Raw genomic sequence first — 56,805 nt, forward strand, 5'->3', positions numbered from 1 at the left:
CCACGAGACGAACAAACCGCAAGAAAGGAGATGGTCCACGAGGGGAGACGGCAATTGGATAGAAACACGACAATAACGGGATGAAAACGTGATAACACCCGGGTGAGACTGCAACAACACCCGAACGGGATTTCACAACACCCGAGTGGAGACTGCAACAACACCCGAACGAGAACTACACCGACCTATTCGAAACGGTGGAGACACACCACGTTTCCAGTGAAACCGGATCGGGGAAGTAATCCACCTCGGTTTCAGGTGAACCAACCCGTGATACATCATGGGTTACAAATTGTGATTAGCTTAATGGACTTTAACGCTTTGTTAGTATATGTATTTTTCTATCCAGTCCCCGCTAGTGGCAATCTGATGCCATTTGTTCCCGGCAATATTCACCTGTTGGTTCACCACCCACCCACCCTTTCCCCCCATTTCACTGGAAACGTGGTGTGTGTCTCCAATCATTCTCCCGACACAACGGGCACGTCATTGGTGGCGGTATCTCCCGCGAAGATGCCCGAACGACCACTACTCGGGTGTACCATCGTGGGGCGACCACTGTCAGGACGATATACAGAGCTCTCCTTTCCGTTTATTGCTCGGTTGTTTCACGCCCGGAACAGTAAAGGGATTTCACTGGAAACGTGGTGTCCATGAGCGACGCCGACTCGGACGAACTCTTCTCTCGGGAGGACCTCATCTTCGCGAAAAAGGAACTCCTCGAAATCAATCATCTTCCGACTCACGGTCGAATCGTCGGCCGGGACGACGAAATTTCGGCTCTCGCAAACGCGCTGAATCCCGCACTGTTCAACCAGTCACCGAGCAACGTCCTCCTGTACGGGAAAACGGGGACCGGAAAGTCACTCTGTGCGAAACACGTCTCCCGTCGCCTCGTCGACGAAGCCGACGAGGAGGGTGTCACCGTCGGAGTCGCTTACGTGGACTGTGCACAGGACAGCACCGAAACGCAGGCAGTCCAGACGATTGCGAGTACGACGAACACGTCGGAGACGGACATCTCGATTCCTGACAAGGGTATCTCTACCTCCACGTATTATAAGCGTCTCTGGAAAATTCTCGATGCGTTGTACGACGTGGTCGTCATCATCCTCGACGAGATCGACAAACTGGAAAACGACGATATCCTGATGCAACTCTCGCGTGCAGGGGAGGCGGGAAAGCTTCGACACTGCAAGCTCGGCGTCATCGGCATCAGTAACAAGATCAAATATAAAGACCGGATGGACGAGCGAGTCAAGTCGAGTCTCTGTGAACGCGAGTTCGTCTTTCCGCCGTACGACGCCAACCAGCTTCGAGCCATCATGGAGGCCCGTAGCGACGCGTTCAAACAGGGTGTCTTGGAACCCGGAACGATTCCGCTTGCCGCCGCACAGGCCGCACAGGAACACGGTGACGCCCGCAAGGCTATCGACATCCTCCGATACGCGGGCGAACTCGCACAGGCGGAGAACGCGGAGCGAGTTCGGGAAGAGTACGTAAAGAAGGCCCGCGAACGCGCGGAAAACGACCGTTTTCGCGAACTCATTCGCGGCGCGACACCACACTCGAAATACGCGCTGCAAGCGCTCGCGATCCTTTCGTTGGATAATCCCGATGTGGACGCCTTTCGCACGAGTCTGGTGTACGAAGTGTACGAACAGGTCTGTCGGCAGATGGATAGCGACCCGCTTTCGACCCGCCGCGTTCGGGATTTGCTCCGTGAACAGGCGTTCCTCGACGTGATCGAACAAGCCCGTCAGAGCGGGGGGAGCGCAGAAGGGAGCTACACCGAGCATCGACTCCTCGAAGATCCACAGGTCGTGAAAAAAGTGCTCGTCACCGAGGAGTAAACGGTTTGGTCGTTGAGAAGTATACAGCTTCGTCGTCGAAGGAGGACGGTCGAGGGCAATGGAGACCAGCGCGGCAGGGATTTTAGTGAGGCAGGAATTTTAGCGAGACAGAGTTTCCGGTGAACTGGATGCGATCAGCTACTACCCCATCGTTCTCGGCATCGTTCGTCACAGAAGGCACGTATCCGAAATCCACTCCCATCGTCGTCAGCAATTACGGGGTGCCATCGGTGGGTTTCGACCCGCGAACCACAGCAGGAACACGTTTCGACGTTCGTCCTCGTTTCGCTTGGATTCGCCGTTCTCGTCCCCTTTGATACCAGACATCCTTGTCCGTCGTTTCCGTTCATCGCTCTCTTCTCGTATATCACACACATCCATTCTAATATATAATTTTCTCTTCATTTTGTATCGTGTCTACGTTGGTTGAAAATTCTGAAAATAATCAGTATTCGATCATATCCTGCCGTTTTTTATCTCGGTTTCGTCGCTTGCGTTCGTGATAGAGCGTGGCCTCTGTCCGGAGAAGCGTAATTACGAATGCCGAGACCGTCTCGACGAAACCGACTCGGCGAAGTTGAACCGCCGAAATCGACCCCTCAAAGCTAACCTCTCAAAGTCGACCCCTCAAAGCTAACCCATCGAGATCGGACCGACCACCATTACTTCGATATCAACCGAGACCTCGAAACGGGCTGATTTCTACGTATCGATGTCGGTTCCCGATTCCGAATCCAGTCCTAAATCGGGTTGAATGAATTCCGTGACGTACACGGGTATCGAGTCGCTACTCCGTGCCCGGCGAACGACCAACTGGAACGTCAGCACCCCAAGGACGATGAGTGCGAGATTCGCCGACTGGTTGTTCGCGTAAACGAGGTCGAACGTATGTGGCGTATCGAGCAGCGGATATAGCGGTTTGATACCCATCGGCGTGATGACGTCTCCTGCGAGATGACAACAGATGCCGCCGAACCCCGTAACGAACCCGTACAGCGCTTCTTCGCGTTTACCATCCAATGCGAGTGGCTTGAGCCAGTATGCGAGGAGGGCGAGAACTCCTCCGGCAAGGAGCGCCGCCCAAAACGTATGGGTGATTCCTCTGTGTCCGAACTGTGCGATGTGAAGGTCGATGTCGGGAGCCATTCCCATCGGAAGCGCTGTTACAACTACTATTTTTGCCGCCCGTGTCTCTTCCCGCGTGACGAGGCCGAAAACGACGAATCCGAACACGGCCAGTACGATTCCGAAGTGACCGATCGGATTCATGGGGTCACCGACTGCTTGACATCCTCTGCCATTATCAAACCGTCCTACGTAACATTCCTCCCAAAACGTACTGCTTCAACCGTGTAGACTTTAAGTTCCAATGGAGATGGTCTCTTTATCTAACTTATTGGTGTTTCCCGGCTACATTGTCGTATTCGACTATAATGACGCCGTTCTATCACTAACTCTTCCCTCCTATAGCTAGTCCAACCGCTCTTTCGAATCCGACGTGCTGGCCGTCGCACGTCCGATCTCGGTCCCTCAGTAGCTTCTCTCAGTCACTCGATGGTTTCCCTCAGTCACTCGATGATTTCCCTCAGTCACTCAGTAGTCTCCCAGTCATTCGGTGGTCTCTCAGTCACGTTAGTGGTCTTTTTTGGTCACGGCCAGCGCACTTCCGATGAGTTGTTCCGTATCCCTGCGGAGTCGCTGTGAGATCGCGGACGTCGAGATATCGAGTTCGTGTGCGAGTTCGTTCTGCGAGATTCGACGCGGAATCTCGTAGTATCCACACTCGAACGCCATCCGAAGCAGTTGCTTTTGCTTCTCGGTCAACCCGACGACGTCGGTTTCTTTGTGATCCGTCGCGTTACCCAACTGGTTGACGCGGAACGTTACGTCGTTTTCCAAGCAGTATTCCCGGAACGAGACGAGCGCTTGTCGGGTCGGTATCTGCATTCTCACGACCCAGCCGCCATCACCGCTTTCCACGTCGAGTATTCGCGCGTCGAGTTCAGGGCATCGCGGCGCGATGAGTTCGACGGTGGAAACTGGTTCGAGGCGATATACACGGCGACCTTCGTACGTTTCAACCAGCACCGGTTCGGCAACCGTGTAGTCCTGCTGTAACTCACGTTCGAACGTCTCGAAATCCTCGCCCCGAACCGAGATGAAGAGATGTTTGGGGGTTGTTCCAGTCAAATGCTCGGTTTCGATGGTAACGTCGGAGACGGCTTTGATCGTGGGAGAAAGAAGTAGGTCAGGGCCCGAGAGAGAGACTTCGGCGACGATATCGTACAGTTTTTGTTCTATACCCGCTTTTTCGCTGCTCGCTACCGTCGGTGTCGATTTCGTCAGGTTACCAGAGTGTAGCTGATTAGTGACATTATTGGATTCTCCACTCATCTCTATTGTATATAATTGTCGGCCGACAGATGGGTGTTATAGCTATATTTGTAGCCGATTTTGGTCCGTGCTTCAATATGTATAAATTCTCCTCGAAATTCACCTGTCTTCGAACAGGGCGGTAAGCAAGTTTCGTTCCGATGCACGAAGGTGACGGTTAAACGTCGGCTGTGAGACATCGAGCGATTTCGCTATCTCTTGGCCGGTACTTTCCCGCGGCCATTCGAAGAAGCCGCTCCAGTATGCCGTTTCCAGTGCTTCCGACTGGCGGTCGGTGAGCCGATGTCGCAGCTGCGCTCGAAAGTCCTGTTCGGTCTGTACCGGTCGGTTCCGTTTCCGACGAGCGATGAGTTCCGTGTTACTGTAGCGGTTTTGGAACGTTTCGACGAACCGTCGAACGTCGGCCGTCTGTGGGAGTTCGACCGTAAGTCTCGCTTCCGAACCCTCCGCGGTCGCCGCTTTCGGAACCGCACCGTGATCGAGTAGTAGCGAAATCACGTTCGCCCCCGTCATGGTGCATTCGAACAAATCCTTCTCGTCGTCGCCGGTGACGTGTCTGATGTCGTTGACGACGAGCGATTGATCCGAGAACGCGGCCACCGACTCCGGCGTGGTTCCTTCCGTGGTAAAGAACAACCGAAGTGTGTCATCGGTCTCTCGAATGACACTCTCGAACTCGAACCGACAGTCGGCCGTCTCGACGAACTTGATGAGCGTAAACTGCGGATCTCGGACCTGAAACTCCAGTTCGACCGCGCTGTCGCTGACGAGCGCCTTTTTGCTTTCGACGGCGTTGATGGCGTAGGCGGTCCCCCTTCCGATGCTTTCGAGTAGTGCCTGCTCATCGTCGTTGAACACGTCCGGGTCGCCAGCATAGACGGTAAGGACTCCGTAGATACTCCCGCCGTAGATGAGCGGAACGCTGACCGCCGCTCGATAGCCTCGTTTGAGGGCCTCCTGCCGCCACGCTTCGTACGGGGGGTCGCCAAGCAGGTCGTCGTCGATGGTCGTCTCCCTCTTTCGAACGGACCGCCACGCCGTCGTTTGGTCCGTTTCGTCGCTCGTCTCCGAGAGTTCGTCGAGAAACGCCTGTTCGTCGCCGACCCACGTCCGACCCGAGAGTTGGTCGGTCGTCGCGTCGTACTCGCCTATCCACGCGAATTGGTACGGGGCCGCGTTCGTCAACCGCTTGCAGACGGCGTGTTCGATGTCGCCCCGAGTGTCCGCCTCGGCGAGCGCACCGAAAACGTCCTGAAGGACCGTTTCCCGGCGGTGGGTGTGTTCGAGTGCCGTTTCCGTCTCCGACAGTGCCGCCTCCTGCGTTGACAGTTCCCATTCCCGGTCGAGGCGGGCAAACGCCGTTTCGGCGTTCGAAACAAGCATTTCCACCAGCGTTTCCCTCCTGTCGGCGTCTTCCGTTTCGATTTCGTTCTCTTCGTCGATGACTATCAGGACCCCGTGCCGTCCGAGCGGGAAAGCAGTATGACGTGTGACCTTGTTGTCTCCATTCCCCTTGCTGGTTCGCTTTTCGGCGTCGAGGAACGCCTTCCAGCCCAGTCCGCCGTCGGCGTCGAACAGTCGTTCGTCGGGTTCGGCGACGCCTTCCCACGCAACCGACCGAAGCGCCCCTTCTTCGCTGTCGTATCGGGCGACGATTGCGGACGAGTAATCGAGGTCGGTGTGGACGGCGGCGACGATCGTTTCAGCGATTCGGTCCTCCGTTTCGGCGTCCGTTAGTCGCTTCATCGAGTCCTGAACCGCCGAGAGTCGCTCGTTCCGGCGTCTTTGACTTCCGAGTCGATTTATCCGTTGTGACAGTACCCTTTCTCCTTCGACCGTCGGTATCCACTCCGCGAGATTCCTGTCGAGAACGTCTTGAACGACACGGTCAACCGTATTGGAGATGACGAGACGGGGAAGGGACGGACACGACTGTTGTACGTCCTCGAAAAGAGTGACAACGTCCGCATCTATCCCCTCAACCGTACATACGACACAATCTGACATCTCCAGTATTTCGGACCGAACGGGGGTAGTCGCAGTTTCGACGAGGACGTTCGACTGCTCTCGAAGCGTCGTTATCACTCCCTCATCGTTGGGCGGGGGAACGAAGAGGACACGAACTGCTTCAATCATTGTTTTCTTCGGGGGAAGGGATACCTTGTACGACCAGCGAAATCACCTTATTCTTCCGATTCTGTCCAGTTGTAGGTAATTGGTGGTCGCTAAACTCGTCGTGCTCGGTCGGTTGTCACCCTTCTACCGGTAAAATCGTGGCCGTATCGACTTAAATCCAGAAATCTATTCCGAATGGTTTCAATCCGTTTCAAACCGCGTTTATCGACGCTATTCGGCCTCTCTCCTCGATCCTCCGATAGTATCATCCAAAAATCATTTCCTCGACTCTATCGAACTACTGATCGCTTTTCGGGTCGAACACCGACGCCACCTCCGGGTATCGTCGTCCTATCGCGGGGGAGTGCGTTCCGATGACCTCTCGCTGTGCGTCGATTGGTTGAGGCCCATTTGTATCACTACTCCATTTGGATTTCAACGGAAGTGCGGGAATGCTTTGAACAACGTGCTAATCCACCGCCGCTAAGCAGGGTAGTTGGCGGGGGAAACATGCTCCCACCCAAATCATTTGTTCGGGAACTGGGTCATCGATTGCTGACCTTGTTCCGATCACAAGCAGTTGCAGATTTTCTTAATGAAGTAGATAATAATATACGGCCCGATCATTATGAATAATAGCGGACGTCGGGTTATGGGAGTGCGGAGTGCACGCTCGACGTTCGCTTGCGGTGACATAATCGTCAAAGGGGAATGGAGGGAGGGGTGGGGGTCCGGGTGCGTAATTAAGGGACCATTCGCATGTATGCAAGTCTGCCTGTATAGGTTTTACCTTCTTCGAGAAGTTCTTGACCGGGCGCTGTCCTCGATTCCGAGTTGCTCATGTGTCTGCCGCTGTTTTATACTCTGCCCGTGAGAACCCCCGCGTGTCCGCTTGAAAGAGTGGACATGAAAACGATGGACGAACGACGTTCCACGGTCGTCTCGTCCACGCTGATTACCTCGGGAAGTACGATCGTCGCTGGCGGTCACACCGCTGGCTGGCTATTAATCCTTCTCGGAGTAATCTCGTGGACTGTCGACGGGGATTCGTTGGTGTAGGATCCATCCCCGTCGGCACACGTCGCATATTATTTTGTTTTCGCGACGCCGAGCACCCGTGCTCGACAGTAGTGTCTACAGTGCCCCGATAAATGAGTCTTTTCCATGGAACGACCCGCGGAACGATTGTATGCCGCGCGCACAGATTGAGACGGCACCCCCGAGTGTGATCCACTTCCGATTACGAATCTAATCGGAATTGATGGTATTCCTCGGAAAACCGCATGACTGCGGTGACTTTAACTCCAAATAAACTATATGATGCTATATCAATTCCTATCGGTGGTTATCATTCCACGGTTCATTCCGTCAATCTCCGAAATATAGTCGGACTTTTTGTGCAAAATCTGATATTTTTCACCAGTCGCTCGTCCCCATATCGATGGTCATTCCCGCCGGGTGGCGCCGATTTTCAGAAGAGATACCGTCCGTCCGTCTTCACACGTTGACGACAAGAGCTCCTTGTGGATCGCTATCGCTGGTATCCGTTGAGTTCTCCGATACGTCTTTTGCAGGAATTAGTCGGCGTGAGGAGCGACGGTTTCCGTTTCCTCGCTCGTCATATTCGTCGTGAGCTCGTTCGCCAGCTTGAGTACTGCTTCTCGGTGGTCGTTTTTCGAGTGGTGAATAGAAGTCGGCCGCGTATTTTGTTCCTCGTACCCCACGGGGTCATATGTGGAATCGGTTTGTGCCTCAAACCGTGTTCGTACTTCGGAAAGCAGTCCGTGCAGATGAATGAGCTCTTGTTTTTTCATCCCGACGACAACTAACGACCGAACCCCTATAGTATTTCCTTGAGACAACCTCGCATACGATGACTCGGGTGAATAGGAGTAGCTTCCAGCTTCCGTTTTTACGGCCCCGATACTGATCGGTGAAAGGAAAACTCAAGAGCAGTTTCCTTTGCCATCGATGCTAACTGGGACTCGTCGGTCGTCTCGACGCACGGGACGAACCTTGACGAACGCGAGTAACTCTATTCGACGGTGTGTTCGGACGAACGGGGCGACTTTGGACGGGGCTGGTGTTGGTACTCATCGGCGCGTGCTTCTCTTCGTGCATTTCATCTTCGGCGTCGACACGCCGCTGGTGCTGCTCGCAGTCGGCGTGTTGGTCCTCCCGCCGGAACGCTCGCCATCGCGGTTGCACAGCGAGAGCGCCCGGTCTGACTGCACAGGACTGCTGTGCCATCGCTAGTCCCACTACTCGTTGGCATCCCCCGGCTCCGGGAGCGTTATCCCGTCGACCTTCTCAAAACCGTCCAAACCATACGGATCACAAAAACCATACAAACCATACAAACCATACAAACCATACAAACTCACAAAACTATTCAATCTCTCAAAACCAGTTTTGCTGTCAAAACTCCTGGTCAACACCCGTATAGAGCTGAACCCCGCCGCGATGCTCGGATAGCAAAACCGGTTTTGCTAGCCGAGACGGTTTGGATTATACCGAAGAAGTGGCGTTTTGGGGCTGTAACGGCTTATTTACAAACGTCTGACGCGCTTTTATGTGGTTCGGACGGTTTTGCGATTTTGTATGTCCGACACAGCCAAAATCGCCGTCTCGAACCAGAAGGGCGGGGTCGGCAAGACCACGGTGGCGATCAACGTCGCAGGGGCGTTACACCACCGTGGACACGACGTGTTGTTCGTCGACCTCGACCCACAGGGAAACGCCACCGAAGGACTCGGCTTGGAAGCGGAGTACGAGGCACAACCGCCGACCTTGTTCGATGCGCTGACCGACCACGAAGCGCGCGAGGAAGTCGATTCGCTCGTCGTCTCCCACGAGGAGATGGACGTCCTCCCGAGCAACATCGACATGACCAGCGTCGAGCCGGAACTCACGATGGCGATGCGCGGACGTGAGCGCTTGATACAGGTCCTCGATGCACTCGATACCGACTACGACGTCATCATCATCGACTGTCCGCCGTATCTCGGTAACCTCACCGACAACGCTCTGCTCGCCGCGGAAAACGTCCTCATCCCCGCGCTCGCCGAATCGACGAGCAAGCGTGCGCTGGAGATCCTCTTCGACCAGATGGAGGTTCTCGAAGCGGAGTACGACACGCAGATTCGTGACCTCGGACTCGTCGCCAACCGCGTCGAGACGACTAACGAAGCGGACGCGATGCTCACGTGGTTCGACGACGTTTTCACCGATATCCCGGTTTGGGAGGTCAGAAAACGGGTCACGCTCCAGCGTGCGTTCTCCGCCGGGTGTTCCGTCTTCGAATTCGAAGAGGAGTGTGACATGGCGGCCGTATTCCTCACCGTTGCCGAGGACCTCGAACGGCAGTTCGACTTGGCGGGGGTGTCCGCATGAGCGACGAGAGTCGCGCCGACCGCCTCCGCCGTCGCCGTGCGAAGCGTGAGAAACAGACCGAAGCGTCCGAATCCGGCGAACGCGTCGACGCTTCGCCGGAAAATGAAACGGACGTCGCGGCGGAATCGTCGGGGACCGACGCCGTCGCGGTCGACGAAACCGGCGACGCGAGCGAACGGGAGAGCGTGAAGGCGACCCGCGTCGGGACCTACATGTATCTCCCCGAGGAGCAGAGGTCGGAACTGAACTTCCGGTACAAGGAGCTCAACCTCGCGTACGAGCGGGCGGTTGGCGACGAACTGGAGAAAAACCGGCACTTCTATCCGCTGGTCGTTCAAGCCGGACTCGAAGCGCTCGACGGGATGGACGGCGAGTCGCTTCGAGAACGGGTGAGTCGCTTCGAGTGAATCGGCCGATGGTCGCCGCTGTGTACTGCTCCGCTCGATAAAATGTCCGCTGCCGCTCGACGGTTCGCTACTGTTCGAGGAGGGTTCGAAGCTCCGCTTCGCGCTCATCGTCGGTGATGAACTTCCGGAAGCGCCATTCGAACGAGTCGAGGAGAACGGCGATTCCGTCGTCAGTCACGGCATATTCGTTCGTCCGCTTGTCCAGTTCGCTTTTCTCCACCAGACCACGCTCGATGAGCGTGTCGAGGTTGGGGTACAAGCGACCGTGGTTCACTTCCTCGTCGTAGTAGTCCTCGAGCTCGCGCTTGATGGCGAGTCCGTATCGGGACTCCTCCGCGAGAACCAATAGGACGTTTTGTTGAAATGCGGTGAGATCGCGTGCAGTTTCGACGCTACTAACGGTTTCTGCCTCTGACATGGTAGTATGGTGTGATATTCATTGACAGTGAATATAAACCTTCCTACTCGGCGCAATATTTATGTGACCTATTATAAATATTATCCAACAGCAATTGTTTGGTTGAAGAGATTGGTGCTCTTCGATGTCTCGCTTGGGACTCCGATTACTACGGCGGACTCCCTCCAAAGCTCTTACTACGTGCTTTTTAGCCGGTTACCAAGTATCTGTCGGAAAGAGTGTGGAAAGATAATTCAATAAAATATGATTATTAGAATGCTGTCATTCGACCGCTTCTAGTTGTTTCCCGCCGATTTTGGGTAGCTTTTGCCGCTGCAGATCGGCTTCTATCCTTTCCAGTTCGGATTCGGCTTTGTCGATCGGTCCGTCGGACAGGTTCAATCGTATCTGTAGGTCACAATCGCGGCAGCACGCATCGCCCACAATTCCTTGTTCGTCATCTTGCCAGATATCGACACGAAACCGTCGGTTGTTGCACTCCTCGGACGGGCACTCTATCTCGCCCGAATTTAGCATCGATTCGAGATTCCCCTCAACCAGTTCAATAATATCAATCATACTCCCGAATAAGTCTCCGGAATGCTTAAACTTGGTTATGGGTATCGTGTATGATAATTGGTTATGACACCGGCACACGGCGACCATGGTACTCGAAAATTCCGTTGTCATATAATTTAGCTGGCGTATAACAAAGTGGTTTCCCCTCCTCGTTTCGGATACGCCCCACTCGGGCGTCTTGTGTCACGTGAACGATCCGCTCGACGTTGCCGGAGGCGATGGCCGTGGGCTGGCATCCCACACAGTGTCACCACCCTCCCACGAAAGTTCTCCTCCCGAGCACCCGTTTCCGTTCGCGCGATGGACGTTCCCATCCCTGGATCGTCGCTACGCTCCGCTCAACAGTTCTCCTTTACCCGACGAAAAGCGACGGAGGGGACCTCCGTCCCGATTCGCATGAAAATATTCGATAGTGGAGATTCTCCCCCAGCAGCCACGCCCGAGGGAGATGGAGAATGCCAGACGTTCACACGACTCTGGTCATCTCACGTCCGACGTTCGAAAATCGCTACGCGACATTCGAATCGGGTAGATTCTCCCGGAACCCACCGTTCGTGACGGACGTATCCATGCCCGTCGGATTCCCTGAAATCCGACAGCGCCAACCGGTCTCGCAACTGGTCGGAGACATCGACGGTGTGTAAAAATTCGGCTGGATGTGTGAAGTGCTTAAGCGGCTAGTGGATGCCGAGCGCTTCGATCTGCTCTTGGTATCGGTTTCGGATCGTGACTTCCGTCACCTGAGCGACATCAGCGACTTCACGTTGGGTCTTCTTTTCGTTACACAGCAACGAGGCGGCGTAAATCGCGGCGGCGGCGTAGCCGGTCGGCGACTTCCCGGAGAGGAGTCCCTGTTCTGCCGTCGTATCGATGATCTCGTTCGCTTTGGACTGCACTTCTTCGCTAACGCCGAGATCGGAACAGAACCGCGGAACGTACTGCTTCGGGTCGACCGGTTTCATTTCGAGACCGAGTTCTTGGGAGATGTATCGATAGGTTCGACCGATCTCCTTCTGATCCACTCGTGATACCTCGGCTACTTCTTCGAGGCTTCGAGGGATACCCTCCTGCCGACAGGCGGCATACAGCGTGCTCGTTGCAACGCCTTCGATGGAGCGTCCGCGGATCAGGTCCTCGGCCAGTGCGCGACGGTAGATGACCGACGCGACTTCGCGTACCGACCGCGGGACACCCAGCGCGGATGCCATTCGGTCGATTTCGGAGAGCGCGAACTGCAGGTTGCGCTCGCCCGCGTCCTTCGTTCGAATGCGCTCTTGCCACTTGCGCAGACGGTGCATCTGGCTTCGCTTTTCCGACGAGAGCGACCGACCGTACGCGTCTTGGTTCTTCCAGTCGATGGTCGTGGTCAGCCCCTTGTCGTGCATCGTCTGCGTGGTGGGCGCACCGACGCGCGACTTGCTCTGTCGTTCGCTATGGTTGAACGCGCGCCACTCCGGCCCGCGGTCGACGTGGTCTTCTTCGACGACCAGCCCACAGTCGTCACAGACGATTTCGGACTGGTCCGCACTGTTAACGAGGTTTTTCGACCCGCACTCGGGACATCCCGTGACCCCCTCCTCCTCCTCGGTTTCGGTTTGCTCCGCGCGGCGCTCCCGTTGGCGAGTGGACCGTTTCATCAACCTTCTATACTCAATGCGAACATTTAAATCCCCGGATGGTACCTCATAGGAGACTTTCATCTCAGATAAATATCCCTATCCTGAAAACACGCAGACGGCACCAACTTCTTCGAAAACTGTCTATCTTCTATACTATATTCGGGAATAATTCAGGTGTTACGCGGGATTCGCCAATCGCGAGATTTCCACCATGGTGTCGCTGCTGTTCGGGTCCGTATCTCGGAACGTCCACGAGCGATCGAACGTCATTCCTTCGTCTTGCCCTTTCGTCAAGAGTTCGTCGAGCGCGACTTCGAATTCGGCACTCGTCGTGCCTTTCGAGACGGTCGGCCGATTCGGTTTCGGGTCAGCTATTTCGGGTTGCGGGGCGAGGCTCGTTATCTCCACCATCATATCGTCGTACTCCGGTGTTTCGTGGCGGAACGTCCACGAACGATCGAGTTCGACATCGTTGTCTCGTGCCGTGGAGACGAGGACTTCGAGGGTTCGCTCGAACTCCTCTGGAGAGGCTGCCCAGGCGGGTATGTGATTTGCCTGGCTCATTTCGTTCATCTCTACGTCCATTCCCTACATAAACTCGGAACGTCGTTCCGTGCAGTTTCGCTCCTTCTCATCGTTTGAAACTGTTTGAAACGATCCGGAAGTGCGTTACCGGTTTCTCATCTCCTTCTGTTTGATTACGGTTGTCATGAGCACGACGAAGAACCATACCGATACGTACGCCTCGGGTGACGAACCCGAACTGTCCGCCGACGACGTGTTTCACCTTCTCCAGAATCACCGTCGCCGCGCCGCGATTCACCACCTCCACGGCAAGGATGAACCGGTCGAAATGCGTGACCTCGCGGAGCAAGTCGCGGCGTGGGAAAACGATACGACGGTTCAAGCCCTCACCTCGGAAGACCGTCAACGTGCATATATTCCGCTGTACCAGCCCCACCTCCCGAAACTCGACGAGGAGGGTTCATCGAGTACGAATAAGCGCGCGGCATCGTCGACCCCCGTCGCGTCACGGCTGGAACCATACCTCATGCCGGTCGGAACCCGGATATCGAACCGTAATCCCGCTGGCTTCGACGTGTCGGTCGGTTTTCCCCGTCTTCTGCGTTCGGTACGGCCGTCCGATAGACCGGGCAAAACGATTCTCGCGTTTCCGCCACCCATCCCCGCGTCGCTGCGTCGATTATCGTGCTTGGTCCAAACAGTTCTCGCAGATATCGACGTTCGCTCGGAGGTACGTTCCCTGCTCTTCTAACTCCATTTCGATGCGCGTTACTGGGACGTAATCCTTACAGTATGCACAACGTTCGATCGCGTCCACTCGGTTTGAGATGTCGTGGTTTCTCGGCATAGTGTGCGTTCCCCGCTTCAGCCCGATGGCTATCAAATGGAGTATGAAAAGCAACCCCCCAAAAGGTACGCGTTAGTATTTCCGCGTTTTAAGTACACGAAGCCGCGACATGGGGGAAAATGAGTCGTCGCTAGTCCGCGAGTTCGGCGCTTTCTTTGTCGCTAACGTATTGGGATTCCCACTCGCGGCGTGCCTCTATCTCCCGCTGTCCACGTCGGGTGAGCGTGTAGTAGTTGGTTCGGCGGTCCACCTGCCCCTTCTCGACCAGTCCTTTGTCCACCAAGGTATCGAGGTTCGGGTAGAGCCGTCCGTGGTGAATGTCCTTTTCGTAGTAGTCTTCGAGCTCTTCTTTAATGGCGAGTCCGTGCGGTTCGGTCAACCCGTTGATGACGTACAACAGGTCTCGCTGGAAGCCAGTCAGGTCGTACATGTTCGACTCGATGTTATGTCTACGGGGTATTAGTTAAGTGCATGATAATGCACCTTTGTCCGATGAAAAACGGAATAAACTCGATCACTCACATTTGACAATTCTCTTTTCGTCACAAATCCCTTTCATCAGTACTCCGTTTGTACACCTCCGTTCACGGGTCATCTGTTCGAAATCGGCCCAAGATAATATATGTGCTGAGTCATCATGTGGCTACCATATGAAGAAACAAGAGCTGATTCATATACACGGGCTCCTCGCGGAGGTACGGAACCAGCACGAGATACGAAATGGACGCTCCATCGACTGTTCGGAGTACGAGCGAACCGGGGTGAATCCGACGTCGATACATCATTCGAAAACAGCCCATCAGGAAGCGATTTTCGCGCTCATCGATGGCATCACTGACACGATGGCCCCGGAAAAAGAGCAGTTGACGTCACACGCTGACTGATAGATACTACATCGGCTCGTCGTACCGCAGTATCGGCTTCGTTTACGATTCGCGCTTTTCCTTGGCCACGAGTTGTGCCAGTGTTACGAACGAAAACATGGCAACGATGGCTCCGCCGATCGCAACGGCCGGCAGTGCTGCGAGTACGGGTACGCCGAGAACCGAACCGGCGAGGAGGATGGTGCTGAACACCGAGACGCCGAGATAGTAGGATTCCCACGGTAGCTCTCGTTCCGTTTCCGCTTCATCGTCGACTTCGGCTTCGTCCACGGTGAGGTATCGGTCGAGTTGGTCGGCGAGCTTCGTCCGCTTGATCGTTCCACGGCTTTGATTGTATTCGATGATACCTTCCTCGTCGAGTTTCGGGAGGTGGGACTGGTACAGCGGGATGTACACGCGCTGGCGCTCGTCGGACGTAAGCGCCTGAACGCTCGTCCCGTTCTCCCACGCCGCGACCTGCTCCGCGATATCGCGCATCTCAACGGTTCCTTCGCGGTCTTTGAGATACCGAAGAACGTAGCGTCGGCGAGGTGTCTGAAGGAGGTGGAATATTTTGTCCTTCGACAGTTCGGGTTCGGCAGTCGCGTTTGGAACTGTATGTGTTCCTCTATCGTCGGTGCGAACTTCTGTAGCGCTCATGACGGATGAATTATCGGCGGATTGGGTAATAAACCAATAATGTTCTCCCGATTTGTTGCGAACGGTTGCGATAGATTGCTACACTGCTTATCCCATCGATAAGCTGTATGATGGTATTACATATATGGATATTGAACTTTACTATCTACGATATGTGTATGGAATCATCCCATTTCGGCTCGGACGCTCGAAAACACGCGTTTCAGGCCGTATAAATGTCTTTCTAGGGATGAGTTAGCTTCCATTGTGACTTATCTTGTGCATCTTGTTGGGTCGGTGGTTCCCGGTTGCGGCTCGTCCTATCCCTCAATTGGTCTATATTGGCGCACGAAATGTCTGTTGAAACAATTGTGGAACGTTCCTCTCTGCCGACTCAGTCCGGATTATTTCCGCCTATCCCATCATGATTTTTTCCATTTTGGTTAACGTCTTTATAGTAATGGGGGAGTCAACCTAGGAAATATACGCCCAGCACGGAGGCAGGGTGCGACAATATCCGGCCGCGAGGGTCGTTAGCGCTCATGACTCCAACTCCCTCGTGTGCGATCCTACTTGGCGACGTACCGTTGATATTCGACTCCGACCAGTTCTTTCGCTCGTCGAAGATGGCCGAGTTGTGACAATTATTCTGAGTCAAAACCCATGTGTCGCTCCCTAAAGTTTAATGCGAGTTACGGAAATACCACAACCGAACCCGGGTCCTTCGACAATGGCACATGGTGCATCCAACTCCAGTAGCCGTCTCAACGAAGCGGACGACTCGTCCAAGTGCGCGACGACGAAGAACGAGTCCGCTTCTTCGGGACCTCCGAGAACCCTCTTTGCCGAGATTTTCGTCTCCCACGAACGTCTCGTCCTCGTTCCGACGATAGAATCGATATCGGACGTGAGCCTCAAAATGGAAGAGGCGCCGATGACCGACGATTCACTTCTCTTCGTTTCCGCCGTCGGCGATGACTTCTCGTCGTTCGAACGCGCGCTCGAAACCGATGCGACCGTCCGTGAAGCGACGCTCTTCTCGGTGGCCGCCGACCGGCGGGTGTATCGGATTCGCCCGAAACCGGACGTCGTACCATTTCTCCCCGCCGCCACCGATCTCGGCGTTCGAACCCTCGACGTGAAGAGCGGAACCAACGGATGGGTCACTCGTATTCAGATGCTCTCACGCGAACCCCTCATCGAACTCCGGAAGTCGTGTCTGGAACACGGAACGACGTTCCGCGTGCGACAACTATACGATGGGGACCCGAATACGGATGCCACCGAAACACGGTTGACCGGCCGGCAACGCGATACGGTTCTCACCGCCTATCGATCGGGGTACTACAACGTTCCACGCGGTATCTCACAGGGAGAACTCGCCGAAAAGCTCGACGTCTCCACGTCGGCGATTTCACAACAGCTACGACGTGCCACTCGGCAGCTCATCGCGAGTACGTTCGCCGTCGAACAGGATTAGGCTTCGAACGGTGATTTCGACGCTTCCGGTTCGGACCCGTTGAGGAATACGAGGTTTCCGCGTCCGATTTGAACCCGCGTTATCGCCTCGTTCTCCTCCATCTTCGAGAGTTTTCTGCTCACCGTCGATTTGGACCACGACGTTTCGGTCGTGATATCCGCCTGTTTCATGCGCCCACCGTACTGGATGAGGAGCGACCGGATACGCTCCTCGTCGGTTAGCATCTCCTCGTCTGCGAGGTTTCCGATCTGTGGCCGTTCGGGTTCCGGTTCCCGCTCCTCTCGCTGGGGCACCGCCTCGTCGGTGGTCACGGTGGTCGCTTCCGTCGTCCCCTCTTCTTGGTTGCTTCGGCCGAACAGTCCGGACAGAACGGTTCGGATGGACGAAAGCGGTCCTTCGGTCGGTTCTCCTGCCGGTTCGGTGGAATCGACGGGCTCGGCCGATTCCGTCGTCTCGGTGGTCGGTGAGTACGCGGGTGTCGTTCTCCACTCGGCACCGTCGTCGGAGATTTCGACCACGACGTCGAACAGCGTTTTCAGGGTATTCGTGGTTTCCGGATCGTGAATGTCGGGGTCCATCTGGAAATAGCCGATCGCCCCTGCCGCCTGTATTCGATGTGTGAGTATGTGGAGATAGCGAAATGCGGTATCGAAATCGACGTATTCGAGGAGGACGGTCAACGTTTGGACCGAGACGACCGGTTGTGTTTCGCCGTCCATCCACCCTTTCAATCGGTTACTGAGCGGAACGATGATTTCCATCGGGTCGGTCGGGTCGACGACTTCCGTCGTCACGGTATCGGGTGTCTGCTCGTCGTACGTTTCCGATTGCGCCATCCCACTTGCATGGATAAAACGTACTTCGTGTGGTTGTTTTCCGACGCTCCGTTGCCAGTCATCGAGCCACTGTCCTGGCGGTTGCGTGTAGGTGACCGCAGCAAGGCTGATGTTTTCAGGGCGTGTCGAAGCGACGAGCTCCATATGTGCCCGGTTTCCATCCGGTGTCAGGGGGGCGAGGACGAGAACGTTTGACGCTCCTTGGAGGTCTTCTTCTATCTTGCGAACGTTCATTTATGTCTTTTCTCAATATATTTTACTAACTGCACACTCTCGAAACTATTTCGCATAGTAAATACACTGGAACTCGGTATCAATGTATTGTTCTCCTCTACTATCCCCTAATATACATTTGTACTTTCGATTGTTGAATCTCCGATCGATTCAATGTTTTCAAACGAGTTTTTGCCACTGTCCAACCGCGAATGGGAACTGTTTCGGCGTGCGTGCTGCGATCACGTCTACGATATTTGGGTATACATGGAGGTCTACACACGCCTTTTCCGTTCTCTCGTCCCCATCTGTCATCGTTCATATCTACGAGTCGTTATCGACAACCCCGTGTCCGTCGTAAGCCAAACAGTAGCCGACCCTAAAGCCAGTGTGTGACTATTACCATCCTTTATTAGCTACCGGGTTGTCAAAAAGTATTGGCTTGCAAATGCAGGCATTAACTTTCGTGTCGTAGCGTATTCGTGATGAGGTTCGCGTGGCCACGCCGTAATCGTGTTGAGAGCGCGTTCGGTGATATATCAAGCTCCTCGGCAACGTGTTCCAACGTCGCTCCGCGGGGAATGTTGAAGTAGCCCAAATCGAGTGCTACCATCAGTGCTTCACGTTGTTTGGGTGTCACTTCGTACTTTCCAAACGCGTTCGGATGTCGAGATTCGTACAAACGAGTCAGTCTAAATGAAAGTCCGTAGTTCGAACAGTAGTCGTGAAACTTCGTCAGCGACGATTCGCTGGGAAACAGCAGTTTGAGATTCCATTCGTTCCCATCGCTGGTCGCTTCTAGAATGCTGGCTTTCAGCTGTGAGACGGCGTGACCGATCGTCCCGGTACGCTGACGCCACGAGACGCGGTAGAACCGTTCGCTGTCGTGATCTTCGAGCAGCGTTACTGACCTGACCGTTTTATCCTCTTCCAGTGCCCGCTCGAACGGCTCGAACGAGTCGGTACTCGCCCAAAAGTACGGAGTCACGTATTCGCTGTTCGCGACGACGCGTTCTATTTCGACGTACATCTCCGAAATCTCTTTCAGCGTCTCGTAGAGAATGAATTCGTCCGCAGGTACGGTAAATTCGGTCAGAACGCTCATCTCTCTAGCCGACGCATGGTTTCGGGTATATTGTAGCTATCGGTGGCTCATTCCGTCGCTTGCTGTCGACTTTGACACTATTTTCGAAAAGCTTTTATAAAAATGCGGCCACCGGTTCATTGATTGCAAGACGAGTGTGTGAAGTTCATGCATCATATCCGAAAACACTGTCGGCATACAAATCGCGCCCTCAAATTTGATATAGTACCGGCAGTGAACCTCAACATAACCTATGTCTGACGAGCCGACCATTCTCATCGTTGATGACGAACATGCGATTACCGACTTACACGCCCGATGGCTCGAAGACTCCTACGACGTTCGAAAAGCGTACAACGGAACGGAAGCGCTAGAGACTATCGACGACGACATCGATATCGTCCTCCTCGACCGTCGAATGCCTGACTGCTCGGGTCAGGAAGTTCTCGCCGAAATCCGCGATCGGAACCCCGACTGTCGAGTTGCGATGGTGACCGCGGTCGAACCGGATTTCGATATCATCGAACTCGGATTCGACGCCTACATCTGTAAGCCGGTTTCGGATCCCGATCAGCTCTGCGAAATCGTCTCCTCGCTCGAAACGCGTTCGACGTACGACTCACAGGTACAGGAGTTGCTCGCACTTTCGTCGAAAAAGGCGGCTCTCGCCGAGCGTAAGGGGTCGGCGGAGCTCTCCGAAAACGATGGCTACGGCGTCCTCGAGGAACGACTGGCATCGCTCAGGAACGATCTCTCGTCCACTGTCACGGAGTTGGACGATGATGACCTTCGAGCGGAGTTCCACAATTGCAACGACGCCGGGTCGAAGCTAATGGAATCCGCGACGCGACGCGACGCACCGGAATCGGAAGACTGATCGCTTCCATCACTCGGCCGTCCCACAACACTCGATGGACGATGAACCGAACACATACAACAACTACGAACGGATATCTATGATACTGGTCGCTACAACACATCTCCGGACGGTCTCGGCCATCTCTTCTGTGACCCCGCTCACATCCCGCGGAGTCCGTTCGATCGACCGCAGATGGAAGCGATGTCCATGAGCGAAAACAGGTCCGCACCCCATCCGGAATCCGTTTCGAAGGGGAGCATCCTCCTGCTCATCGACCACCGTCGAAATCGTCGGCTGTTAGCCGATTGGCTCACGTCGGAGTACGATGTCGTTTTCGACAGTGACGGCATCGATACGTCCTTCGATTTGTGTATCGTCGATGAGGGGTCCTTCGCCCGATATCGGGACGAACTCGAAGCGAAAAAGGAGTTGTCCCTTCCCACGTTCCTCCCGTATCTCCTCGTCACATCGACGGCCTCCCCCGCACGAACCCCCGAAGTGTGGCAGGGCGTGGACGAAGTCATCACGACGCCCATCGAGAAAGCGGTTTTACAGGCACGCTTGGACGGCCTCCTCGAACGACGACGGCTTTCCGTCGAGATCGAGCGGGAGAAAGAACAGAGCGAACAACGGTTTCGAACCCTGTTCCAGACCGCCCCGGACCCCGTGTTCGTCCTCGACGCTGAGGGCCGAATTCAAGCGGTAAACGATGCCTTCTGTGACGTTTCCGGGTTCTCCCGCTCGGCCGTTCTCGGCGAACGGCTGGAACGCATCGATGCGTTTCCAAACGACTCGCTGGATACGCTCATCACCGATATGCGCGAGCGGAAGCGAGGGAATTCGTCCCCGTACTCGGTGACGTACATGACCCCGGACGGCGAGACTCGATACGCCGAAATCAACACCACCCAGATGCGCTTCGACGCGGAGAATCCCGAAGTCATCGGCATCATTCGAGACGTGACGGAACACAAGCGCCGAAAGCAGGAACTCCAACGCCAAAACGAACGTCTGGACGAGTTCGCCAGCATGCTCGCCCACGAACTTCGCAATCCGCTCGGCATCGCACAGGGGTATCTACGGGTCGCGCGGGCAGAAAACTCGGAGGATGCGTTCGAGGAGGTCACCGGTGCCCTCGACCGAATGGAACGAATGATAAACGAGATGCTCGACCTCGCACGGAAACCCGATGCGCTCTCCGAGAAGGAGGTCACGGAATTTCACGACATCGTGGAGGATGCGTGGTCGCGGGCCGCACCACCCGAGGCGACGTTGGTGTTGGAGAACGTCGAGGGGGAGATTTCGGCGGACATCGACAGGCTCAGTCAGGTGTTCGAGAACCTGTTCCGGAACGCGGTGGAACACGTCGGGCAGGACGTTACCGTTCACGTCAAGCGTCGTTCGAACGGCGTCTGCATCGCTGACGACGGTCCCGGCATCTCGTCCGACGAGCGTGAACTGGTGTTTCAGAGCGGCTACACGACGGACAACGGAACCGGCTTGGGGTTGTCGATCGTCGAGCAGATCGTGGAGGCCCACGGCTGGGAAATCGACGTTTCGGATGCGAGTAACGGCGGCTCACGGTTCGAAATCACCGGCATCGATTTCGAATAGCGGACGGAAGGGGAACCGCCCGCCATACTGGAAACGAAATCGGGTTGCAGGGGATGACAGTCGCGTAACCCGTGCGGGCACTCCCGCGTCCGAACCGACGGACCACGGTTGAAAGGAATTTGTTCTTACCCGCGGTGAAAGTGGACGCGATTCGTTGCGCGGGAGAGTACTGGCGATGCGGTATCCATGACCCTTTAGCACGGGTTTCTATCGCCAGTTCCTTTCGACTCGATGATCGACGGTCGGGTCCGCCGCTATCCCTCGCTTGAGTGCCGACCACGGCGCACATTCGGGACAGGCGAACACGATTCCGTCGTCGGTCCCCATCGTTCGCGCGAACGTAGGGTCGACGTGTTCGTTTCGACACTCGGGGTTGCGACAGTACCGATTTCGACTGGTGTGGTGGTTCCACACGCCGTATCGACGGGCATCGTCGACGTCCTCTCGGGCGTTAGCCATGGATGCTCACCTTCTCGCGAGCGAGCAGTTCGCCCGTTTTCCTGTCCCGGAGTTTCCAGAACTCGGCGTTCGTCTCGGGCACTCGGCTGCACTGGTGACACCAGAAGTGGCTGTTCGTCGGCTCCCAACTGGTGTGGCCGTTCGGACAGGTGTAGCGCCACTTCGAAATCGGCCCGTCGATGTCGTGTGCTCTCATGTCCGATCGTACGACGATTCCGTTCTAAATATCGATCCTTATCCGGGGTGAAAGTAATAGTCGGAGGGTTCTCACCGCTGGCCCCACTATAGGCGGCGTTTCCCGACGCATTTCCGACTACTGCCCAGTGAAAGTAAACGCCCGACCCTACCTCCGATCTGCTGGTTTGGACGGTTTTGCTTGTTTTGATAGTTTGGACAGTTTTTACATTTCTGCCGGTTTTTCCACATTCCTGTTGCTCCCGATTCCCTTCCGTCTCCCGATTCGACGGTTTTGATGGTTTCCTAACGCGCGTCGGACCACGTCTCCCGCTCGTACGCCATTCCCCAAAACGCCGTTTCGAGACGTGTACTCGTCACGAAGGCTTCCTCCATCGCGTCGTGGAGGCCGGGCGTGGCCTCGGCCTGTTGGTCCACGAAGGTCCGCATCCACGAGACGGCGTCCCGAAACTCGTCGCTCGTGTACTTCTCGATGAACGGCGTGTAACGGTGGTCGCCGTCCGCGATGGTCGCCATGTGCTCCGCGATGTCGAGGTATCCCTGACCGCACGGGTAGACGGCCGCCGCGAGTTCGGCGAGCGTTCCCTCGTAGGCCGTTCGGAGGAGATAGTTCGTGTAGGCGACACAGGTCGGTGCTTTCTCCACCGATTCGAGTTCCGCCCGGGAGATTCCGTATTCGGCGGCGAACGACCGGTGGAGGTCCATTTCGTCGGCGAGAATCCGATGGGCGACGCCAAACGCGTGGGTCATCGTTTCCTCGTCACGCGCTTTGCACCCGGCGAGTGCGAACACCCGAGCGTAGTCGAGGAGGTACCGGTAATCCTGTTCGACCCAGTGACGGAACGCGGCGGGGTCGAGCGTCCCCTCGGCCAATTCGACCACGAACGGGTGTGCTTTCTGTTCCTCCCACAGTTTGTCGCCAGTCGCGAGCAGTCGGTCGCTGAATGCCATGATTTGCCGTCTATTCTCCAGTGGTATAATCTAGTGGTTCTCAGTCCCGTGCATGACCGGTCATCTCCACCCGAATCCGAATACGAGAAAATCGAAAGTGGAAAAGAACGCGAAAATAAGAACGCGGGGACGTTGGCGGCGGGTTCTACAACCTATCGAGAACCTCGTCGACGACGTCGTCCTTCGGAACCCGTTCTTCCTCGCCCGAATCCATGTTCTGGACGGTCACGACGCCCTCGTTCAGATCGCGTTCGCCGACGACGACGGTATAGTCGGCGTTGATGCGGTCCGCGTAGCCGAACTGCTCGCCGACGCTCCGTCCGGTGAGGTCGGTTTCGACCGTCAGCCCCGAACCGCGCAGGCCTTTCGCGTACTCCAGTCCGATTTCCCGGACCGAGTCCGAAATCGTCAGCACGTAGGCGTCGGTCGAAAGCGCCTCGTCCGGCCACTCGCCCAACTCCTTGAGCAACTGCATCGTCGTGGAGTAGCCGAATGCAAAGCCGATGGCCGGAACCTCGCGGCTTCCGAACTGCTCGATGAGGTGGTCGTAGCGTCCACCGCCGAACAGCGCACGGAGGTCGCTCTCGGTCGAGAACGCCTCGAAGACGAGGCCGGTGTAGTAGTCCATCCCGCGCACGATGGAGAGATCGAAGGTACACATCGACTCGACGCCGTATGCCGACAGCACGTCGTAGAGGTCGTGCATCCGTTCGATGGCTTCGTCCGCCGCGTCGCCCTCGGGCGCTTTGTCCGAGAGTTCGACCAGCGCGCTCTCCATCTCGCCGCTGATGGCCGTGAGTTCGTCTATCTCCTCGGCGGTCGCACGGTCCACGCCCTCCAGTTCGAGGTTGTCGAGGAACTCCTCACGGCTGAGTTTCTCCTTCTTGTCGATGACACGCATCACGTCCTTGCTCCCCTCCACGTCCATCGCTTTGAGGAGCACGTCGAGCAGTTGCCGGTCGTTCAGCCTGAACTCCACGGAATCGGCGACGCCGAGTTTCTCGTAGATGGTGGCCGCACAGGCGATGATTTCGGCGTCCGCCTCGACCGATTCGACGCCGAAGATGTCGATGTCGGTCTGGAAGAACTCGCGGTCGCGGCCCTTCTGGACCGCCTCGTAGCGCCAGCGTTTCGACGTGTCGAACCACTTTATCGGCGTTCCGAGGTCCTTGCGCTGTTGCACCAACCGCGAACGGGTCGGTGTCTGTTCGGGGATGAGCGTGACCTCGCGTCCGCCCTTGTCCTCGAAACTGTACGTCTGTTCGACGATTTCGTCGCCCGACTTCACCCGGAAGAGGTCCGTCGGTTCGACGCTCGGGGCGTCGATTTCGCGGAAGCCGAACTCGCGGGCCGTCTCCTCCACGGTATCCACGAGTTCGCGCCACGCCGCCCACTCCTCGGGGTAGCGGTCGTAAAAGCCCTTGAGGCTCTCGAGTTCGTCCATGCTTCGGGTATCGAAGGCGAGCGATTTACGTTTGGCTATCTCTCGATTTCGCAATATCCCGTGTCGTTTCGGATTTCGCGTGTCGATTTTCCTCTTCGGCACATGCCGTGACCCAAATTCACTACTTCCGCCCGCGACAACTGCCTCGCATGCGAATTACCGACTACGAGTTGTTCGCCGTGCCGCCGCGATGGCTGTTCCTCCGAATCGAGACGAGCGACGGCCTCGTCGGGTGGGGCGAACCGGTCGTTGAAGGTCGCGTGAAGACCGTTCGCGGCGCGGTGGAAGAACTCATGGACGACTTCCTGCTCGGCGAGGACCCGACGCGGGTCGAAGACCACTGGCAGCGTCTCTACCGCGGCGGGTTCTACCGTGGTGGTCCCGTCCTGATGAGCGCCATCGCGGGAATCGACCAAGCGCTGTGGGACATCCGGGGGAAGTCGTTCGACGCGCCGGTGTACGAACTGCTCGGCGGTCGCGTCCGCGACCGTGTTCGGGTCTATCAGTGGGTCGGCGGCGACCGTCCCGAAGGCGTCGCGGACGCCGCCCGCGAGAAGGTCGACGCCGGGTTCACCGCGCTGAAGATGAACGCCACGTCCGAATTCCGCCGAATCGACACCCCTGCGGCGGTCGAATCCGTCGGCGAACGACTGGCCGCCGTCCGCGAGGCGGTCGGTCCCGACGTGGACATCGGCGTCGATTTCCACGGCCGCGTGGCGAAGTCGATGACGAAACGACTCGCGGACGCCCTCGAACCGAACGACCCGTTTTTCATCGAGGAACCGGTGCTCCCCGAGCAGAACGAGTTCCTACCGCACCTCGCGTCCCACACCTCGATTCCGATTGCGACGGGCGAGCGAATGTACTCGCGCTGGGATTTCAAGGAGGTGTTCGAATCGGGCGCGGTGGATGTGATTCAACCGGACCTCTCACACGCGGGCGGCATCACCGAAGTCCACAAAATCGCGTCGATGGCCGAAGCCTACGACGTGGCGCTCGCGCCCCACTGCCCGTTAGGTCCGGTCGCGCTGGCGTCGTGTTTGCAGGTCGACGCCTGCTCGCCGAACGCGCTGATTCAGGAACAGAGTCTCGACATCCACTACAACGAGGGCGGCGACGTCCTCGATTATCTGGCCGACCCGAGCGTCTTCGACTACGAGGAAGGGTACGTCTCGCTTCCCGACGGTCCGGGTCTGGGCGTCGAACCGGACGAAGCGGTCCTCCGTGAGCGGGCCGGACACGACGACTGGCACAACCCGATTTGGCGGCACGACGATGGCGGCGTCGCGGAGTGGTGATCACGGGATAAAGCGTCGTGGCTCTAAAAGAACGATACAAATCGATCCGTTGTAGCTAGCACTTCGACGATCGTATCCTTCCGAATACCGAGTGAATATTGATAGTAACTACCTCCAGCAATACCCTTGTTCTCCTCGGAGACATCAAGGAAACCTTTGAGCGAGAGGTGTCTCAGTCGGTCTCGAATCGTTCGATCCGTTCTAACGTCTACATCGATATTCTATGCTGCACTCACGTACACTTCGTAAATATCGCTACTTCGGGCTGGTGTTTTCCCTTTCTGAGCCAAGTGATAGACCGAAAACAGCGTGAGATGGCTTTGTGTTGGGAGTCGTTCGAGTTCGTCCCGTATTTTACCTTGCTCAATGAGTTCGTCGGCTTCCCGGACCAAATCACCGTCGACCTGCGTCAAATCCCGTGAACGCGCGAGGTCACCCGCCTTAAACAGTAGTTTGAGAGCTTGTCGTGCTGATCCACTTCCTTGCGCTGCGAACGCAGCCGTGAGCGGTACTACATCGTCGTTGAGAACCCCGTCGACGAATGCTTCTTTCGAACGCTGTTCTAGGATGTTCCGCAGTTGATTTGCGTTGTATGGGGGAAAATGAATCTCCTCGTCACAAAGCGAGTCGGAAACACGTCCTGAAAGGTTGTCACGAAAAGTGAAGTCGTTCGAAATGCCGACGACGCCAACTTTCGTTTCAGTAACGTTTTCGTTATCATTGCACCGTGGTAGCTCGTAAAGGATATCGTCGTCTTTCCCAATACTATCTATCTCGTCCAATACGAACAAGACGTGCGTCGCGTCAAGCCCATCTAAATGCTCCCAAAGCATCTCATAAATATCGCCGGGTGCGTGGCCGCGCCTCGATAGCTTGTTGCCTGACTCTCGAAACCTGTTTACGAGCCGGATTGAAACCTGATACGACGAAGTAAGCGATTTACAGACTATTCTGACAACTTTTATATCGAGATGATCAAACGTACTGGAAAAATAGCGCAGCAGACAAATGCAGACAATGTCTATATTTTTGAAACTGTTTCTCGATTTAACTCGGGAAATGACGTGTGTGTCCCCTTTTCCTTGAACGTCAATTTCATCCGCTCCTTTCAGTCCCTTCCCGCGAATAATTCGGGAAATGACGTGTATCTCTGCTGCGCTTTGTGTCTAATCCGGTTTCGAACGGTTCCCAGAACTGACACTCCTCCTCCTTTGTGAAACAGAAAGGAGCACAGAGTCAAAACGGTCTTTCTCTTCGACTCGCGTACCCTGTAACGCCGCGCTACAGGTTTGATGGCCCCTGTTTCGTTTCAGGCGACGTATAACAAAACGCCGTCCTCCCGACGCCACAGTCGATGGGGTCCGTGGGTTCGGTTTCCGGGAGAACAGTCGCACTGCTACTCGTGCTGTCGCTCCTTTCGGGCACGTTCGTTCCACCAGCGACGGCACAGTCGTCGGACGACCCCCCGGGCGTCTCGGTTTCCGTCGAACGCCGACCGTCGGACCACGGCGTCGTTCGGTATCATCTCGACTTCGAGACGCCGGAGGGAGCGCAGTTCTGGCTCATCAATTACACCGGAAACGTGGTGTCCTCCGAGGGGTTCGTCACCGACCGCACGAAGAACGGAAATCACGCCCTCCGGTGGGACGGGGACACCGAATCGCCGTCGATGACGATAACCTCCGGCGTGGATTCCGGGAGCGGTCGGGAGTTCGCGGCGACCGACGAGTGGACGCTCGCACCGACGCCGCGGGTATCGGTCGCGTGGCAGGTTGACAGGAACGGCGATTGGGAGTACTTTCATCCGTTTCAGGACGATTACCCCGACAGAAGCGTCTCGTTCGCCGACGCCGGCGTTCTCGGCGCGGCCTTCACCTACGTCGGACGATACGACGAACACGTCCGCCACGTCGACGGGCAGACGGTTCGGATGATAGTCGCGGCGGACGCGTCCCCCCGAGAATCACCCGGAGACGTGTTCGATGCGCTCGGGTCGGCGAGCAAACGGCTTCCCGGTAAATCGCCGGACGACGTTCTTCTGTTCACCCTTCCCGACCCGATTTGGCGCGGCGGATACGCCTCGCCGAAGTACGACGAACTCTGGGTCCACGAGGATGCCCGACTCGACGACCCGCAGAACCTCTGGTTGCACGAGTACGTTCACACGCGCCAGTCGTTCGAACTCGGCGACCGAATGAGATGGTTCCGGGAGGCGAGCGCCGCCTACTTCGCGTCCGCATTGGCGATGCAGCAGGGGAGAACGTCGAAATCCGCCGTCGTCGGTACGCTCTCCTCGAAGGAGTACGGGAAATCGATACTCTCGAAGTCGGATACGTGGGCGAATCGCGAGGTACCGTACTACCGCGGGGCGCTTACCCTGTGGTCGCTCGACGACAGGATACGGCGGGCGACGGACGGTGAACGAAGCCTCATGGACGTATTCGACCGAATGAATCGCCGGAACGAAAGCGTCAGCTACACCGATTTCCGTAAAATCGTCGCCGAGGTGGCCGGACGGTCGTTGGCGCCGTGGCTGAACAAACACGTCACGGCGACCGCACGACTCGATCCGAGTCAGTTGCAGAAGCGGAACGATACGGGGTTCAACGTCGGTGCGGCCGCCGGTGGTTCGGACGGAAACGCCGAGGCGGGCCACCAATCGGGGGGCGAGGGTGGTATCCACCCTCCCGCAAAAATCGGAAACCTCCCTTCGACGCTGATTCTGTGGGGGTGTCTCGGCCTCGTCGGTCTGGTGTTCGGGCTGACGGCCGCACAGTTCATTTCGGGTACCGTGTCCCGACTCCGAGGCGAGGAGTAAGGCGGAGAGTTCCGCCCCGTTTTGCGGTCAGCGGAGCAGGACGGCGGAGCGCTCATCCCGACAATACGTCTCCGTACCTCGCCGCGAGCGGATACCGCCATCCCACGCCGAACGCCTTCGGCGAGACCTTCAGCACGGGTGCGGCCTGAAAGCGCTTGTACTCGGCGCGGTGGACCATCGACAGCACGCGCTCGACCGTTTCCCGATCGTGACTCGACTCGACCAGTTCGTCGGCGCTCAGTCCTTCGTCCACGTACCCCGCGAGAATCGAATCGAGTGTCTCGTACGGCGGCAGGTCGTCTTCGTCGGTTTGATCCGCCCGGAGTTCCGCCGTGGGCGGTTTCTCGATGACGCGCTCCGGAATGGTTTCCGCGCGCTCGTTCAGATGCCGTGCGAGGTCGTAGACGAACGTTTTCGGACAGTCGGCGATGGGCGCGAGCGCACCGCACATGTCGCCGTAAAGCGTAGTGTAGCCCACCGCGAGTTCGCTTCGATTGCTCGTCGCGAGGAGCAAACGACCCTGTTCGTTGGCGATGGCCATCAGCGTCGTCGCTCGGATTCGTGCCTGTACGTTCTCCTCCGTGACGCCCGGCGTTTCGTCGAGAATCGGAGTCAACCCGCGCTCGAAGGCTTCGAACGGTTCCTCTATCGGAACGTCGATGAGGTCGATACCGAGGTTGTCGGCGAGTTCTCGGGCGTCGGTTTCGCTCGCGTTGCTGGTGTATCGGGTCGGCATGGAGACGCCGAGGACGTTTTCCGAACCGAGCGCATCGACGGCTAACGCGGCCGTAAGCGAGGAGTCGATACCGCCGGACAGGCCGACGACGACCGCTTCGAATCCGGTTTTGTGGACGTAATCCCGAATACCGAGGGCGAGCGCGGACCGGATTTCTGCCGGTCCGATCGGGGGTTCGTGGGCGACATCCACCGTCGCGGGCGACTCGGCGTCGAGCGGCACGTCGTAGACGGCGAAATCCTGCTCGAAGGCGGCGAGTCGGCACGCGACGGTCCCGTCGGGTGCGACGACGAACGACCGGCCGTCGAAGATCAGTTCGTCGTTCGCGCCGATTTGGTTCACGAACACGAGCCATTTGCCGTGGTCCCTCGCGTGTGCGCCGAACAGGCGCTCGCGGAATTCGCCTTTTCCGCCGTAAAACGGACTCGCGGAGCAGTTCACGAGGAGGTTCGCCCCCGCGTCGACGAGATCCTCGATGGGGTCTTCGTGGTACTCCGGACGCTCCCACACGTCGGGTTCGTTCCACGCGTCCTCACAGACGCTCACCCCGAGTTCGGTTTCGTCGGAAAGCGGGTGGACCGGTTGGCGCTCCGCGGCCTCGAAAAAGCGGTCCTCGTCGAACACGTCGTAGGTCGGGAGAAGCCGTTTTTCCGTCCGCCCGACGATTTCCCCGTCTCGACAGACCGCGACCGAGTTCTGTACTTTCTTCCCGTACTCGTCGGGATTTCGTCCCACGAATCCGACCAGTGCGGTGATGTTCGTCGTCTCCGCCGCGATTCGGTCGAGTGCGTCGAGTTGCGCGTCGACGAACGCGTCCCGCTTCACGAGGTCCTGTGGCGGATAGCCGACGAGTGCGAGTTCCGAGAACACCACGAGGTCGGCGCTCTCCTCGCGTGCCCGATGAATCCCGCTCGTGATTTTCCGTTCGTTTCCCTCGATATCCCCGACGGTGTAGTTCGACTGTCCCAGCGCGACACGGACTGTGCTATTCTCTCCCACACGATGTCGAACGCCTCCGAACGGCAAAATCGTACTGCCGACGGATGCCCGCGAGCGAATAGAAATTTGTGGTTCCACGTCGTTCGTCCGCTATGCTCCGACTCGTGGTCGCACTCTTCGGCATCATCGAGGCCTTGTTTCCCCGACGTCTCATCGACGTTGCGACTCGGGCGAGTTACGAAGGCGACGAGGAGTTCGAACCGAAACCGTGGGTCGTCACCGCCGCGCGAATCGAGGGTATCCTCTTCGTTCTCCTCGCGCTCTTCGGTGCCATTCGTCGTCGAGGGACGCGACCCCCGACGACGGACGAGGGGTAGTCGACTCGTTCTCATCGCGGTTTTCGGTTCGATTTTCTCCCGTTCGCGCCAAAACCTAAAGGTGCTTGGAGCCCTCGTTGTGCGATAGTATGGCAAGCGATTTCGACATGCCGTGGCTCCACCTGACACCCGACGAGGAGGTACTGTGGTGCGATCACAGGAGCGTCTATCAGGTCCTTCCACCGGTTATTCTCGCCGCTGTTCTCATCTTGATCGGTGCGGGAATCGCCGGAAGCGGCGTTTTCGGCGGGTTCAGTTGGGTCGGACTTCTCCTCATTCCGATCGGACTCGCCGTTGCGGCCCCCCCGTTTTTCCGATGGCGAAGCGAGTGGTTCGTCCTCACCACGGAGGAGGTATACCACAAACACGGCGTTTTCTCGCAGGACGTGACACAGATACGGCTCGACAGGGTTCGAAATACCGCCTTCTCACAATCGACGCTCGAACGCGTGTTCGACTATGGGACGGTGACTATTCACACGGCCGGCGTCGGGACGAACAACCTCCTGTTCGAAAACGTTTCCAACCCTCAATCTGTCAACGGAATGTTGACTGAACAGCTGGATCGTGTTTCCCCTCGACAGTGAACTCTGGGCCGTTCGTTCCGGTTTCACAGCCCCCAGAGTCCAGATATATCGAGTTTGAAACAGTCCGAAACGGTGCACGACCGGTTTCTGTCTTTATTACCCCCCGGTGAGATGCCGAAATCGAGGAAAGCGAAAATGAGCCAAACTGACAGCGTTCCCCTCTGGACTGGTTCGCAAGACTTCGAAAGTTCGTTAAAAACACTCTTAGTCGCGGCTCGCCGCGGGGGCGCTACGTTCGACCGTTCGTGGGCATTCCGCTCCGAAGACGACCACCCTGACCTCATGGTCGAAGTAACGCGACTCGTCAGCGACCCGGACACCACACACTCCTGTGGCGAATTCGCCCCGAAGATGGGTGAAGCGGAGTTCGAAACGGAACTGTCATCCCTCCTCCGTACTGCCCATCGGTCGGGTGTCGGATTCGACCGTGCGTGGACGTTCCGTTGTGCCGATGGTCTCGACGTGATGGTCGAAATCACGCGGCTCGCGGAACGATAACGTCAAAGATACGTCCCTCCTCCGAACGGGTTCCCCCGAAACCCGTTTCACACTGCTTCGATACCCTGTAGCTCGCCGAGCGGTTGACGCTCCTCCGCGATCGGTTTCAATCGGTCTACCTGTGGGTCGAGCCACCCACCGGCCCACTGTGTTTCGACGCGGAGGTAATCCCCGGCAAACGTTTTCACCAGTACGGTACACCGGTCGCTCGTGCGGTCGATATCGTGGACGAGACAGTCGATATGGACGTCGGCGACGGTAACGCGGAGAAGGTCTTCGATTTCGAGGCCGACGAACGTATCGACCATGTCGGAAACCGCGTGACGGCTTTCGGTCGCACTCATTACACCTGGGTCTTCTTCCTTCATCCCCAAAAAAGGGGAATACGGTTTCACACCGTTCTATTCGTTATTCGACAACAGAAAAACCGCTCACGTGTTGCGTTTTTTGCGAGTTCTTGTTGATCTAGATGCAATATACTGGACCCTATATAAAGAATGGGAGAACGAAGGTCAAGGTCTTTCCCCCGTTCGCCGAAACGTAGGGGAGAGATGGTTCGGGAGTGCCGCGACGGGAGCGGAGGTCGTATGAGCCAAGTTGCCAGTCACGTCGTCAAGGAATCGGACGGATACCACGGCGATATTCCGGTCCGCATCGACGAGTATCGCCTTCGACGAAACGGCTACGCCGCAATCGAGTGGTCGAACGGGAAGGAGTCGGTGTTCTGTCGCCGGGTCGGTGACCGGTGGCAAGCGCTCGTCGCTCTGGGTGGAAAGACCCGGACGCTCCTCGCCGGACTGGGATCGAAGAATCACGTACTGTGGCTTCTCCGCGAATACATGGAGTTCGGGCGGACTTACGGGGAGATGGACGTGTGGTCCGAACTCCCGTCCCGCGAGCGCTCGAACCCGTTTCGTGACATCCTTTCGTCAAGCCACTCCTCACCGCTGCCGTAGACGCGTTGTTAGTCCGTGAATAATTATACGCCTTCTAGCGGAACGTACTCCCATGCAGGCAATCGTTCTGGCAGCGGGTGAGGGGACGCGAATGCGACCGCTCTCCGCATCGTGCCCGAAACCCATGTTGCCGGTTGCAGAGGAACCACTCGTCGCTCATACCGCGCGCGCCGCCGTCGAGGCCGGTGCGGACGAACTCGTTCTCGTCGTCGGCTACGAAGCCGACACGGTTCGGGACTACTTCGGCGCGGAGTACGCCGGAATTCCGGTCAAATACTCGATTCAGGAAGAACAGCGCGGGACCGCGGACGCGGTTCGTGCGGCCCGCGAGCACATCAACGGCCCGTTCGCCGTCCTCAACGGCGACAACCTCTACGACACCGCGGCCGTGAAACGCCTCCTCTCGAACGGACCGGGAGTCGGCACGTATCACGTGGACGACCCCTCGAACTACGGTGTCATCTCGACGGACGGTTCCCGCGCGACCGGTATCGTCGAGAAACCGGACGACCCGCCGACGAACCTCGCCAACACGGGAGCTTACGTCTTTCCGGAGGAAGCGCGCGATTGGCTCGACGTGGGGGAAAGCGAACGCGGGGAGTTCGAAATCACGGACGTCGTCGAGCGCGTCATCGAGGAGTACGACGTAACGGCCGTCGAAGTCGAACGGTGGCTCGACGTGGGGCGTCCGTGGGAACTCCTCGAAGCGAACGAGTGGAAGATCGGCGAACTGGAACGCGATGTCCGCGGTGACGTGAGCGGAGCGGCCACGCTCGACGGAAACGTCGTCGTCGAGGAGGGTGCAACCGTCAAATCCGGCGTCGTCATCGAGGGTCCGGCGCTCATCCGTTCGGGCGCGACGGTCGGGCCGAACGCCTACATCCGTGGTGCGACTCTGGTGGACGATGGCGCGAAAGTCGGCCACAGCGTCGAGGTCAAAAACAGCGTTCTCTCCCCCGGTGCGACGGTCGGTCATCTCTCCTACGTCGGTGATAGCGTCCTCGGCCGCGACGTGAACTTCGGAGCGGGGACGAACGTAGCGAACCTCCGTCACGACGGCGAGTCGGTGAAACACACGGTGAAAGGGGACCGCGTTTCCACTGGACGACGGAAGTTCGGCGTCGTCGTCGGTGACGGGGTGAAAACCGGTATCAACACCAGTCTCTATCCGGGCGTCACCCTCTCGGAAGGGTCGATGACGCTGCCCAACGAGGAAGTCTCCGGCGACAAGTAACGCGTTCGCTGCGGTTTTCGGTACGGCTTCGTTTCGCTACTCACTCGCATCGCTCGTGCGTGTGGTGTGTGAGATCGAGGAGGAAAGGAACCGAACGGACACTACCGCATTTCCTCACGGGCGCGGTCTGCTTCCACCGGGTCGTTGGCCCGACCTCGCTTCACTTCCGTTGCAGTCATGCATTCGAAACAGCCGTACACCTCGTTTCGGTTGTTCCCGAACACGCGCGCGAACTGCGGCGTCACGAACGAACTGCAGTTGTGACACTGCGTATCGGCCATCGTGCTGTCGTCGGCGTTCCGGGAACTGCTCATGTCTATCGACATCGTTTTCCCGTTCACAGGGTACCACCATTATTATCCGTGGGCTAACGGATTGAAACTGTGTGAAACCGTATCGGACTATTGACCATTAAAACGGTTTGACCTTGCCTGTGACGGGGTTTTTTACTATCGCCCTAGCTATACGAATCCTCTTCGCGTGGTGACCGCGCACCGCTCGGTTTCGCGCCTTCGAGGTATACAATGTTTCCCCGACCGACGCGCAAGCGGTTGATGTCGCCCCTTTCTTCCATTCGGGAGAGGAGTCTGCTGACTTTCGACTTCGACCACCCGGTTTCCTCCACGATATCGACCTGCTTCATCCGTCCCCGATTCTCGGAGAGCAGATTGAGTACGCGCCCTTCATCGGTGAGGATGTCGTCGGGTTCGTCGTCCTCGGGTTCGGCGGCCGGTGGTGACCCACCGTTTCCGGCGGGGACGGATGTCGGTGAGTCGGGATCGTCGTTGCCGTCGTAGCTATCCTGGCCGGTGCGCCAGAGCATCACTGCGGCACCGACGATGCCGACGCCGATGACACCGACGAGAAGCAACTGCATCCCCGAAAATCCTCCCGACGTTTTGGAAGTTCCAACCGCGGTCGTACCGGTGGTCATCGAGGCCGAAGAGGTGATCGTCGGATCGGTCGGTTTCGGGTCCTTTCCATCGTCTAGTCCGTCACCGTCGGTATCGGCGTTTCTCGGATTCGTTCCGATGAGTATCTCTTTTCCGTCGAGTACACCGTCGCTATCGCTATCCTTGTTGACCGGGTTCGTATTCCGTTTGTTCAGCTCCTCGCCGTCGTCCAGTCCGTCGCCGTCCATGTCCGAATCGAGAAACGCGTCCCTCGGCCACCCCTCGGTTTGTATCTTCGAAACTTCGAACTCGTTCGTCAACCCGTCGTCATCGAGGTCGTCATCTTTCCTGATGACCGTTTGGTTGATGGTGCGGCTGTCGAACGTCGGGACATCGCTCCCGAACGTCGGCTGGAGGCGGAAATAGAGCGTTCGCTTTCCGGGTTCCGTCGCGTTGGAACCGTTGAGTGTGACGGTCGTTTTCGACCCGTTTCCGACGGTCGTACTCTGACAGTCGAGTTCTTTCGGGTCGCTGTCAGTACGGTTGTCGTACAGGCAGACCGAGTATTTGTCCTCGTTTGCGTACACCTGAAACGTGACATCCGCGACATACTGCTCCGATTGCCAGACATATGTCGTGTTATCGTTCGTCGTGGCGACAGCGTTCCCGGTTCGCTGTATCGAGATAATCCGTCCGGTATCGACCTCGTTCTTCCCTCCGACTGATGCCGGAACCAACGCGACACCGACCACGAGGAAAACGACAAGGATCACACAAATTGACCGCCGACCACGGTTCCGGGGACCGAACATTTGTTTCGACTACGTAGTGGGGTGCTTAGTTCCTTTGGCATATAGTTCTGTGTCAGACAAATATGAAACGTGCGGAGTTATATGTTATGTGACAAGAGTTCCATCATACGGACGGCGGCCAGAAGTAGAGTTTATCGATCCCGCCCGAAGACTAGCGAAGTGCGAGTTGCGTCGTCGAGATAAGTGCGTACAGGCCAACGACGAAGGCACCGAGAACGGTGGTAGAAGCGGTAGAAACGAGCGGTACATTCAGCCATGCGGCCGCGAACGTTCCCGCGCTCAAGGCGGTCGCCCAGCGGTAGTAGCTAAACCAGCGGTCCTCGTCCGACTGCACATCGGTTTCGTCGGTTTCGATGTCGGAGTCGATCGCGGCGTCGTTCGACGATTCGAGGTACGGGTCGAACTCGTCGGCCAACTGGCCGCGTTCGACGATGCCACGGCTTTTGTTGTACTCGATGATTCCCTCTTCGTCGAGTTTCGGGAGGTGGGACTGGTAGAGGGCGATGTATACGCGTTGGCGCTCGTTCGAAGCGAGGGCCTGAACGGTGGTGTCGTTTTCCCATGCTGCGACCTGTTCCGCGAGGTCGCGCATTTCGACGGGCGTGTCGTGTTCTTTCAGGTATCGCAGTGCGTGTCGTCGACGTTGCGTCTGGAGAATGTGGAAGATTTTGTCCTTCGTCAGCGCGTTCGGTTCATCCTCGTTCGGCAACGACGGGGCTTCAGAGAGAGTCTGCGTCGTAGCGCTCATGTTTGTTCGATGGATTCCATACAGGGATACATCATAAATCGGTCCGACTCTCTCGCTTTCTTGCGAGCCGTTGCATTACGTTCACGTCTTGCGATTGCACGATTTGAACAGAGTGAAATGTGTGTGAATTTATAGCTATTTGACGAGTATTCTGATATGTAGAGGGTTGCGTGTGACTGTCTACCTCCCCGCTGTCGATTGGACGATTGTCAGGAGCATGAACGATACTATCACTACCACCGTCGACTGGGTCGGAGACAACAACCCGAACGGGCCGAGACGGAAGACGCTCCCGCCGAAGAGGAGCGTCGAAAGTATCGACAGGGCCAGATAGTAGTGTGCGTATCGCGGTTGCGTCATCCGGTGGTTGCTCTGAGTCCTTTGTACACGTTCATCATCAATCCCGGAAGCTGTCGTGGCTCCGGTCGACGCGAGCGACGGAGGTACCGGAATCCCGTACGGAATCGCCCTTCGTCCAAATAATGTCGGGCGAGGATGTAGTGATGGGCACCCGTCACGTCGATTCCCTGCCGTTCGAGACGTTCCACTTCCTCGGAGAACGTCCGGCGGAAGTGTTCGTCCGCCTTGGCGACCGAATCCGCCGGCGGCGACCCGGTTTCGTACCTGAGGAGCAGCGTCTCGTTCACGCAGGCGAGTTTCCCGTGTTTGAGGACGCGAATGAGGAACTCCGGGTCCTGAAAGCGGGTGAACGACTCGTCGAAGCCGTCGATTTCGCGGACGATATCGCTTCGCACGATGAGCGTCGACCCCGCGCTAGTGTGGAGGTCGTCGCTCAGCGTCGGTCCGATGAGTTCCTTCCCACCTTCCGCGCCTTCGGTCTTGTTTCGACGCGAGATGAGCTGGGTCACCGCTTTCACCAGCGGGTTCTGGCCGTCCGGATGGACGGTTTCAGCCTTGCAGTAGGCGGCGACCCACTCGTCGGAGCGCAGTTCGAGCGTGAGGACCTGTTTTTCGAGCTTCGTGGGAAGCCACACGTCGTCCGAATCGAGAAACGCGATATACTCCCCCTCGGCTCGTTCGATACCGGTGTTTCGCGCGGCGCTCGCGCCCCGGTTCGTCTCGTGTTGGACGAACTGAACCCTGTCGTCGTCGTAGGACGCGACGACGTCCGCGGTGTCGTCCTGCGAGGCGTCGTCCACGATGATGAGTTCCAACTCCTCCAACGTTTGCGAGAGGACGCTCTCGATGGTTCGAGGGATGGCGTCCGCGCGGTTGTACGTCGGCACGATGACGCTGACTGTCGGTGCCATTCGTTGCTCAATCGTGTGTTTTCGCCGTGCTTTATTATCGACCTACTAATCGTGGAGGGCCACCGCGAGCAGGACGGTTGCGACCAACAGGAGCACCAGCGACGCCAACGACAGGCCGGACGGACCGACCCCACCAGAAAGCTTCGCGCCCTCGACGGCGGCGAACGCGACCACGCCCGTGCCGACGACGTGGACGACTTCGATTTCATGCGTGTCCCGGCCACGCCCGAGGTGTTCGCCGACGTTGATGGCGTGTTCCGCGGCATCCCACGCGACGACCGTCGCGGCACCGGCCGCCAGCAGCGTCCCGAGCGTGACCGCGTTGAAGATACCGGAGGCGAGCACACCGACGAACACCAGTGCGGTGCCGGCCTTCACGAACGACCGGGACCCGTTTCCGCGTGCGGGCACGAGCGCGAGCGCGAGAACGATGACGCCGAGGAGACCGGGAATCAACCGGATGTATCCGCTGAGTCCCGCGGTTGCCGAAACCGCGACGGCGAGCGCACCGGTGATTCCGGCGATGCCCACGAATCCGACCACCGACCCGGAGACGAGCCACTGCCGTCGCCAGAGACCGAACCCGGCGGCGAACGCCGCGACACCGAGGAGTTCCAAGACGAGTGCGAGCGGCGACGCACCGAGTTTCCATAGCGCGAACAGCGCGATACAAACCGCACTCCCGCTCGCGACGCGTGTCGGTCGCTGGGTGGCTGTCGCGGTTCCCGTACTCACGCTCGAACCCTCCGCGGACGGTTCAACAGCGCCGCGGCGAGCGGCGTCTCCGGGTCCCACTCCACGACCGGAATCCCGGCTTTCCGAAGCTCGCTGAGCCTGTTGTCGCGTTCGATACCGGCGAGTCGCTGGCCGACGCTTTCGTCGGCGGTCACGTCGGGGCTGATGACGCTTAGCCGGTGTCCGTACGCGTCCAACCGGCGTGCCGTCTCGACGATTTTCCGATCGGACAGCGGCGAGAGCAACACCACCTGTGCGGCGCTGGGAAGGCACATTCGTAACTGTTCGACCTGCGCTCCGTGGTCCTTCTCCTCCGTCGGCGGAAGTGACGCGAACGCGGCGTGTGTGGCCAGTAACCGTTGGGCGTTCGCCCGATGTGACCGCCCGGCACCGGGTGCCAACCAGCATTGTTCGCGTCCGAACGCCGCGAGGCCGACGAGGTTGCGGTCGCGGTGCAGCGACGCGAGCAACTGCTCCGCCGCCGAGACGCTGTAGGCCACGGCGTGTGGTTCGTCCGTCGTCGCCCGGTAGGCGGCCTGCCGAGCATCGACGAGGAGGACGACCGTCGCGGCGTTTTCCTCCCGGTATTCGACGGTCGTCAGGGACCCGGTTCGCGCGTAGCGGTTCCAGTCGATGCGGTGCATCGCGTCCCCCGAACGGTACTCGCGGGTGCGGTGAAACTCGATGCCGCTCCCGCCGTTTTGGGCGACGATGCGGCCCACTTGTTCGAGCGTTTTGTCCCGCAAGGGTCCTTCCGTCTCGGTTCCAGTACAGTCGAGTTCGGTGTCCGCGGCGACGGTCGTCTCCGTTTCCCGCGCGCCGCTCACGTCACGGGCGACGACGGCAGCGGGTTCGAACGGGTGTTTACCGTGTTTGGCCTGAACGCGGTAGGAAAAGCGCACCGAGCGCCCCGGCCAGAGGACGGCCCCCTTTCGCGGTGAACCGCCGGTGACCGAGAGAAGCGCGGGGACGCCGTCCACGATACGAACGTCGGGGAGGAACCCGCCCTCGTTCGTCACCGTGACAGTGACCGTCACTTCGTCGCCGGGCCGCGGGGTGCTGTTACTCAGCCGCCGTTCGAGTCGGAGCTTCGGCTCCGGGTCGGCCATCAGGCGTGGATAGGCGGCGAAGACGATGCCGACGACGGCGAGGAGGAGCATTGACGCTCTATCGACCGCCAGACCGACCGCTCCCGCGGCGAGCGAGAGCGCGATGACGCCGCGCCAGCGGTGCGTTTCGGTCATAGCTCCTCACCACTGTCCGCGATTTCCGCGGCGGTCCGGCGGGCGCAGTGTTGGTGCCACGACCGGCCGGTGAGTCGGGTCGAAACGCGGGTTCCGATACTCGAATCGGAGACATCCGGCCCGCCGAGATACGCCGCTGCGGTCGGGTCGTCCGTCCATTCACCGGTTCGGACGCGACGCGTCGCCTCCTCCCGCGAGCAGTTTTCGGCGCGCATGACCGTCTCGACGGCCGCGGTACGAAGGCGTTCTTCGATGTCCGCGCGATTCTTCCGACCCACGAGGGGAAGGCGATATCGCCACGACCCGACGGTTTCGTCGAAGCCGTTTCCGGCGGGCGGAACGGTGACGGGGCGCTCCGGGGCGGGCATATCCGCTTGGACGAGGTTCCCGTCACGACCCGACACGAGGACCGGAATCGACACGAGAAGCCCGAACCCGCCGATGGCCACGACGAGGAGATAATCGTTGCCGAGTACGGACACGAGCGAGCGAACTGGAACCGCGTTCGCCCCGCCGGCGACCGCGAAGACGAGCGCGACAGCACCAACGAAGCCGAGCGTAACGCGACGACCGTTCATTACGCCCCTCCGAGTCGGTCCGTCCCGTGGCGGATTCGGTCGAGTCGGTCGTCGGTCACCGGTTCACCGCCGTATCGAACCTCCTCGAACGTCCGCGTCAGCGTGCGAACCGCCTCCTCGTCGCCACCGGCGTCGATGGCTTCCCGTGCACACTCACCCGGCGTTTTGGTATGTGGTCGGTCGACACCGAACCGTTCGACCATCGACCACCACGCCCGCTCGATCTCGTTCGACGGGTCGGGGTTCGGCATCTGCGGCGATGCTGGTCCAGCATCGGGCGTCGTTTCGGTTTCCACTGCGTCGGACAATCGGTTACGGAACCGGACGCCGACCGCAACGCCGCCGACGAGGATGGCTATCGGGACGACCCACGCGAGTACCCGCACGAGTTCCCGGAGGAGTTCGAGGATTCGATCGACGAACTCCAGCCGTTTCCACGAGGACTGTGACTTCGATTGTCGTTTCCGTTCCTTGGCACTGGACCGTTTCCGCTGCTTTTTCTGTTTCTGCTGGGCCGCCGAGTGACTGTTCGCCTGCGAGGCCGTCGGCGATCCTTTCGACTGAGCCTCGTGTTTCAACTGATCGGCCTCGGTCGGCTTGATGGGCAGCGACTTGTAGTTGACGTCGATGACGTCGTCGGGGTTGGTGTGAACCGACGTTCCGAGCGTCGATGCGGAGGTTCCGATGGCGAAGATACAACACAGCGCGATACCCGCGGTGAGGAGTCTATCCGTGTTCATACCCTCCCCTCACGCGTTCGACCGGTCGGTTCCACCAGCAACATGGATGGAGTATCACCGCTCCGGAGGTTAATTATAGACCTCGTAAACGGACAGTAGGACGACCAGAACGGCCGACAAGGAACGGTTCCGCTCCGTTTCATGATTGAAAATCCGAATGAGCCACCCTGACTTAGCCACCCGATAATAAACACCGACGGACCCCTCCTTCCTCGTATGTCGAGCGACACGCCCGTCCAAGCCGCCGAATCGCCGGATTCCGGCGACGTACCGCGGAACCACGACTTGGACGAACTGGCGGACAAGAACTTGCTCATCGTCTCGCACAGCTACAACCACTTCGTCAAGGGACAGGTCGACGTTCTCGCGGATTACTTCGCGGACGTGTACGTCCTCGTCCGCTACAACCGATTTGCGGACATCTCCCGATATCTCCCCGTCGATTACGCCAAGCCGTTCAGCAGGGACGCGAAGATAAACGAGGAGGAAAAACCGGACAACGTGACGGTCATCAGCACGCCGCTCCTGTACCTTCCCCTCGACATTCACCGTCGGTTCCTCGGCGACCAGCACGCACGGAAGGTGAAGAAGCTCCTCGACGACGTACCCGTCGAATTCGACGTGATTCACGCCCATCTGACGTGGACCGCCGGATACGTCGCGCGCGTCCTCCAACGCGACCGCGGGATTCCGTTCGTCCTCACGGTCCACGAGAATCACGACCTGTTCGTGGACCAACTCCAGTCCTCGAACGACAAGATCGACCGAACGTGGGCGTCCGCCGACGCCATCGTCCGCGTCAATCGGCAGGACCAGGACACGCTTCGGCGGTTCAACGACGACGTGTTCTACATCCCGAACGGGTTCAGTCGGGACCGCCTCCGACGCGTACCACAGGCGGAAGCGAAAGCGGAAGTCGGCATCCCGGATGACACGAATCTCCTCTTCGCGCTCGGTCACCTGAAGGAGCGCAAGGGATTCCAGCACCTCATCGACGTCATTCCCGAGGTCGTCGAACGGGAGGGCGACGTCGTCTGTGCGATCGGCGGCCACGGCGGGATGCGCTCGGAACTCGAGGAGAAAATCGAGGAGTTGGGGCTGGAAGACGACGTTCGACTGCTGGGTTACGTCTCGAACGACGACCTCAAATACTGGATGAGCGCGTGTGATGCCTTCGTCCTCCCGAGTTACAGCGAAAGTTTCGGTCTCGTGCAGTTGGAAGCGATGGCGTGTGGATCACCCGTCGTCTCGACGATAAACGGCGGCAGCGAAGAGGTCGTCACCTCCGAGGAGTACGGTTTTCTCGTCGACAGCCCCGAGGATCACGACGCGCTTTCGGACGCCGTGGTTCGCGCGCTTCGAAAGGAGTGGGACCGTGACGGCATCGAGGCACATGCGGAACAGTTCACGTGGGAACGAGTCTGCGTGGACATCGCACATCTCCACGCAGACGTGTTAGATCTGTAGAAGGATTCCCATCGGCAGCGAGACGGGACGGCACCGAAATCGCCCACCTGAATCGTTTTTCGTGCCCTCTGTATGTGTCATGAGTTGCCACTCTTTGATTACTTAAAGAATGGAACTACTAAGCCACAGACTTTGGCTGAAAGATACTAGTAGATACTATTGTTGACCGTCAGGACTGCCGACGTGCCGGAGTTCCGGCATATCCGGGTTGTGTTCCTCTCTCACGACGGTTGTCAGTAAATTGGGATTCAGAATGACTCATCAAACCGACACACGAAAATCGAACGACACTGACGATACGAAATCATCCATCGGAGCGACGCGCCGAACGTTCTTGAAGGGAGTGACCGCCGCGGGATTGTGCGCCGCGGGAACACGAACGATGGCGGACAAAGCGAGCGCAGAAATACCGTACGCTGGCGACTACGATACGGTCGTCAACTTGGTCGACGACGCGGGTGCGGATCCTGACGAGGGAAATTCCATCACGCCGATTCTTCGCGAATACGCCGACGATGACACCCTTCTGTATCTTCCCGACGGTCGATACTACATGGACGAGCAGTTCCGTTTTACGGGCTTCAACAACTTCGGCGTCGTCGGCGAAGACGACACGACCATCGTTCCCGCCAACTATCACGACTTCGATGACGGCGGCGATTGGAACTATCGCCTGTTCCGTCTCGGCATCGAGTACAGCCCGGGACGTGACCTGCACGTCGAGAACCTCACCATCGACCAAACGGCCGACGATACCGGCGTTCGCGTCATCGAAGCCGCAGTCGACGACGGAATGACAGTTCGAGGTATCGTCATCAACGGGGAACACGACAGCGGGACGTGGGGGCCGGGACGGTTCGTCATCACGGATTCCGGTGGTGAGGGGCTCGTGGACAACTTCAGCGCCGCGGACGGTGGCGCATGGAGCGGAGATACGCCGGCGGACCAACTGTGGCGCGGTCCGACGGGCATCATCTGCAACCGCTACAACAAGGGGAGTATCATGTTCCGGGACTGCAAACTCGGACGATTCCCGGACAACGGCCTGTACGCCGCCGACGGCTCCGGACAGGTGATCGTGGACGGCGGTTACTACGAGAACAGCCAGACCGCGAGCATCCGGATCGGCGGCCACGAGAGCATCGTCAAGAACGCAACCGTCTCCGTCAACGAGACGAGCGGACTCGGCAACCAACACGCTATCCGCGTCGAGAACGCGGGATACATGCGAATCATGAACTGCGACGTCAAGGTGTCGGACCCGAACGGGGATGCCATCAAATCGATGGACGTCGGGTTGCTGTTCGTGGACGGTCTGAACATCGAAACGTCCGGGGACGAGGTCTGTCACGGGCTGCGGTTGCAGAAGGAGACGAAACAGGCACGTATCAAGAACTCCACGTTCACCCACGAAGCGGCAGGAGGATTTTCGCTCTGGATACGAAACGGGGAGAACCCCGCACACGTCGAGAACAGCAGTTTCGTCGGGGACGGCGGCCACGTGAGCGCACGAGCAGCCGTTCGGTGTGAGCGCGACGAATGCGACTTCCGTGACCTCTATATCGAACAGCGGGGGTCGTCCCGACGACGGGGACTGGAGAACACGGGGGCGAACAACCTCATTTACAGGAGCGAGTTCCGCTCTAAGGAGTTCCCCATCATCGACTACGGTGATAGTTCTTGGATAGAGAGCATTTACGCGAACTCCAAACGTGACTTGCCCGGACTTCGATTGACGGCTTCGGCGAACGATACGTACGTCAAAAAGAGCCATATCGTGGACGGAATCCGCGACGAAAGCAACGAGGTACGCGGCTGGGGTAACGACTTTAGTGCCTAATTCGGGCGCAAGGAGACTTAAGTCACGGATAATAATATAGACACGAACCCATCGTCCCGTACATGGCCCTCACGGAGACGATGCGGCGTGTCCGACGTGGCACCCGGGTGTCATATCTCGTCACCCGGGAACCGAGCAAATACTACTATCAGCGCAAACAGTCACGCTCGGACGCCGTAGAGTTTTTCGACGAGGATTGGGACAACCCCATTATTCTCGATGCATGCCGGTGCGACTCCTTCAAAAAATGCGATACGCTTCCCGGAGAGCAGCAACCACGACAGACGAAGTCGAGTTCGACGCCCAACTTTCTGGAGACGTGCTTCGACGGTGCTGACCTCCGCGACACCGCCTACGTGACCGCGAATCACGGCGAAGCGTTCGGTGAATGCACGCGGCTGATCACGATGGGAGACGAAGGGAAAAGCAGAGAAGGGAACAGCATAGAATGGGACGCGTCGGTGGACGTCGGACAACGATTACAGGACCTTGGATACGCATAAAGCAGGGTCTATCCGATTCATAATAAAGTCCCGTTAGCAAGACTGTGATACTAGATACTGGAATGACGAGCACTGTATCAGGGGGACTTCCGTGCAACGAAGCATTCTGAGCGGCGTCCTCTCGGTTGCCGGGACCAAAGTTCTCACACTCGTCATCGGCATCATGACGACCCCGATTCTGTATCGGTTGCTCGGACCGACCGGAATCGGCGTCTACACCACCGTCCTCTCGGTGTTCTCGCTGTTCATGATACTCGTTAGTTCCGGCATCTCGGACGGCGTTCGAAAGTTCATCGCCGAGGAACACGAGATGGACTGCTGGGAGGAGTACGTCGTCGGCTTTTACTTCCGACTCGCACTCCTGCTCGCTGTCGTGGGCGCGATAGTGCTCGCACTCGCGACGTGGTCCGGCGTCGTCGGAGCCATCTTCGGTCAGGAGTACGAGTTGTACTTCTACCTCCTCATCGTGATGACGATAGCAAGCCAGTTTCAGGCGTACACCCGCCGAACGCTGATGGGGTTCGGTTTGGAACGCTACTCGGAGCCGTTGAAAGTCGTTCAGCAGCTAACATTCCTCGTCGTCGCCCTGCCGCTGGTGTACTTCATGCGTCATCGCGGGATGCTCGAAATAGCGGTCCTCGGCGCGTTGGCGGGGAAGATAGCCGCCGCGACCATGGTGGCGGCCATCGGGTTCGTCCTCATCGTCAGGCGGACGTCGTTGCGGAGTTTCTTTCGACCGACACCGGAGGACTTCCCCCGACGGCGGATGTTGACGTTCAACTCGCTGTCCATCGTGCTCATTCTGTTCCTCATGTCGCTGTACCACGTTGACATATTGATGCTTCAGTTGATGTCCGGGAGCAACGAGCAGGTCGGATACTACCGCGCCGCGCTGAAACTCGCGGAGTTCCTCTGGTTCATCCCGCTGGCGCTCCAGACGGTGTTCGTCCACTCCATGTCGGAACTGTGGTCGAACGGCGAAACCGAACGCATCTCCAGGTTGGCGGCACGAACGACCCGCTACACGTTCCTCCTGACCGGCGTGATGGGGTTGGGACTGGCGGCGCTCGCGAACATCGCCGTTCCGATTTACTTCGGAACGGAGTACATGCCCGCGGTCATGCCGCTGCTCCTGTTGCTGCCGGGGTCGCTCGGGTTCGCGGTGGCACGCCCGATCCTCGCCATTTCGCAGGGGAAAGGCGACTTGAAGTTCCCGATAATCGCAACGGGGACCGCGGCGGGCATGAACTTCGTCCTGAACTTCCTGCTCATCCCCCGATTCGGAATGCAAGGGGCGGCCGTCTCGACGAGTATCGGCTACGGATCGATGTTCGTCTTCCACCTCTGGAGCGCCCGACGGGTCGGGTTCGACCCGCTGTCGGACGCCCGCCTCGGACGAATCATCGGTACGACGGTGCTCTCCGCGCCGCCCATCTTCGTCTTCGCCCATCTCCTCCACGTGCGGCCCCTCATCGCAGGAGTTCACGTCCCGCTTGCACTCGTTTTGGTCCCGCCACTCGGCCTCGGCGTGTTCGCTTTCTTCGCGTTTGCCACGGGTGCACTCGGCTTCGGAGAGGTTTTCGAGACGCTTTCCTCGTTTCCCGAACCGCTCGGCTCGCGGGCCGAACTACTCCATACCAAAATGAAAGAAAACAAGATGTCATCCGACTCGATACAGAAACTGATGGTCGTCGCCGGAATCCTGCTGTTCGTCTCGGGAATCGGGTACGCGTTCCTTGACCCCGGAATCGGCGGAATCGGCGGCGCGAATCCGGGATCGTCGATGAACGACACGCAAACGGTCACGGAGACGACGGTGATCGAAACGACGCGCGGCACGACACCGACCGAATCCGGAACCACCGAAGAGCCAACGAAGTCCACGACGAAGGGGACGGAAACGCCGACTCCGACGACTTCGGAGACGAATCCACCACCGGAAACCACGGCGACCACGTCACCTCCATCGACAACCACGACACCGTCCACGACGGCGGACACCACCACGCCGCCGCAGACGACGAGTACCACGAGTACGAGTCCACCACCGTCTACGACGACCTCGTCGACGACCACGACCTCGCCACCATCGACAACGACGACACCCACCACGACAGCAACCACGACCCAACCGACCACCACCACGAGTTCGACCGGGTCGACTACGACGACCACGATGACCACGACCCAACCGACGACTACAGCGACCACCTCCAACACGGGGGGGACGTTGAATACGAGTACTACGTCCAGCATGGGAACGGCGTCGAGTACGGGAACCGCATCAGGGATGACAGTTACGTCGAATACAACCACCACGACGACGAACTCCACGTCGCCCTGAGCGCAGGCGGCCCGGACGGCGATCGGAGTAGTTCGCGGCGAACCCGTGAATAAACGCGGGACGAGTCCTCTTTCATGTCCAACGTACCGGAGACGTACTGAACGGCACGGCGAGCGAGGAAGTCCGGGAAGCTCCTCACACTCGTAGCGAGAGCGTCGTCCGTCGCCACGAGTGTACCGACGCACAGACGTCACGGTTCCGAGTTCGCCAGCGTCATCACGACCGACGTGCTAAACGAATCGCGTGCGCCGACGAACGGCGACTCGGGAATCCGACCACGATAGCCGACGGTGGACCGGATTCGAGGAGAGCTGTCGTCCGGCGAATCGACTCACCACTCGGTGAGCAAGGGTGGCTGTGAGCGGTGTGAGGAGCCCTGGAACCGAGCCGAAACCACAGCAAGGGTATCCACGAGGGAGGAGTGAAACCGCCACGGGGGAGACGTCACGGATGGAAACGGCGGAAGAGAACCGACCGAGTCACGCCCATGCGACGGGCTCGGAAGGTCCGTCGAATCGGAATCCTGCACCGAAACCCCGCCGGAAACGCGGCGGGAGAACAAAGAGACGCACGATGGTCGTGCGGGGGGTGGGCGGAGAAAGCGGATGACAGGCGTCGTCGTCCGTCGTCAGACGATCATTCCCTTGTCTTTCAAGTCGGTGAGGGTGACCACTTCGACGTTCTGGTTCTTGATGTACTTCAGGATGTTCTCGAACTTCTTCTCCGGGACGCCGTCCTGTCCACCTATCCTGTGGAACAGGAGCGGCGACAGCTGCTTGTATCGGGCAGCGTGATCGATCTTCTGTTTGACGCTCTTGATATCAGACGTCCCCATCCGCGACAGGATGGTGTCCTTCTGGATGACGGGAAGCGCGTTCGGCGACGCCCCGAACGAGAGCGTCAGGTCGAAGTACTTCTGTGCGAGTTCGAACGTGTTCGGGCCGACCACGTTCTTCGGCACGGCCATGTATTTGTGACCGTCGTAGCCGTACTTTTTGAGCCACCGCTGTGACTCCTTCATGAGCTCTTCTTGTTCCGCCTTCGGACGCTGGTCCATCGGCACCGACTGCGTGTTCGGGTGGCAGATCATGTCCCATCCGTCCTTCACCATATCTCTCATCTGTCTCTGGGTGAGGAACCCGTCGTCGAAGACGGCGTCCGTGATGATGGCGTCGACGCCGGAGAAGCCGTACTTCTGCATCATCTTGAACGCCTTCGTGTACTGCGATTCGAGGCCGTCGTCGAAGCTGAGCATCACCATACCCTTCTCCGGTGCGGGCACCGTCTTCAGGTCGTCCACGTAGAACTCGATGGGTTTGGTCGTGTTGGGGTCCGTCGAGCGGCCGATGATACGGATTTCGTACACCTTCGAGAGGTCCACCCTTTTCGGGTCCATGTCGCTCGTGACGCCGAGGTTGACGCGAACCCACTTCCCTTTCGGTCCGTAGAGCGTCCGCTTCATCTCGACGATGTGACCGCGGTCCGGCGCGTACAGTTGCACGCCGATCTTCACGAAGTCGTGTGACGTACACTTGAACGCGAGGGAGAGGTTTTGGTTGCTGAAGTCGGCGGGTTTTTCCGCGAAGTTGACGCGGTGTATCATCCCGTCTTTCGTTTGCTTGCTCCCGACGACGTGAGCGGACTGGGAGCCTTCGTACTTCATCTTCGTACTCTTCTTGAGGCTTCCCTCTCCATCGACGGCGCTCCACGCACCGAGCTTTTCGAAGCCCTCGTACGTTTGTGGACCGGACGGTTGCTCGGTGGTACCGTTCTCCGTCGTCGTCTCCTCGCCACTACCCTTGGTGGAGGTGGTCTCCTGGTTGCCGCTTCCGGTGCTACTCGTCGTGGAGGATTTCTCTTTACCGTTACCACCGGCACATCCGGCGAGACCAGCTATACCGGCCGCGCCGACTGTCGTCAGAAACGTGCGTCGTGTCTGTCGTCTCATCGCTACCATATCCAAACGGACATAGGTATTTTCTTATATGGCGCTTAAGAGTGCAATGTCAACGATTGTGCATGTGAAAAATCGGGGGGTAAAACACCGTTTACAACGTTTCCAACAGAGGGAAAACGGGGAGGAACTGAACTAGGCACCAGATAATTAATATGAGGGGTTGATTGGAGTCGTTTGATGGCGTCAGACACGAAAAATCGAAGCATTACTAGCCGTAGAACCTATCTCAAACTCACCGGAGCAATCGCAGCATCGACCGCGATTATGGGTTCTGCTTCAGCGAGCAAATCCGATTACGAAGACCAATACGATACGGTTATTGACATCACGGAAGTCGGCGCAGACGACGACGGAAACGAGTCAATAACGCCCGTGCTACAGGAGCACGCGGACGACGATACACTGCTCTACTTCCCGTCCGGTCGATACTACATGGACGACCAGTTCCGCTTTACCGGGTTCGACAACTTCGGCATGGTGGGAGACAACGCGGAACTCGTTCCGGCGAGCTATCACGACTTCGACGAGGGCGGCGACGGGAACTACCGCCTCTTCCGAATGGGAGTCGACTACGACCCGGGGAACGACCTCCGAATCGAAGGGTTCACCGTCGACCAAACCGCGGACGACACGGGTATTCGTGTCATCGAAGCCGCAATCGACGACGGTCTCATGGTTCGGGACATAGAAATCGTTGGACAACACGACAGCGGAACGTGGGGGCCAGGACGGTTCGTCATCACCGATCCCAACGGCGAAGGGCTCGTCGAGAACTTCAACGCACCGGACGGAGCCGCGTGGGAAGGAAATACGCCGAGTGATGCGTTGTGGCGCGGTCCGACCGGAATCCTCTCGAACAACAACAAAGGGACGCTGACCTTCCGCGACTGTATTCTCGGGAGCTTCCCGGACAACGGGCTGTACGCCGCACACGGGTCCGGTTCGATTCAGATCGAAGGTGGCCGCTTCCAGAACAGCACGGGCGCGAACGTCCGCCTCGGCGGGTTCAACAGCTACATCAAGGACGCGACCATCGTCGTGGACAAGGAGAACACGCACGGAATCGCCCAGCGCGGTCTCCGCATGGAAGACGGACTACTCCTCGTCGCCGAAAACGTCGATTTCCAGACGAACGTCGAGAAGAGTCCGGCCATCTGGATCACGCACGGTTCGAACTACTGTTACGTCGACAACTGCACCGTGACGGCTCGTACCGACGGCCCGTGTACGGCGATCTCGGTTCGGGAATCCGCCGGGATGGCGCGTATCAAACACACGCACATCAAACACGAGACCGGTGGCGGTCCCGTCATCAAGATAAAGGAGGCCGACGACCCGGTCTACGTCGAGGACGTCACCATCAGCGGCGAAGCACCGACCGAAGGAACTCGAAGTGCCATCCACAACTACCGTGACGACTCCGAGTTCCGTGGCGTCAACATCGACTACGGCGGTGGCTGGGGTCGGCGCGCGCTGACGAACGACGCCGACAACTGTCTCATCTACGAGGGAAATTACGTTTCGGAGGACCACGCAATAACGGACAAAGGCACCGGGACGTGGATCGAAGGGGTCTCCGCTCGATCGCGACGTGGCGACGTCGGCCTGTTGCTCAAGTCCTCCGCAGAAGACGTCTACGTCAAGAAGTGCCACCTCGAAAACGGCATCGAAGACAACAGCGCCGACGGCTACGACGGCTGGGGCAACGAGTTCTAACGACCGACCGTCCATCCCCGCCGTCGCTTCGGCCCAAGTCGCTTCAACCGACACCTATTGTCGGACCGCTCGGATGTGGTACGCATCCGAGCGTTCGCTCAAGCACTCCACCTCGAATCCGTGGTCACGGAGGAACGCTTCTATTTCCGCAGTCGTCGTATCGTAGTCCGCACTCAACTCGTGATGGAGTTCGGCGTAGACGACCCTCACCTCGGAAAGTACGTCATCGAATCCACGGAGAACGCGTAGTTCGGCCCCTTCGACGTCTATCTTGAGGATGTCCGGTGCGGGATACTGTCCGGATTCCACCACCGTTTTACCTCGACAGACGTCGATATCGAGTTCCCCGTCCACGGACAGCGCGTGTTTTCCTTCACCGTAACTGTGACCTTTGACCGCGAGCGCCCCGGAGCCGTCCTCGTCGGAGAGCGCGACTTCCGCGACATTCCACCGGCTCACGGGGACGTTCGCGGAAAGGTTTTGGCGAAGTCGGACCGCGTTCGTCGGCATGGGCTCGAAGGCGACCACCAACCCGCTTTCGAGACGTTTCCCGACGAAGCAAGTGTGTGTCCCGATGTTCGCCCCGATATCGTACACCACGTCCGATTCGCGGACGTCGTCCAACAGGGATTCGATGACGGTTTGTTCGCCGACGAGCGACGTTACCCGAGAATATTCGGTTCGGGAGTCGGTCGCGAACTCGACCGTCGTTCCCCCGATAGTAACCGGAACAGACCAGAGATGGACTGCGAGTATGGCATGCCAGTAGAGCGTCGAAATTGCCGGCGCGATACCCGCCCGTTTACAGAGATCCCACAGGCGGCTTTGGGCGGCCCATCGCTCCAAGTCACGCATACAACACACGTCGGGAGTAGGCTTATAAATATATCATCGGTAATCAGCTTCGAAGGGAGCGGATAAATCGACTTAGTAATCGCATAATAAAACTCCGGACGGACATTCGTCAGGTCAAACCATATATTTAATAACTAAAGAGGGTGAAAAATTACAAATCTTCAAGAATCTATTTTTCTTCCGAGGAACGACGACAGGTCACGTGAACGACGATCGAGGGACACCGCGAACGTCCCTCTTCGGTCGGGTGGCCGAAACCCGGTCGAGGAAGTCGTCACGGACGGGTTGGAAATTCGACCCGGAACGACAACCACGGTATCGTCGAACAGGGAGCCGTCGACGAAAACGCATCCGTTGCCGAATCGGTTCACCCCCGCCGCACGATCAACGAGGAAAGCGAAGGCGGCCCTTTCCTCAGCCCATCCGCTCGCAGCGAGACTGACGACGTCCGCCCGAATCCGTATCACGTTCCAAACGAAGACGGGGGCGTCTCAGTGGGTGCAAACCGTTTCAGAGCCGCCTAAACACAATTTTCCTGATGTTATACTGTGTATAGTTAACCCTCGTTGACGCAATAGGTAGTAGTAGAGCCAACCGTGACACGAGCGAGAGAGGAAGTCATGAGACGAAATCGGCGAGCAGTCCGATGCCGCCGTGGCACGGAGCGACCGCCAGCGGATTCAACGGAGGAGCACGAACGATGAACAAAGAGATATTTGGTGTCTTTGGTGACCGAGACGAATTCGAACGATTCCGTTCCGAACGGGAGTTCGACGACATCGTAACGAGTGACGTCGGAACCGTCGGTATTCGGGATACGGGACTCGGGATTCCGGGACGGAGTGCTTCGTACTCCGGGGAACTCGGGTCGTGTGTCATCTGGGGCGAAGCGTATCCGAACAAACGAGGGTGGTCCGAGCCCGCACGATGGCTGTTGGAGCAGTACGCCGAGCAGGGGACGGACGCAATCCGCTCGCTCAATGGGTCCTATTTAGCGTTCATCGAACACGGCGGGGAGTCCATCCTCCTCACCGACGCGATTCGGTCGTGGGAGTGTTTCTACACCGACGACCCGGGCGTTCGGGTGTTCGGTTCCGACGCGGCGGAGGTCGCGAAAACCATCGACAACCCGACGATGCGCCGTCAGTCCGTCGGTGAGTTCCTTCACATGGGCGTCGTTCTCGGCGATAAAACGCTGTTTCACGAACTGCACCGTGCGCCGTTCGACAGCTACTTGACCGCCGAGGAAGCGGATGAACTCGACCGGTTCGTCTACAATGAACGGGAAATGGACTACGTGAACGAGCTTGCGGAACGGATGCAGCGTGCGATCCGACTCCGCTCGCGCCAGCCGGGCAAGAAGGGATTGTTGCTGTCAGCGGGGTACGATTCGCGAACGCTGTTGTCCCAGCTCCCCAACCTCGACCACACGTACACAGTCGGAATGCCGAACGCACAGGAGGTGAAAGTCGCCCGTCGCTTGGCGAAACAGTACGGCGTGGACCACACGACGTTAGTGACGAACGACCGGTACATCACGCCCGGAGAGGAGAAAGTTCGCGACACGCAGGGAATCAAAGAATCCATTCACATCCATCACGCCGGCTACAACAGCGAGATGGAAGTGGACACGATGTATCACGCCCTGCTGTTCGACACGCTGCTGAAGGGATTCGGCCACAAGCGGACCGAGGTGAAGCTGTTCGGAAAGAAGATTCCGACGAAGAAGATGGAGGAGAACCCCGACCCGGTCGAGGCTTCGCTGGATAACTTCGGGTATCTCCCCGAGCGGAGCCGGAAGGTCGCGGAGAAGTACACCGTCGACTCGGACGCGGCCGGGAAATTCGTTCGCCAAGCCATCGACGCGGAGTTCGACCGCTGTTGGAGTCGCACCGATTCCGTGCAGAACGCCCTCGCGTTGTTCAGCATCCGCAACCAACCGACGATTCCGTCCCGAACGCACCTCGCGGACAACTACCTCGAATCGTTCATCGCGGCCGACACGGAACTGCTGGAGTGGCACCTACAGACGCCGCCGGAGTACCGGAACACGTCGACGTTCATCCGGGCGATTCGGCAGCTGGACGAGGACCTGTTCCGTCACCGTCCCCCGGACCGTCCGTACACCTCGACGCTGCTGTCCCAAATCGAGCAGTTCGCGCGGCGGAAGCTCCCGTTCATCACGGAGTTCGAACCGGCGTGGCCCGATCGACAGAAGGTGTACGACCGCTACAACCTGGACCAGCGGTTGTTCCCCGAAAACGAGACGATTCACGACCTGTCGTCGCGTCACAAGCTTCGAATCAACGATATGGTCGGCTGGGTCGCTCAGTGTTCGGAGAACATGGTCAACCCGACGGACGTTCTGTACATGCCGAACGAGCGCAACGCGAACGGCGAAGCGGGCTCGAAACGACGCGGAGCCGACGGGGTTCCGTCGGAAAACTGATTAGCAGCCGTATAATAAAACCCGCTCCGACCGATTTTCAGGGCAATGAGTACGAATGGCCGCTGGTGGTTTCTCGACCTCGTATTAGCCCTCATGCTAACCGTTGTCGGAGGAATCGTCGCATATGCTGAACTCGGCGGACGATTGCGTGTTGCCCTCGTTCTGCCGCTCGTCGTCTTTCTCCCGGGATACGTGCTCATCTCAGCAGTGTTCCCGGAAGGTGAAGAAGACGAGAATCGGACGTTCGGTTCGGGGAACGACGATGCCGCGTACGCGGTCGGCGGCCCCGAGCGGATCGCGCTCGCCGTTGCGCTCAGCGTCGCCATCGTCCCGATGATAGCCGCGCTCTCCAACTTCACGCCGTGGGGCGTTCGCGTACACCCGATTCTGTACGGTATCGTCGGTTTTACCGTGATATTCGCGGCGATAGCGTTCGTCCGACGACTACGCGTACCGGCCGAACGGCGATACTCGCCCGGCGTTCCGGAGGTGCTGTTCAACCCGAGCGGACGTTCGGGTGGGGGCCTGACGGTGGCGCTGAACGTCGGTATCGTCATCAGCTTCGTCCTGCTCGCGTCGACGGTCGGATTCGCGGTTCTCAACCCGCCACAGGGAGAGACGTTCACCGAGTTCTACGTGAACACGAACGATGTGAACGGTCAGACGAATACAATGTACAACACGAACCTCGCCGAAGACGGCGTGACGGTCAACGTTCACAGCTACGAGCGGGAACGAACGGAGTACACGGTCGTCGCCGTTATCGAACGGGTCGAAGGGGGGAGCGTCACGGACCGGTCCCAGTTCGCCAAAGAACAGGTCACGGTCGACGCGGGGGAGAAAAAACAGGTGAAGCTCACCGGCGACCCGGCGTTCACCGGGGACAACGTCCGCGTTCGCCTCCGCCTCTACAAGGGGTCCGCGTCGGGAGAGCCATATATAACGACGCGCGCGTGGGTCTCACCGGGAAGCGCACCCACGAATCAGGCGAGCTCGGCCGACGAGAATCGGGGGACCGACAGCGGTGAAAACAGCGACGATGGCGGAGACAGCGCCGGAGAGGGCGACGATGGCGGGGACAGCGGCCAAGAGACGACGGAACAGCAACAGACCACACAACAACGGACGACGGAGCAACAACAGACGACACAGCAGCAGACGAGCCGACAAACGACCCAGCGCCGGACGACACAGCGTCAAACGACGACGAGTTCGCAATCGACGCCGACGACCACCACGACGACAGCAGCGGGAACGACATCGACGGCTACCACTACCACGACGACCGAGGACGACGGTGGCCTCTTCTCGTGACGTTCGGGACGATAGCCGAACGCCGTCGGGCGTGAACGGTCCCGTTTCCTGCTGATCGTATTCACCGTTTATCACGGACATAGGGGCCGATTTTATGCCGCGTTGGGTTCACACGCCCGTCCTACGACGGAGTGTCGTTGATGGTGGTCGCAGTCGGACCGTACGGTGACAAGAAGAGACGAACGGGCTACTGATACTGGGAGCAGACACGACGGACGCCCTCCTCGAAGCTGATTTCGGGTTCCCAGCCGGTCGCGTCGGAGAACTTGCTCACGTCGGCCATCGTATCGTGGACGTACACGCCCTCCGGGATGGGGTTCTCGACGTACACCGGTTCGACGTCGGTTCCGAGTTCCTCGTTGATGTACTCGACGACGGTGTTGAAGTCGTAGCTCTCCCCCGTACCGAGGTTGTAGATGCCGGTCAGTTCGTAATCAGCCGCGAGTTCGAGACCACTGACGATGTCGGTGACGTACGTGAAGTCCCGCGTTTGACTGCCGTCACCGTATATTTTCGGCGATTCGCCGTTCGCGATGTCGTCCGCGAACTGGGCGATGATGTTGGCGAACTCCCCCTTGTGTTCTTCCGCACCGCCGTACCCCTGATACACCGAGAAGAATCGCATCCCGGCCATGTTCACGTCGTAGTGGTGGGCGAAGTATTCGGCGTAGCGTTCGCGGGCCAGTTTGGACGCTTCGTAGCCGGTGTGAACTTCCACGTCCATGTTCTCCGGCGATGGCTCCGTTCGACTCCCGTAAATGGAGGAGGTCGTCGCGTACACGACGGTATCACAACCGTCCTCCCGCGCCTGTTCGACGGTGTTGACGAACCCCTCCACGTTCACTCTGACGCCCTTCGTCGGGTTCTCCTCGTGCATCGCGTAGGACGATAGAGCGGCGAGGTGGAAGACGACGTCCACGTCCGTCGGCAGGTCGTCTTCGAGGACGCTTCGTTCGTGGAACTCAACCGCGTCGGTCAGGTTGTCCTCGGTTCCGAGATAGCCGTCGTCGATGGCGACGACCTCGTTCTCCCCGGCGAGGTGGTTCGCGAGGTTCGAGCCGATGAATCCGGCACCCCCAGTAACGAGAACGCGTTGTCCCTGCATGGACAGTCATGCAAGAGGGTGAGAG

At 58.2% G+C, this 56,805-nt stretch carries 56 protein-coding genes; 24 read left to right on the top strand and 32 right to left on the bottom strand.

The window, feature by feature from the left end:
* The first annotated feature begins 653 nt into the window (after window positions 1–653).
* Window positions 654–1,853 (top strand): orc1/cdc6 family replication initiation protein, encoded by a 1,200-nt coding sequence (locus LJF34_RS27220; RefSeq protein WP_231189631.1) that lies wholly within the window; start codon window positions 654–656, stop codon window positions 1,851–1,853.
* A gap of 702 nt (window positions 1,854–2,555) precedes the next feature.
* Here LJF34_RS27220 and LJF34_RS27225 read toward each other — a convergent pair.
* The 4 genes from LJF34_RS27225 to LJF34_RS27240 all read right to left on the bottom strand — a co-directional run bounded on the left by LJF34_RS27225 (window position 2,556) and on the right by LJF34_RS27240 (window position 8,176).
* Complete coding sequence (locus tag LJF34_RS27225; protein ID WP_231189633.1) at window positions 2,556–3,122, bottom strand: metal-dependent hydrolase; 567 nt, start codon at window positions 3,120–3,122, stop codon at window positions 2,556–2,558.
* Window positions 3,123–3,485: 363 nt separating this feature from the next.
* Window positions 3,486–4,199, bottom strand: coding sequence for a helix-turn-helix domain-containing protein (locus LJF34_RS27230; protein ID WP_231189822.1), 714 nt, complete (start codon window positions 4,197–4,199; stop codon window positions 3,486–3,488).
* Window positions 4,200–4,346: 147 nt separating this feature from the next.
* Window positions 4,347–6,383, bottom strand: a complete 2,037-nt coding sequence (locus tag LJF34_RS27235; RefSeq protein ID WP_231189635.1) for a bacterio-opsin activator domain-containing protein — start codon at window positions 6,381–6,383, stop codon at window positions 4,347–4,349.
* 1,556 nt (window positions 6,384–7,939) lie between these two features.
* A complete protein-coding gene (locus tag LJF34_RS27240; protein WP_231189637.1) occupies window positions 7,940–8,176 on the bottom strand; it encodes a UPF0058 family protein in 237 nt (78 codons plus the stop codon).
* Window positions 8,177–8,477: 301 nt separating this feature from the next.
* On the opposite strand from LJF34_RS27240, the gene LJF34_RS27245 reads away from it, so the two are divergent.
* The 3 genes from LJF34_RS27245 to LJF34_RS27255 all read left to right on the top strand — a co-directional run bounded on the left by LJF34_RS27245 (window position 8,478) and on the right by LJF34_RS27255 (window position 10,162).
* Entirely contained in the window at window positions 8,478–8,618 is a 141-nt protein-coding gene (locus LJF34_RS27245; RefSeq protein WP_231189639.1) for a hypothetical protein, read from the top strand.
* A 345-nt stretch (window positions 8,619–8,963) separates the two neighbouring features.
* Window positions 8,964–9,755, top strand: coding sequence for a ParA family protein (locus LJF34_RS27250; RefSeq protein ID WP_231189641.1), 792 nt, complete (start codon window positions 8,964–8,966; stop codon window positions 9,753–9,755).
* Window positions 9,752–10,162, top strand: coding sequence for a hypothetical protein (locus LJF34_RS27255; protein WP_231189644.1), 411 nt, complete (start codon window positions 9,752–9,754; stop codon window positions 10,160–10,162). Before LJF34_RS27250 ends, LJF34_RS27255 begins: the two co-directional genes overlap by 4 nt.
* A gap of 67 nt (window positions 10,163–10,229) precedes the next feature.
* Here LJF34_RS27255 and LJF34_RS27260 read toward each other — a convergent pair whose 3' ends face one another.
* Both LJF34_RS27260 and LJF34_RS27265 read right to left on the bottom strand, forming a co-directional pair.
* Entirely contained in the window at window positions 10,230–10,580 is a 351-nt protein-coding gene (locus LJF34_RS27260) for a PadR family transcriptional regulator (protein WP_231189647.1), read from the bottom strand.
* A gap of 261 nt (window positions 10,581–10,841) precedes the next feature.
* Window positions 10,842–11,138: a hypothetical protein gene (locus LJF34_RS27265; RefSeq protein WP_231189650.1), complete on the bottom strand. Its 297-nt coding sequence runs from the start codon at window positions 11,136–11,138 to the stop codon at window positions 10,842–10,844.
* Window positions 11,139–11,593: 455 nt separating this feature from the next.
* Here LJF34_RS27265 and LJF34_RS27270 point away from each other — a divergent pair, with 455 nt between their 5' ends.
* Window positions 11,594–11,782 (top strand): hypothetical protein, encoded by a 189-nt coding sequence (locus tag LJF34_RS27270; protein WP_231189653.1) that lies wholly within the window; start codon window positions 11,594–11,596, stop codon window positions 11,780–11,782.
* Window positions 11,783–11,815: 33 nt separating this feature from the next.
* Here LJF34_RS27270 and LJF34_RS27275 read toward each other — a convergent pair whose 3' ends face one another.
* Both LJF34_RS27275 and LJF34_RS27280 read right to left on the bottom strand, forming a co-directional pair.
* Entirely contained in the window at window positions 11,816–12,775 is a 960-nt protein-coding gene (locus LJF34_RS27275) for a transcription initiation factor IIB (protein ID WP_231189656.1), read from the bottom strand.
* A 159-nt stretch (window positions 12,776–12,934) separates the two neighbouring features.
* On the bottom strand, window positions 12,935–13,321 hold the full coding sequence (locus LJF34_RS27280) for a hypothetical protein (RefSeq protein WP_231189659.1): 387 nt from the start codon (window positions 13,319–13,321) through the stop codon (window positions 12,935–12,937).
* 145 nt (window positions 13,322–13,466) lie between these two features.
* On the opposite strand from LJF34_RS27280, the gene LJF34_RS27285 reads away from it, so the two are divergent.
* Window positions 13,467–14,033 (top strand): hypothetical protein, encoded by a 567-nt coding sequence (locus tag LJF34_RS27285; protein WP_231189661.1) that lies wholly within the window; start codon window positions 13,467–13,469, stop codon window positions 14,031–14,033.
* A 226-nt stretch (window positions 14,034–14,259) separates the two neighbouring features.
* Here LJF34_RS27285 and LJF34_RS27290 read toward each other — a convergent pair whose 3' ends face one another.
* The gene (locus LJF34_RS27290) at window positions 14,260–14,559 is read right to left on the bottom strand and encodes a PadR family transcriptional regulator (RefSeq protein ID WP_231189662.1); all 300 of its coding nucleotides are present in this window, start codon (window positions 14,557–14,559) and stop codon (window positions 14,260–14,262) included.
* Window positions 14,560–14,779: 220 nt separating this feature from the next.
* Here LJF34_RS27290 and LJF34_RS27295 point away from each other — a divergent pair, with 220 nt between their 5' ends.
* Entirely contained in the window at window positions 14,780–15,013 is a 234-nt protein-coding gene (locus tag LJF34_RS27295; protein WP_231189663.1) for a UPF0058 family protein, read from the top strand.
* Between the two features lie 42 nt (window positions 15,014–15,055).
* Here LJF34_RS27295 and LJF34_RS27300 read toward each other — a convergent pair whose 3' ends face one another.
* On the bottom strand, window positions 15,056–15,652 hold the full coding sequence (locus LJF34_RS27300) for a hypothetical protein (RefSeq protein WP_231189664.1): 597 nt from the start codon (window positions 15,650–15,652) through the stop codon (window positions 15,056–15,058).
* A 709-nt stretch (window positions 15,653–16,361) separates the two neighbouring features.
* On the opposite strand from LJF34_RS27300, the gene LJF34_RS27305 reads away from it, so the two are divergent.
* Complete coding sequence (locus tag LJF34_RS27305; RefSeq protein WP_231189665.1) at window positions 16,362–17,111, top strand: helix-turn-helix domain-containing protein; 750 nt, start codon at window positions 16,362–16,364, stop codon at window positions 17,109–17,111.
* On the opposite strand, the gene LJF34_RS27310 is transcribed toward LJF34_RS27305, so the two are convergent.
* Together LJF34_RS27310 and LJF34_RS27315 are read right to left on the bottom strand one after the other, a co-directional pair.
* Window positions 17,108–18,181: a MarR family transcriptional regulator gene (locus tag LJF34_RS27310; protein ID WP_231189666.1), complete on the bottom strand. Its 1,074-nt coding sequence runs from the start codon at window positions 18,179–18,181 to the stop codon at window positions 17,108–17,110. The two genes, LJF34_RS27305 and LJF34_RS27310, sit on opposite strands and share 4 nt — an antisense overlap.
* Window positions 18,182–18,617: 436 nt before the next feature.
* Entirely contained in the window at window positions 18,618–19,265 is a 648-nt protein-coding gene (locus tag LJF34_RS27315) for a helix-turn-helix domain-containing protein (RefSeq protein ID WP_231189667.1), read from the bottom strand.
* Window positions 19,266–19,497: 232 nt separating this feature from the next.
* Between LJF34_RS27315 and LJF34_RS27320 the strand changes: the two genes are divergently transcribed.
* Both LJF34_RS27320 and LJF34_RS27325 read left to right on the top strand, forming a co-directional pair.
* A complete protein-coding gene (locus tag LJF34_RS27320; protein ID WP_231189676.1) occupies window positions 19,498–20,121 on the top strand; it encodes a response regulator in 624 nt (207 codons plus the stop codon).
* 189 nt (window positions 20,122–20,310) lie between these two features.
* Window positions 20,311–21,717 (top strand): PAS domain S-box protein, encoded by a 1,407-nt coding sequence (locus LJF34_RS27325; RefSeq protein WP_231189678.1) that lies wholly within the window; start codon window positions 20,311–20,313, stop codon window positions 21,715–21,717.
* A 207-nt stretch (window positions 21,718–21,924) separates the two neighbouring features.
* Here LJF34_RS27325 and LJF34_RS27330 read toward each other — a convergent pair whose 3' ends face one another.
* The 4 genes from LJF34_RS27330 to hisS form a co-directional block, all read right to left on the bottom strand.
* The gene (locus tag LJF34_RS27330) at window positions 21,925–22,176 is read right to left on the bottom strand and encodes a hypothetical protein (RefSeq protein ID WP_231189680.1); all 252 of its coding nucleotides are present in this window, start codon (window positions 22,174–22,176) and stop codon (window positions 21,925–21,927) included.
* Window positions 22,169–22,372: a hypothetical protein gene (locus LJF34_RS27335; protein WP_231189681.1), complete on the bottom strand. Its 204-nt coding sequence runs from the start codon at window positions 22,370–22,372 to the stop codon at window positions 22,169–22,171. Before LJF34_RS27335 ends, LJF34_RS27330 begins: the two co-directional genes overlap by 8 nt.
* 284 nt (window positions 22,373–22,656) lie before the next feature.
* Window positions 22,657–23,322 carry a thiaminase II gene (gene tenA, locus LJF34_RS27340; RefSeq protein ID WP_231189693.1) on the bottom strand — a complete coding sequence of 222 codons (666 nt, stop codon included), beginning with the start codon at window positions 23,320–23,322 and terminating at the stop codon, window positions 22,657–22,659.
* Window positions 23,323–23,467: 145 nt separating this feature from the next.
* On the bottom strand, window positions 23,468–24,766 hold the full coding sequence (gene hisS, locus LJF34_RS27345; protein WP_231189696.1) for a histidine--tRNA ligase: 1,299 nt from the start codon (window positions 24,764–24,766) through the stop codon (window positions 23,468–23,470).
* A gap of 149 nt (window positions 24,767–24,915) precedes the next feature.
* Here hisS and dgoD point away from each other — a divergent pair, with 149 nt between their 5' ends.
* Complete coding sequence (gene dgoD / locus LJF34_RS27350) at window positions 24,916–26,064, top strand: galactonate dehydratase (RefSeq protein WP_231189701.1); 1,149 nt, start codon at window positions 24,916–24,918, stop codon at window positions 26,062–26,064.
* A 23-nt stretch (window positions 26,065–26,087) separates the two neighbouring features.
* Here dgoD and LJF34_RS27355 read toward each other — a convergent pair whose 3' ends face one another.
* Both LJF34_RS27355 and LJF34_RS27360 read right to left on the bottom strand, forming a co-directional pair.
* Window positions 26,088–26,282, bottom strand: coding sequence for a hypothetical protein (locus tag LJF34_RS27355; RefSeq protein ID WP_342765914.1), 195 nt, complete (start codon window positions 26,280–26,282; stop codon window positions 26,088–26,090).
* Window positions 26,283–26,285: 3 nt separating this feature from the next.
* On the bottom strand, window positions 26,286–27,212 hold the full coding sequence (locus LJF34_RS27360) for a hypothetical protein (protein WP_342765915.1): 927 nt from the start codon (window positions 27,210–27,212) through the stop codon (window positions 26,286–26,288).
* Window positions 27,213–27,418: 206 nt separating this feature from the next.
* Here LJF34_RS27360 and LJF34_RS27365 point away from each other — a divergent pair, with 206 nt between their 5' ends.
* The gene (locus tag LJF34_RS27365) at window positions 27,419–28,882 is read left to right on the top strand and encodes a glycyl aminopeptidase (RefSeq protein WP_231189704.1); all 1,464 of its coding nucleotides are present in this window, start codon (window positions 27,419–27,421) and stop codon (window positions 28,880–28,882) included.
* A gap of 52 nt (window positions 28,883–28,934) precedes the next feature.
* Here LJF34_RS27365 and LJF34_RS27370 read toward each other — a convergent pair whose 3' ends face one another.
* Window positions 28,935–30,617, bottom strand: coding sequence for an NAD+ synthase (locus LJF34_RS27370; protein ID WP_231189707.1), 1,683 nt, complete (start codon window positions 30,615–30,617; stop codon window positions 28,935–28,937).
* A gap of 92 nt (window positions 30,618–30,709) precedes the next feature.
* On the opposite strand from LJF34_RS27370, the gene LJF34_RS27375 reads away from it, so the two are divergent.
* The 3 genes from LJF34_RS27375 (at window position 30,710) to LJF34_RS27385 (ending at window position 32,019) form a co-directional block, all read left to right on the top strand.
* Window positions 30,710–30,934 carry a hypothetical protein gene (locus tag LJF34_RS27375; RefSeq protein ID WP_231189710.1) on the top strand — a complete coding sequence of 75 codons (225 nt, stop codon included), beginning with the start codon at window positions 30,710–30,712 and terminating at the stop codon, window positions 30,932–30,934.
* An 89-nt stretch (window positions 30,935–31,023) separates the two neighbouring features.
* A complete protein-coding gene (locus LJF34_RS27380) occupies window positions 31,024–31,521 on the top strand; it encodes a PH domain-containing protein (protein ID WP_231189713.1) in 498 nt (165 codons plus the stop codon).
* Window positions 31,522–31,656: 135 nt separating this feature from the next.
* The gene (locus LJF34_RS27385; RefSeq protein WP_231189716.1) at window positions 31,657–32,019 is read left to right on the top strand and encodes a hypothetical protein; all 363 of its coding nucleotides are present in this window, start codon (window positions 31,657–31,659) and stop codon (window positions 32,017–32,019) included.
* Window positions 32,020–32,066: 47 nt separating this feature from the next.
* Here LJF34_RS27385 and LJF34_RS27390 read toward each other — a convergent pair whose 3' ends face one another.
* On the bottom strand, window positions 32,067–32,363 hold the full coding sequence (locus LJF34_RS27390; protein WP_231189720.1) for a hypothetical protein: 297 nt from the start codon (window positions 32,361–32,363) through the stop codon (window positions 32,067–32,069).
* A gap of 243 nt (window positions 32,364–32,606) precedes the next feature.
* Between LJF34_RS27390 and LJF34_RS27395 the strand changes: the two genes are divergently transcribed.
* Together LJF34_RS27395 and glmU are read left to right on the top strand one after the other, a co-directional pair.
* Window positions 32,607–32,975 carry a hypothetical protein gene (locus LJF34_RS27395; protein ID WP_231189722.1) on the top strand — a complete coding sequence of 123 codons (369 nt, stop codon included), beginning with the start codon at window positions 32,607–32,609 and terminating at the stop codon, window positions 32,973–32,975.
* Between the two features lie 52 nt (window positions 32,976–33,027).
* Window positions 33,028–34,209: a bifunctional sugar-1-phosphate nucleotidylyltransferase/acetyltransferase gene (glmU, locus tag LJF34_RS27400; RefSeq protein WP_231189724.1), complete on the top strand. Its 1,182-nt coding sequence runs from the start codon at window positions 33,028–33,030 to the stop codon at window positions 34,207–34,209.
* A gap of 101 nt (window positions 34,210–34,310) precedes the next feature.
* On the opposite strand, the gene LJF34_RS27405 is transcribed toward glmU, so the two are convergent.
* The 9 genes from LJF34_RS27405 to LJF34_RS27445 all read right to left on the bottom strand — a co-directional run bounded on the left by LJF34_RS27405 (window position 34,311) and on the right by LJF34_RS27445 (window position 41,230).
* Window positions 34,311–34,523: a hypothetical protein gene (locus LJF34_RS27405; protein ID WP_231189726.1), complete on the bottom strand. Its 213-nt coding sequence runs from the start codon at window positions 34,521–34,523 to the stop codon at window positions 34,311–34,313.
* Window positions 34,524–34,666: 143 nt separating this feature from the next.
* On the bottom strand, window positions 34,667–35,875 hold the full coding sequence (locus LJF34_RS27410; protein WP_231189728.1) for a helix-turn-helix domain-containing protein: 1,209 nt from the start codon (window positions 35,873–35,875) through the stop codon (window positions 34,667–34,669).
* Window positions 35,876–36,065: 190 nt separating this feature from the next.
* Window positions 36,066–36,662, bottom strand: a complete 597-nt coding sequence (locus LJF34_RS27415; protein ID WP_231189730.1) for a hypothetical protein — start codon at window positions 36,660–36,662, stop codon at window positions 36,066–36,068.
* A 180-nt stretch (window positions 36,663–36,842) separates the two neighbouring features.
* A complete protein-coding gene (locus LJF34_RS27420) occupies window positions 36,843–37,022 on the bottom strand; it encodes a hypothetical protein (protein WP_231189732.1) in 180 nt (59 codons plus the stop codon).
* The gene (locus tag LJF34_RS27425; protein WP_231189734.1) at window positions 37,019–37,933 is read right to left on the bottom strand and encodes a glycosyltransferase family 2 protein; all 915 of its coding nucleotides are present in this window, start codon (window positions 37,931–37,933) and stop codon (window positions 37,019–37,021) included. Before LJF34_RS27425 ends, LJF34_RS27420 begins: the two co-directional genes overlap by 4 nt.
* A gap of 45 nt (window positions 37,934–37,978) precedes the next feature.
* A complete protein-coding gene (locus tag LJF34_RS27430) occupies window positions 37,979–38,668 on the bottom strand; it encodes a hypothetical protein (protein WP_231189736.1) in 690 nt (229 codons plus the stop codon).
* A complete protein-coding gene (locus tag LJF34_RS27435; RefSeq protein WP_231189739.1) occupies window positions 38,665–39,912 on the bottom strand; it encodes a DUF58 domain-containing protein in 1,248 nt (415 codons plus the stop codon). The genes LJF34_RS27430 and LJF34_RS27435 overlap by 4 nt, the downstream gene beginning before the upstream one ends.
* On the bottom strand, window positions 39,909–40,490 hold the full coding sequence (locus LJF34_RS27440; protein WP_231189742.1) for a hypothetical protein: 582 nt from the start codon (window positions 40,488–40,490) through the stop codon (window positions 39,909–39,911). The genes LJF34_RS27435 and LJF34_RS27440 overlap by 4 nt, the downstream gene beginning before the upstream one ends.
* A complete protein-coding gene (locus LJF34_RS27445; RefSeq protein ID WP_231189745.1) occupies window positions 40,490–41,230 on the bottom strand; it encodes a DUF4129 domain-containing protein in 741 nt (246 codons plus the stop codon). Before LJF34_RS27445 ends, LJF34_RS27440 begins: the two co-directional genes overlap by 1 nt.
* 216 nt (window positions 41,231–41,446) lie before the next feature.
* Here LJF34_RS27445 and LJF34_RS27450 point away from each other — a divergent pair, with 216 nt between their 5' ends.
* From LJF34_RS27450 to LJF34_RS27465, 4 genes are all read left to right on the top strand, one after another.
* Window positions 41,447–42,697 (top strand): glycosyltransferase, encoded by a 1,251-nt coding sequence (locus tag LJF34_RS27450; RefSeq protein ID WP_231189748.1) that lies wholly within the window; start codon window positions 41,447–41,449, stop codon window positions 42,695–42,697.
* A gap of 382 nt (window positions 42,698–43,079) precedes the next feature.
* Window positions 43,080–44,537 carry a hypothetical protein gene (locus LJF34_RS27455; RefSeq protein WP_231189751.1) on the top strand — a complete coding sequence of 486 codons (1,458 nt, stop codon included), beginning with the start codon at window positions 43,080–43,082 and terminating at the stop codon, window positions 44,535–44,537.
* 62 nt (window positions 44,538–44,599) lie between these two features.
* A complete protein-coding gene (locus LJF34_RS27460; RefSeq protein WP_231189754.1) occupies window positions 44,600–45,040 on the top strand; it encodes a hypothetical protein in 441 nt (146 codons plus the stop codon).
* A gap of 91 nt (window positions 45,041–45,131) precedes the next feature.
* Window positions 45,132–47,384, top strand: a complete 2,253-nt coding sequence (locus LJF34_RS27465) for a flippase (RefSeq protein ID WP_231189757.1) — start codon at window positions 45,132–45,134, stop codon at window positions 47,382–47,384.
* Window positions 47,385–48,012: 628 nt separating this feature from the next.
* On the opposite strand, the gene LJF34_RS27470 is transcribed toward LJF34_RS27465, so the two are convergent.
* Entirely contained in the window at window positions 48,013–49,332 is a 1,320-nt protein-coding gene (locus tag LJF34_RS27470) for a polysaccharide deacetylase family protein (protein WP_231189758.1), read from the bottom strand.
* Window positions 49,333–49,605: 273 nt separating this feature from the next.
* Here LJF34_RS27470 and LJF34_RS27475 point away from each other — a divergent pair, with 273 nt between their 5' ends.
* On the top strand, window positions 49,606–51,057 hold the full coding sequence (locus LJF34_RS27475) for a hypothetical protein (RefSeq protein WP_231189759.1): 1,452 nt from the start codon (window positions 49,606–49,608) through the stop codon (window positions 51,055–51,057).
* 54 nt (window positions 51,058–51,111) lie between these two features.
* Here the strand turns inward: LJF34_RS27475 and LJF34_RS27480 are convergent, their stop codons facing one another.
* Window positions 51,112–51,912 (bottom strand): FkbM family methyltransferase, encoded by an 801-nt coding sequence (locus LJF34_RS27480; RefSeq protein ID WP_231189760.1) that lies wholly within the window; start codon window positions 51,910–51,912, stop codon window positions 51,112–51,114.
* A gap of 700 nt (window positions 51,913–52,612) precedes the next feature.
* On the opposite strand from LJF34_RS27480, the gene LJF34_RS27485 reads away from it, so the two are divergent.
* Both LJF34_RS27485 and LJF34_RS27490 read left to right on the top strand, forming a co-directional pair.
* Window positions 52,613–54,361 carry an asparagine synthase-related protein gene (locus LJF34_RS27485; protein WP_231189767.1) on the top strand — a complete coding sequence of 583 codons (1,749 nt, stop codon included), beginning with the start codon at window positions 52,613–52,615 and terminating at the stop codon, window positions 54,359–54,361.
* A 45-nt stretch (window positions 54,362–54,406) separates the two neighbouring features.
* Window positions 54,407–55,675 carry a DUF1616 domain-containing protein gene (locus tag LJF34_RS27490; protein WP_231189769.1) on the top strand — a complete coding sequence of 423 codons (1,269 nt, stop codon included), beginning with the start codon at window positions 54,407–54,409 and terminating at the stop codon, window positions 55,673–55,675.
* A gap of 187 nt (window positions 55,676–55,862) precedes the next feature.
* On the opposite strand, the gene LJF34_RS27495 is transcribed toward LJF34_RS27490, so the two are convergent.
* On the bottom strand, window positions 55,863–56,780 hold the full coding sequence (locus tag LJF34_RS27495) for an NAD-dependent epimerase/dehydratase family protein (protein ID WP_231189772.1): 918 nt from the start codon (window positions 56,778–56,780) through the stop codon (window positions 55,863–55,865).
* Window positions 56,781–56,805: the final 25 nt, after the last annotated feature.

Source organism: Haladaptatus sp. DYF46 (genome assembly GCF_021083305.1).
Taxonomy (GTDB): Archaea; Halobacteriota; Halobacteria; order Halobacteriales; family Haladaptataceae; genus Haladaptatus.

Bases quoted from the DNA above. Each gene is read 5' to 3' on its own strand.
- LJF34_RS27240 (WP_231189637.1), bottom strand. From the start codon at position 8,176: ATGAAAAAACAAGAGCTCATTCATCTGCACGGACTGCTTTCCGAAGTA.
- glmU (WP_231189724.1), top strand. From the start codon at position 33,028: ATGCAGGCAATCGTTCTGGCAGCGGGTGAGGGGACGCGAATGCGACCG.
- LJF34_RS27450 (WP_231189748.1), top strand. From the start codon at position 41,447: ATGTCGAGCGACACGCCCGTCCAAGCCGCCGAATCGCCGGATTCCGGC.
- LJF34_RS27495 (WP_231189772.1), bottom strand. From the start codon at position 56,780: ATGCAGGGACAACGCGTTCTCGTTACTGGGGGTGCCGGATTCATCGGC.
- tenA (WP_231189693.1), bottom strand. From the start codon at position 23,322: ATGGCATTCAGCGACCGACTGCTCGCGACTGGCGACAAACTGTGGGAG.
- LJF34_RS27275 (WP_231189656.1), bottom strand. From the start codon at position 12,775: ATGAAACGGTCCACTCGCCAACGGGAGCGCCGCGCGGAGCAAACCGAA.
- LJF34_RS27315 (WP_231189667.1), bottom strand. From the start codon at position 19,265: ATGAGCGTTCTGACCGAATTTACCGTACCTGCGGACGAATTCATTCTC.
- LJF34_RS27440 (WP_231189742.1), bottom strand. From the start codon at position 40,490: ATGAACGGTCGTCGCGTTACGCTCGGCTTCGTTGGTGCTGTCGCGCTC.
- dgoD (WP_231189701.1), top strand. From the start codon at position 24,916: ATGCGAATTACCGACTACGAGTTGTTCGCCGTGCCGCCGCGATGGCTG.
- LJF34_RS27425 (WP_231189734.1), bottom strand. From the start codon at position 37,933: ATGGCACCGACAGTCAGCGTCATCGTGCCGACGTACAACCGCGCGGAC.
- LJF34_RS27470 (WP_231189758.1), bottom strand. From the start codon at position 49,332: ATGAGACGACAGACACGACGCACGTTTCTGACGACAGTCGGCGCGGCC.
- LJF34_RS27485 (WP_231189767.1), top strand. From the start codon at position 52,613: ATGAACAAAGAGATATTTGGTGTCTTTGGTGACCGAGACGAATTCGAA.
- LJF34_RS27380 (WP_231189713.1), top strand. From the start codon at position 31,024: ATGGCAAGCGATTTCGACATGCCGTGGCTCCACCTGACACCCGACGAG.
- LJF34_RS27225 (WP_231189633.1), bottom strand. From the start codon at position 3,122: ATGAATCCGATCGGTCACTTCGGAATCGTACTGGCCGTGTTCGGATTC.
- LJF34_RS27295 (WP_231189663.1), top strand. From the start codon at position 14,780: ATGAAGAAACAAGAGCTGATTCATATACACGGGCTCCTCGCGGAGGTA.
- LJF34_RS27475 (WP_231189759.1), top strand. From the start codon at position 49,606: ATGGGTTCTGCTTCAGCGAGCAAATCCGATTACGAAGACCAATACGAT.
- LJF34_RS27300 (WP_231189664.1), bottom strand. From the start codon at position 15,652: ATGAGCGCTACAGAAGTTCGCACCGACGATAGAGGAACACATACAGTT.
- hisS (WP_231189696.1), bottom strand. From the start codon at position 24,766: ATGGACGAACTCGAGAGCCTCAAGGGCTTTTACGACCGCTACCCCGAG.
- LJF34_RS27490 (WP_231189769.1), top strand. From the start codon at position 54,407: ATGAGTACGAATGGCCGCTGGTGGTTTCTCGACCTCGTATTAGCCCTC.
- LJF34_RS27235 (WP_231189635.1), bottom strand. From the start codon at position 6,383: ATGATTGAAGCAGTTCGTGTCCTCTTCGTTCCCCCGCCCAACGATGAG.
- LJF34_RS27460 (WP_231189754.1), top strand. From the start codon at position 44,600: ATGGCCCTCACGGAGACGATGCGGCGTGTCCGACGTGGCACCCGGGTG.
- LJF34_RS27250 (WP_231189641.1), top strand. From the start codon at position 8,964: ATGTCCGACACAGCCAAAATCGCCGTCTCGAACCAGAAGGGCGGGGTC.
- LJF34_RS27265 (WP_231189650.1), bottom strand. From the start codon at position 11,138: ATGATTGATATTATTGAACTGGTTGAGGGGAATCTCGAATCGATGCTA.
- LJF34_RS27435 (WP_231189739.1), bottom strand. From the start codon at position 39,912: ATGACCGAAACGCACCGCTGGCGCGGCGTCATCGCGCTCTCGCTCGCC.
- LJF34_RS27445 (WP_231189745.1), bottom strand. From the start codon at position 41,230: ATGAACACGGATAGACTCCTCACCGCGGGTATCGCGCTGTGTTGTATC.
- LJF34_RS27305 (WP_231189665.1), top strand. From the start codon at position 16,362: ATGGCACATGGTGCATCCAACTCCAGTAGCCGTCTCAACGAAGCGGAC.
- LJF34_RS27480 (WP_231189760.1), bottom strand. From the start codon at position 51,912: ATGCGTGACTTGGAGCGATGGGCCGCCCAAAGCCGCCTGTGGGATCTC.
- LJF34_RS27255 (WP_231189644.1), top strand. From the start codon at position 9,752: ATGAGCGACGAGAGTCGCGCCGACCGCCTCCGCCGTCGCCGTGCGAAG.
- LJF34_RS27415 (WP_231189730.1), bottom strand. From the start codon at position 36,662: ATGAGCGCTACGACGCAGACTCTCTCTGAAGCCCCGTCGTTGCCGAAC.
- LJF34_RS27385 (WP_231189716.1), top strand. From the start codon at position 31,657: ATGAGCCAAACTGACAGCGTTCCCCTCTGGACTGGTTCGCAAGACTTC.
- LJF34_RS27260 (WP_231189647.1), bottom strand. From the start codon at position 10,580: ATGTCAGAGGCAGAAACCGTTAGTAGCGTCGAAACTGCACGCGATCTC.
- LJF34_RS27395 (WP_231189722.1), top strand. From the start codon at position 32,607: ATGAGCCAAGTTGCCAGTCACGTCGTCAAGGAATCGGACGGATACCAC.
- LJF34_RS27455 (WP_231189751.1), top strand. From the start codon at position 43,080: ATGGCGGACAAAGCGAGCGCAGAAATACCGTACGCTGGCGACTACGAT.
- LJF34_RS27270 (WP_231189653.1), top strand. From the start codon at position 11,594: ATGCCAGACGTTCACACGACTCTGGTCATCTCACGTCCGACGTTCGAA.
- LJF34_RS27405 (WP_231189726.1), bottom strand. From the start codon at position 34,523: ATGAGCAGTTCCCGGAACGCCGACGACAGCACGATGGCCGATACGCAG.
- LJF34_RS27365 (WP_231189704.1), top strand. From the start codon at position 27,419: ATGGGGTCCGTGGGTTCGGTTTCCGGGAGAACAGTCGCACTGCTACTC.
- LJF34_RS27290 (WP_231189662.1), bottom strand. From the start codon at position 14,559: ATGTACGACCTGACTGGCTTCCAGCGAGACCTGTTGTACGTCATCAAC.
- LJF34_RS27390 (WP_231189720.1), bottom strand. From the start codon at position 32,363: ATGAGTGCGACCGAAAGCCGTCACGCGGTTTCCGACATGGTCGATACG.
- LJF34_RS27335 (WP_231189681.1), bottom strand. From the start codon at position 22,372: ATGAGAGCACACGACATCGACGGGCCGATTTCGAAGTGGCGCTACACC.
- LJF34_RS27280 (WP_231189659.1), bottom strand. From the start codon at position 13,321: ATGAGCCAGGCAAATCACATACCCGCCTGGGCAGCCTCTCCAGAGGAG.
- LJF34_RS27375 (WP_231189710.1), top strand. From the start codon at position 30,710: ATGCTCCGACTCGTGGTCGCACTCTTCGGCATCATCGAGGCCTTGTTT.
- LJF34_RS27285 (WP_231189661.1), top strand. From the start codon at position 13,467: ATGAGCACGACGAAGAACCATACCGATACGTACGCCTCGGGTGACGAA.
- LJF34_RS27420 (WP_231189732.1), bottom strand. From the start codon at position 37,022: ATGACGCAACCGCGATACGCACACTACTATCTGGCCCTGTCGATACTT.
- LJF34_RS27325 (WP_231189678.1), top strand. From the start codon at position 20,311: ATGAGCGAAAACAGGTCCGCACCCCATCCGGAATCCGTTTCGAAGGGG.
- LJF34_RS27320 (WP_231189676.1), top strand. From the start codon at position 19,498: ATGTCTGACGAGCCGACCATTCTCATCGTTGATGACGAACATGCGATT.
- LJF34_RS27330 (WP_231189680.1), bottom strand. From the start codon at position 22,176: ATGGCTAACGCCCGAGAGGACGTCGACGATGCCCGTCGATACGGCGTG.
- LJF34_RS27220 (WP_231189631.1), top strand. From the start codon at position 654: ATGAGCGACGCCGACTCGGACGAACTCTTCTCTCGGGAGGACCTCATC.
- LJF34_RS27310 (WP_231189666.1), bottom strand. From the start codon at position 18,181: ATGAACGTTCGCAAGATAGAAGAAGACCTCCAAGGAGCGTCAAACGTT.